This is a genomic window from Psychrobacter sp. BF1 (genome assembly GCF_019279065.1).
Classification (GTDB): Bacteria; Pseudomonadota; Gammaproteobacteria; order Pseudomonadales; family Moraxellaceae; genus Psychrobacter; species Psychrobacter urativorans.
This window is the reverse complement of the sequence record NZ_JAGYWV010000013.1, coordinates 1-57,671: the sequence shown is the minus strand read 5'-3', so window position 1 is coordinate 57,671 and position 57,671 is coordinate 1. Positions and strand designations below refer to the sequence as shown.

Sequence of the window (57,671 nt, the reverse complement as noted above, 5' to 3'; positions counted from 1 at the left end):
TCTTAACATCTGTCATCGATGGCAGCTCATACATAGTTTCTAACAGCACATTTTCCACGATAGAGCGCAAGCCACGCGCACCTGTTTTACGCTCCATAGCCTTTTTGGCGATAGCGTCAAGGGCGGCATCAGTAAAGGTGATTTTCGCACCTTCCATATCGAATAGATATTCATACTGTTTGACTAGCGCATTCTTAGGCTTAGTCAATATCTGCACTAAAGCTTCCTCATCCAACTCTTGTAGGGCCGCAAGTACTGGCAAGCGCCCAATTAGCTCTGGAATTAGACCAAATTTGATCAAATCCTCCGGCTCAACTTTTTGTAATAGATCTGAGCTACTCTTGCTGTTATCTTTTGAGCTGACGTCAGCGTTAAAGCCAATACCTGTTTTTTCAGTACGCTGCTGAATAACTTTATCTAGGCCTGCAAAAGCGCCCCCAACGATGATTAGAATATTGCTAGTATCAACTTGGATTAGCTCTTGCTGAGGGTGCTTGCGACCACCGTGAGGTGGAATAGCAGCGACTGTCCCTTCGATTAGTTTAAGCAAAGCTTGTTGTACGCCTTCACCTGACACATCACGAGTAATAGAAAGGTTCTCACCTTTTTTACTGATTTTATCGATCTCATCGATATAAATAATGCCTTGTTCAGCTTTACCAACATCATAATCAGCAGCTTGTAGCAACTTTTGGACGATGTTTTCTACATCTTCACCGACATAACCAGCTTCGGTCAAAGTGGTAGCATCGGCCATAGCAAAAGGCACATCTAATAGACGCGCTAAAGTTTGGGCTAATAGCGTCTTACCTGAACCAGTAGGCCCAATCAGCAAGATATTACTCTTAGACAATTCAACCATCGCTACATCAGCGCCAATCTTAGATTTTTTGCTATCACGAGCTAAGGTCTGACTAACTTTTAGGCGCTTATAATGGTTATAAACCGCTACTGCTAGCGCTTTTTTGGCTGCGTCTTGACCGATAACATATTCATCAAGCTTGGCTCGTAACTCTTTAGGGGTCGGTAGCTTTTTATTGACCCACGAAGTATCAAGGTCGCTATCATTATCATCGTCCTCATCAGGTGAGCTATCAGCGATGAGATCGGTACATAGCTCGATACATTCGTTACAAATATTAGCATCGTCAGCCGCGATTAATTGTTTGACTTCTTTCTTGGCTTTTCCGCAGAACGAGCAATGCGGGGTTTTATCTTCTGCCATGTACAGGCACTCCTAATTTTTAAACTTGGCTTATGTTTCAAAACTGACAACTCAAAACTGACAATTCAAAATTTACCAGTTAAAGCTTATATAGTCTAATGGGGACACTCAAAACTAAAACGCACTATAGTAGTAGCATAATGCACTAGTAGCATAATGCGCTTGGGTTTATTTTATATTTTAAGTTCAGTAGGGCGACGCTCTAGTACTTCATCTACTAAGCCATATTCTTTGGCTTCTTTAGCATCCAACCAATAGTCACGCTCAACGTCTTTCTCAATTTTTTCTACTGGTTGACCAGTACGCTCAGCCAAAATCTCATTTAAGCGAGCACGAGTTTTTAGAATTTCACGAGCATTAATTTCGATATCTGATGCTTGACCTTGAGCACCACCAGAAGGCTGGTGAATCATGACGCGGGCGTTAGCCAAGGCATAACGTTTGCCTCGTTCTCCGGCTGCCAAAAGAAAAGAACCCATGCTGTAAGCACCGCCCATACAGATAGTCGATACGTCAGGTTTGATAAAGTTCATGGTATCAAAAATAGCTAGGCCAGCACTAACTGAACCACCTGGTGAGTTGATATACAGATGAATATCTTTATCAGGGTTTTCAGCTTCTAAGAATAAAAGCTGGGCCACGATAAGATTAGCCATATGATCTTCAACTTGACCAGTTAAGAAGATAACCCGCTCACGCAATAAGCGTGAAAAAATATCGAACGAACGTTCGCCACGCGCTGATTGCTCAACGACCATCGGCACTAGTGCACTCTGAGTGTTATGCATACCTTGGGCGTTGTGCGCGCTCATAAGCATATCGAAATGGGGATTGCTAGTAATGCGATCATAATCAGTCATGGAAAGATCCTATTGAAATATATAATATAAAAAACGGATTTTATTAAAAACCAGCTATTAATAATAAGTATTATTAAGAAAATAAGTGCCGTAATAGTAACTTTTTTTAGCAGCTAATAGTGAATATTTACGGTAACAAATGATGAATTATTCCCTATTAATAAGGCGTCTGTAGTCATTTATCAAGGGCTGAGGATATAAAGCGCTAATAAAAATGCCCCAACAAGATTTGTTGAGGCATTATTTATCTCACTATCAATAAACAAGTTTCGATAAAATCTATCAAAACCCTAGCTTATTAGTTTGCTAAGCAAGCAAATTACATCGCTTGCTGTTGTTGTTGCTGAGTAGCCAACAAATCTTGATAGCTAACTTCTTTGTCAGTTACTTTACCTTGTTCAATAAGGTAATCAACTACTTGATCTTCTAATACTACTGACTCAATGTTAGCGCGTTGTTGCTTATCATTAGTGTAGTATTCGATAACTTCTGCTGGATCTTCGTAGTTTTCTGAGGCTTCTTTGATAAATTTCTCAACACGTTCTTGATCCACTTCTAAGCCTTTAGTATCGATAACGCGAGCAACGATGATACCTAGACGGGCAGCACGTAGCGCTTGTTCTTCAAACAGCTCGTTTGGCAACATGTCTTTATCAAAGCTATCAGCATTAGAACCGAACTGCTGAGCGAAACGTTGCATCATCATGCTGCGCTGACGATCAATTTCTTGCTCTAGCATAGCGTTAGGAACGTCAAATTCGTTCTTTTCTAATAAAGCATCAAAAGTAGCTTGTTTAATTTGACTGCGGGCAGCGTTTTTAATTTCGCGTTCCATGTTCTTACGAACGTCTTCTCTTAGTTTTTCAACGCCACCTTCTTTAACGCCGAATAGCTCAAGGAAGGCATCATCGATTTCAGGTAACTTAGATTTTTCAACTAATTTTACGTTGATTTTGAACTGAGCTTCTTTGCCCGCCAATTCTTCTGCTTGATAATCTTCTGGGAAAGTTACGTCGATAACCTTTTCTTCGCCAGCTTTCAAGCCTTTGATACCCGCTTCGAAGCCTGGAATCATTTGGTTGCTACCAATAATCAATTTGAAGTCTTCAGCAGAGCCGCCTTCAAATTTCTCACCGTCGATTGAGCCTTCAAAATCAAAAGTAACTTGATTGCCTTTATCGGCTTTACCTTTTTTCTCTACGAACTCTTCACGTTGCTTTTGTAGGTTTTCAATCATAGTATCGACATCAGCTTCATCGACTTTCGCCATATGACGCTCAACTTCGATCTCATTGATACCTTGAACGTCAATTTCTGGGAAGATTTCAACAGTAGCTTGATAAACCAAGAAATCGTCTTCAAGTTTAACATCATCGATATTAGGCATGCCAACAGCGCGGATGTCTTCAGATTTGATAGCCTCAAAAACAGTATCACGGATCACGTCATTGATAACTTCTTGCTGAATACCGGCACCGTATTGGCTGCGGATATGCGACATAGGAACGTTACCTTTACGAAAGCCATCAATTTTGGCAGTTTTAGCCACTTGACGAATGCGACCTTCGACTTTGTTTTGGATTTTTTCAACTGGTACTTTTACAGTCAGCTGAGTTTCTTTGTTAGAAAGCTTGTTGGTTGTGACTTGTAGATCTGTAGCCATGTTAATTACACCTTTAGGATTGAAATATCAGGCAATCGCATTTTATAGCGCACAAGTTTACTTATGAGCCAATTGCCTTTGGAATGAATAGGGGATAGTAATAGCCGAAAAAAATATAATGCAATCAGCAATCGCCAAAGGCACTATAAAGACCGACTATTAAGTATCAGTAATACCTTACCAAAACGCCTTAAGTCTACTTATTTTTAGTTTAAATAAGCAAAGACAGCTGGTAATAAAATTATAAAAGTAGATTAGTATAATCTATCTACTAATTAAAGTAAAAATTATCTGTTTTACAGCGACCACTTTTATCGGCTATATAGTTAGCAGTAGCGCTATAATTGTTGTAATAATTGGCGAATAGCTTGTCCGCGATGACTAATCTTGTTTTTGTCACTAGCACTGAGACTGGCCGCTGTCGCTTGCATATCAGGTAACCAAAATAGTGGGTCATAACCAAAACCACCGTCGCCATGTGCTTTGTCCAAGATTTCACCTTGCCATAAACCCTGAGCGATAATCGGTAGCGGATCATCGGCATGACGCACCATTGCTAGTACGCAGACGAATAAACCTTTAATCGCAGTAGTAGGACTTTGAGCGCGTACAGACTGCAAGTCGGCAATGAGCTTAGCATTATTCTTGGCATCATCACCGTGCTCTCCAGCATAACGAGCAGAGTAGATGCCGGGTGCATTACCAAGTACTGGCACGCATAACCCAGAGTCATCGGCGATAGCCGGTAGACCACTGATGCGGCTGGCGTGTCGGGCTTTGATTATGGCGTTTTCGATAAAGCTTAAGCCATCTTCAATAGCATCCTCTATGTTCAGCTCGCCTTGCGGAATGATAGTGACGTTTAGGTTAGCTTCAGCGAACAGTCGCTTAAACTCGCTAAGCTTGCCTTTGTTATTACTGGCAAGTACCCAATCCTGTTGAAATATGTCGGTAGTTATAGGCTGATGTTGATTAATTGGCATAAAGATAAGTCCGTGATTTAAAATCTAATACTTTTAGTGTGAGTTTGGGTATGATATAACTGCTATATAGTATATAAAAACTATAACATTCGGTAACGGATAGTTAGCGGTGTTATTGTTATACTGTATAGCAAGCTACAGTGAATTATAGCTTATAGCTTGTAAACTTTAAGTTAACAATCTGCAATTTATGCTTGTTGTTACTGATTATTGAGAGAAATTATTAATAATCAGCGTAACAATAACCAGTAAGTTGCCTTTAGGTTGCCTTTTAACTTTACAGCAAGTACGCTATTATATTCAGCACTATATTTATTCACTAATAATAAACTCAGCCAACTTAGCCTAACATTTTATAGAAGTTACTTTATAATCCCTATACTATACTAGGCTAAAACAGCAAGGATAAAATAACTATGACGACTATTACTTTACCAGAATTACCATATGCAAAAGACGCGCTAGAGCCACATATCAGTGCCGAGACCCTAGAATACCATCATGATAAGCATCACAATGCCTATGTGACTAAGTTGAACGAATTGCTACCAGGTTCTGGTCTAGAAGACAAAACTTTGTCAGAAATCATCGTAGCAACCGCTAAAGATGACAGCAAACAAGGTATGTTTAACCAAGCAGCGCAAGTATGGAACCATACTTTTTATTGGAACTGCATGACGCCTGATAATGGTGGCGGCGAACCTACTGGTGATCTAAAAGGCAAAATCGAAGAAGACTTCGGTAGCTATGACAAGTTCCGTGAAGAGTTCAAAAACGCAGCTATGACTCAGTTCGGTTCAGGTTGGGCATGGTTAGTTGCTGATAAAGTCGGTGGCAAACTATCAATCGCTAAAACAGCTAACGCTGATACCCCATTAGCACATGACCAAGTCGCTGTATTAACTTGTGATGTATGGGAACATGCTTACTATATCGATTATCGCAACCGTCGTCCTGATTATGTCGATACGTTCCTAGACAAACTAGTGAACTGGGACTACGCAAATGCTAAATATAAAGGTCAAGATGCTGGCGTTGAAGAGTAATCTTTAATACTTAAGTATTTGATCAATAAAAAAGGATGCCTTCGGGTGTCCTTTTTTTGGCTTAAATTTTCAGCGAATAATAGTTATATGCTGTTTTTGCTGATATTTACTGGCATTACCAGTAGAATAAAAATAGGGTTTGCTACCAATTACTGTATTTCCAATTGCTTTTATAGGAAGATATTATGTCAAACGATCGCTGCGCAGCGCTATCTTTAGTAATACTTATCGAAACTAAAGTAGGCTTTGCTGACCAACAAATTCAAGCTTTTAAAAAACTACAGCCTTTAGTATTAGCTGAAAAAGGCTGTTTGCAATATGAGCTTAATCAAGATGTGGACAAGCCAAACCAATTTGTATTAATCGAAAAGTGGGCTACGCAAGCCGACTTAGATGCTCATGATATTACTGCGCATATGATAGAGGCTGACAAAAAAAGTCCTAGCTTTCGTGCTAAAGCTGCTACTGTTTTTAAACTAAAAGCTATTTAGTGGCTTTTATGCTAGATGCTAGTAGTGATTTAGCGCTATTTTCGTGGGTTAATACCCACGCTACGCAGAATTTTGAATATAGACGATAATGGTTATGTTTAAAAGGTAAATAGCGTGCATTCCACGCACTGTTGATAAAAAACAATTGCTTAAATTGCTTTTCATAGAGTTTAAAATATTTTAAATTTGCATATAAATAGATATTTTAAACATTGTTGGTGCGTGGAACGCACTCTACGGTTATTAGCGAAGCAACGCTTTATCTTGAAAAACTTTCACTATGAAGCATATACCTTATCATTAATTTATAAAGCTACAAATAACGATACTGCGCTAAAAGCTCAGCCTACAACTGAATGTATTTTGACCGTACATATAAGTCGATCTTTTGAATCTTATTAATGTCCTTTTTTTTGGTTTAAATTTTATTAAAAGAAATTACCAGTATTCAGCACCAAGAATCTGCTTATCAGTAAGAAATTCGTCTGAGGTATCAATTACTTCAATAGCTTTATCAATTATAATCTCAATTATTTTCTGCTCTTCTCTATTTAAATAATATTTAGTAATAACAGTTTCGTAATGCGCAGGATAATGTAGTGTTGCAGAATAATATATACAGATTCTATTCTCTTCGTATGAAAGAATGAGCTCTAGAGCAGTTTCACACTCCATTCCGCTAAGATATAAAAGCTTTCCTAAAGGATATTTCTGAAGACTTACGGCATTTTGCCATTGAATTCTTGAAGAACCATTGCCCTGACCGATCGAGGATAAAGGAGATTTTCTATTTACAGGTGCTTTAGAAAAGTAATCAACTAGCTTTGAACATTTACTGACTTCAAAGTTGAAAGTTATTTCACGGGTTTCATAATCTGATTGACGATCGGATAAAGTACCTTGTATGACATAGGACTTCAAAATTTCAGAAGGACGCTTGTCGCACCAGCCATTGAGATCGGAATGAGGCGGTTGCCATAATATTAAGGCTTGTCCATCTTGAGAAAAGTCTTCATTTTCTTCAAGCTTCACAAGATACTTCTGACCTATTCTAGGCAATAGACTATCCAATTCAATGATCTCTTCCCAGCTTTCATTCCAAGATAATTTTGACCATTGCATCGTTTGTAAAAGCTGAATAGCTTTTGCTTTCTCATGTTTTAGTTTTTTATGAGACCGAAAAAAACTAAACAAGTTCGCTAAGTTTATCGACATTACAACACCTCAAACCCAAACCAGCCCAAAGCCTCTCGCAACATCGCAATATTATAAAAAGCATGCGCATTAACGGTATTTTGACCGTACATATAAGTCGATCTTTTAAATCTTATTAATTTACTTTTTTGGTTTAGCTAGCCTTTATCATAAAATGACTAATTATTATTTAAAGCCATCTCATCAAGCTTTTTCAATATAAAGCGTCCTCTTTCTGATACAGTATTTGACTTATCAGCTGCAAATTTTTCCGCAATAGTTCGAGTTTGATTACCCAAGCTATCAATATCTCTAATGAGAAACTCAGCTGAAACTTGTCTTACAATAGAAGAACGATCAAAAGCTGACCTGTTTAGTAAATCACTAAAAGGTATCTTTACACTGATTTTTCTCTCAGCTATAACTGGTATTAGTTTTCCTTTATTATAAACTTTATCAGTCCATTTCCATTCTTGACCTACAATCCAGAAAATGCGTTTTTCAAATAAACTACGAAAAGCTTTGGCTCTCATATGAGGCTGCATAGCATTATTAGCTATTTCGTTGAGACATTCATCAAGTATAGGTGTACGACCAAGTTGAGAGAACAACGATGGCATTGGTCCTGATATAGACGAGATTAATTTAGATTTAAAACCTACGGCTAAACTTTTAGTACTACTAATATGTAAAAGCATCTGTCTATCAGCTTTTGCAATTTTACCCCATGAATCCCAGTTTAAAAAAACTGCAGTTAGTGCCTCAATAACATCTTCAGGCTTAGATTTTTCAATAATCGAAGGAATGACTTCTTTTGCAGCTTCACGAACTTGCGGCACCCAGTCATTTAACCTACGAATAACTAAAGTGAGGAAAAAAGCGTTTGGGGCGGCTCCTGATAATGCGTATAAACCTTCTTCGCGCTTATAACCATCAGAACTGATTACATCTAACCAAGTTAGCTCTTTAATAGGTCTTACCCAAAACTTCCATTTAGATTGCATAAATAAATTTGAATAGTTGACAAACTCATCACGAATTAAGCGCTCGTAATGATCAATGTTTTTTAACTCTAGCTTTGAGGTAGCTTCAACAAGAGAGCTCATATCACCAGTAGAATTAGTTATAGAATTAATAGAACTTGCAAACTCTTTTAGGGCAAATTCAATTTCCTTAGACTTTTCTTCCAAGTTTTTCATAATTAGTCACTATTTCAGTTATCTTTAATTATTGATACAAAAATAAAAAATATGGTATCGCTATCCATTGTTGTTTACAAGACGATGCGCAGGGCAACACCCAGCGATTACAGTTTCATCAACTCAGCTATAGCACTACAAACCCAAACCCGCCCAACGCCTCTCGCAACATCGCAATATTATAATAAGCATGCGCATTGACGGTGTTTTGAAAGAAGATATAAAGCGTATCAAAATGCTGACGCTGATTGGCAATCGTTTGCGCCCAATCCTGCATCTCACTCTCGCTATAGCGATAGTCATGACGGTCGCTGGCACTCATCGCATCCCACCAGTTTAGATTATTACCATGCATACGCAGGTAGCCAGTGCGCTGGGTAAATATCAGTTGTGAGGGCGGGAGACCTTTGATATCTGGATAGTCGACACTGCACCAGATAATACCTTGCTCTGTAAAGCTATCAATGACTTGCGGGGTATGCCAGCTGGCATGACGGAATTCTACTGCTAAAGGATAGTCCTGAAACCAGCTGACTAGCTTAGCTAAATACAGCCGATGGTCACGAGTACGATCAAAGCCATGGGGAAACTGTAGCAATAGTGGTGCTAGACAATTTGCCTCTACTAAGGGGCTGAGGGCGTTGATAAAAGCTTGTGCGTGTTCGGCAGAGCCTTTTCTAGCATGAGTAAAATCTTGGTGCAGCTTAATAGCGAACCTCAGCTCACTGTCGGTTTGCACATAAGCCTTATTGACCATGCCAGCAAAAGCCTTTTGGCCAATAGGGGCATAAAACGTACTGTTGATCTCTACTGCGCCATACTGCTTGGCGTATTCACGCAGGAAGTCCGTTTTTTTAGTACCTGTAGGATAAAGAGTGCCTAACAGATCAGTATCGCTATAACCGCCCGTGCCAAGATAGACAGTCGGCGTATGGTTATTAGCCGCTTCGATACTGGACGTAGGCGCTAAAGGATTCAGGGTCGCTGCAGTGTTGACCATAAATTACTCGCTTATCATTAAAAATACCAAAGTTAGAATAGTAAGGTAGACAATGCCATCATCCATAGGATGAATAGTAGCGTTAACGCTAGGAATTGCGCGGCAGAGCCAACATCTTTGCCAATCTTAGCTAACGGATGTTGCTGAGTAGAAGTATGGTCAATACTGGCCTCTAACCCCGTATTAAACAATTCAACGATAATAGATAAAAAAGAGGCGATTAACAGTATCATCTTCATACTGATAGCCAAAGGAATAAAGATAATGACGATGAGCAATACTAGATTGAGCCAAAAGGCTTGGCGAAAAGCCGCTTCGTTCTTATAAGCGGCCATAAAGCCATCGGCAGAGTAGCCCGCAGCTTTGACGATACGTCCAAAACCGGCCTTGCCTTTGGCCTTACCAGCGAAACTATCCGCTGCCAATGAAGCCGTATCTGGGGTGTGCTCGGCATGATCATTATGCTGATGCTGAAGGGAATCAACAGATGAGCTGTCATTGAAGGTAGACTCATTAAGTTTGTGAAGCTTATTATTATCCATATAAAACCACCATCCATAGTTATTGATAGGTAGCAGTTTAGCATGAGCATAAAGGTAGCAAAGCCATCAATCAGCCTATTTTTGTTCAATTATTTAGTGGAGGAAATTGAACACAGTGATTAGTTCTGGTGAATCTAAAGAACCCTATATTTAAATAGCAGTATTTAGTAGCTTGAATAAGGTGCCTATTTACTTATTACGCTTCCATAGCCATTCGATAAGCTCAAGAAGTCCATTATCATCAATGCCAGAATCAGAATCCATATCAGGGCTGAGCTCACGTATTATAGCGGCGCGACCTTGGTCAAATAATGACTGCGCATAACGTTTGGCAGCCTCGACGCCCATTAGTTTGACGTAAGTCGATTTGTCTAACTTCTCATCGCTGCCAGCAGGCTTACCCAGAGTATCAGTGCTAGTAGTTACGTCTAAGATATCGTCTTGTACTTGAAAGGCCAACCCAATGTGTTGAGCGCACTCTTCTAGCGCCATACGCTGCGGTGCAGTAGCTCCAGCACAGACAGCGCCCATCAGCATAGCCGCCTCAATCAAAGCGCCAGTCTTATCACGATGGATAGCTTCTAATTGCTGTTGCGAGACAGTAGCGCTGGCCTCTGCATTAAGATCAAGCATTTGCCCTGACACCATGCGCCGTGCACGAGGAGCAAATATCGCCAATAAGGCACTAGCTATGTTGGCATCAAAAGGGGCAAAAGTCGGCATCTCAGCCGTCAACACTTCAAAAGCCAAGGTTTGCAGGACATCCCCGGCTAATAGTGCGCTTGCCTCATTAAATACAATATGACAAGTAGGCTGTCCGCGACGTAGAGCATCATCATCCATACAAGGTAAATCATCGTGTACTAAAGAGTAAGTATGCAGCAGCTCTACGGCCAACGCCGCACGCCGACACATATCATAATGTACTTCACTAGTCAGTAGCGGCTCCAAAGAAGGGTCTAAAACCGAGTCTAAAATAGGATCAAAAAACTGCTGGTTAGTCACTAACGAGTCAGCAAAGATAGCTTGATTGATGTCACTGTTATTACTAGTGTTAAGGTTATTAAGCGCATCAATAGCAGCAAAACTACTAGCTACCAATAATGGTCTTACTAACTTACCTTGGCCAGTCATCACGTAGCGACAGGCCTCATTGAGGGGACTTGGTAATTGGGCGTAGTTAAATAGCGACCCAATATCTTGCGCTAACTGGCTACGCAGCGAGCTGTGCAGCTGCTTAAAAGAGACGAAGGGGATGAAACGTGGAGCAATAGGGGCAGTCATAATCCAACTCATAAAAAGGTGAAGAATAAAAATAACCTTAGTGTAGCATGTTAGCCAGCAGCCCTTATATAGCTTTCATTCACACCTTTATCGATGGCTTCATAAACCTCTATTCCCTTTGGCTATCTTATGGCTAGGCTAAGAAGAATTTTTTGCTAGGGTTAGTTACGTTTGGACGATTTAACTTGTCTGACGAATGTGTTGTTATAGGGTAGTAGAAGCAGTTTATTTGGGCAAGATTCACTGACAATAGTCCGTCGATGCCGACTGCTATTGAAAGGTGGGATTACTAAACTAACGGGTCGCTCTCGACTTAGCAGCGACTTAATAATGACTTGCGAGTATGGTTTTAGCTTGTGACAGTGAGGGGCATAATCCCCTACACTAATTAACGTTAAAAAAGTCCCATGATCTAACTGATGATTTAAACCAGAAAAATTTAAACGAAAGATATTTAAATATAGAAGATCAGTTAATAGTTTTAGCCAACAACGAAGCGCAATATCAATAGACGCTAAGTAATAAAGATATCAGCATTGCCTATTCCTGCAAGTTACCAAGCTTGTAGGTAAGCAATGCTATTACTCAGACTACCAATAATACTGTGCTGTTGCTTGTTAACTAACAGCCAGATTTTATTAGGTGGCTCTATAAAACATAGCTGTTTAACCAATAGCTTTTTAATACATGGCAAGGAGTTTCAAATGGTATACCAAGGAAATCGCATCACGGTAAGCATGCTAGATGACGGCATCGCCAACATGCATTACAACGCCGAAAATGAGAGCGTAAATAAATTTGATGCTGAAACCAATAAGCAATTTGGTGAAGCAGTAACTGCTTTAGAAAAAGCCAGTGATATTAAGGGATTAATCGTAACTTCAGGTAAAGGCGTGTTTATCGCTGGCGCAGATATTACTGAGTTTGTGGCATCATTTAAGCAATCAGAAGAAAGTATTAAAGACTGGGTTATTAGTATTAATAAGGATTTTAATCGCTTTGAAGATTTACCATTCCCAAAAGTAGCGGCCATCAATGGTGCCGCACTTGGTGGTGGCTGTGAGATGACGCTAGTTTGTGAATATCGGGTCATGAGCGAAAAAGCCATTATTGGTTTGCCTGAAACGCAACTGGGCATCTTCCCAGGCTTCGGAGGTACTGTACGTAGTACGCGTATCATCGGTATTGATAACGCACTTGAATTGATCGCTACTGGAACCCCTAAAAAAGCCCTAGACGCGCTAAAATTAGGCTTAGTTGATGCGACTGTAGCGGCTGATGACTTACAAGATGCTGCTATTGATTTAGTGAAAAAATGTATCTCAGGTGAGCTTGATTGGCAAGCACGTCGCTATGAAAAGCTAAATCCAGTTAAGCTCAATGCCCTCGAGCAAGCGATGGCGTTTAGCAGTGCTAAAGCCATGATCTTTGCCAAAGCCAATCCTAAGCAGTATCCAGCACCAGCATTAGCAATTGAAGCTATTGAGAAGCACGTTAACTTATCGCGTGATGAAGCTATTGCAGTAGAAGCAGCAGGTTTTGCTAAAGCTGCTAAGACCCCGCAAGCTGAGAGCTTAGTAGGTCTGTTCTTAAGCGATCAACTGGTCAAAAAGCTGGCTAAGCAACACAGCAAGCAAGCGCATGAGATTGATGAAGCAGCCGTGTTAGGCGCAGGCATTATGGGTGGCGGTATTGCCTATCAAGCGGCTAGCAAAGGCTTGCCTATTATCATGAAAGATATCAAATCTGAGCAGCTAGATTTGGGTATGGGTGAAGCAAGTAAGCTACTAGGTAAGATGGTTGACCGTGGCAAAATGACGGCTACTGAAATGGGCACAACTTTGAGCCGTATCCGTCCAACGCTTAACTATGGTGATTTTGCTGAGACTGATATCGTTATCGAAGCCGTAGTAGAAAATCCAAACGTCAAGCGTGCGGTACTAAAAGAGGTCGAAGGCTTAGTAAAAGACGACTGTATCCTAGCGTCAAACACTTCAACAATTTCTATTACCTTTTTAGCAGAAGCGCTGGCACGTCCAGAGAACTTCGTTGGTATGCATTTCTTTAACCCAGTACATCGTATGCCTTTGGTCGAAGTTATCCGTGGCAAGAAATCATCAGAGCAAGCGATCGCTACTACAGTGGCACTAGCTAGTAAGATGGGCAAAGTACCCGTTGTCGTTAATGATTGCCCAGGTTTCTTAGTTAACCGTGTACTGTTCCCATACTTCGGAGCATTTGATTTATTGCTTAAGCAAGGCGCTGATTTCGTCAATGTCGATAAAGTTATGGAAAAATTCGGCTGGCCTATGGGTCCTGCATACTTAATCGATGTGGTCGGTTTGGATACAGGTGTTCATGGCGCAGAAGTGATGGCAGAAGGCTATCCTGATCGTATGAAGGCTGATTATAAAGGCGCAATTGAGCATCTTTATGATAATAAGCGCTTAGGTCAGAAGAACGGTGTTGGCTTCTACAAGTACGCCATGGACAAACGTGGCAAGCCTCAAAAGACTGCCGATGAAGCTACTTATGAGCTGTTAAAAGCGACTACTGATAGCGAAAAGCAAACTTTTGATGATCAAGCGATTATTGATCGTACTATGCTGGCTTTTTGCAATGAGACGGTACGTTGCTTAGAAGATAACATCGTCAGCACGCCAAGCGAGGCCGATATGGCAATGATTATGGGCGTTGGTTTCCCACCGTTCCGTGGTGGACCTTGTCGTTATATCGACCAGATGGGCCTAGATAACTACTTGGCATTGTGTGAAAAATACGCATACCTTGGCAAAGCTTATGAAGCCCCACAAAAGATTCGTGATATGGCAGCAGCAGGCGAGACCTTTTACGCTACTGCATAATGAGCACACACTATTAGGATAAGTAACCAAAGCGCTGGTTGAACGCAGTTTTGTTGATAATTATTAACCTGCTATCAAGCTATTATTAAGTTATTAGCAGTGAAAGTTCATCTACAGCGCAACCGTTACTGACAATAAAAATTTAAAAGGAAGATAGTATGACAACTTTAAGTCCAAATGATGTGGTCATCGTAGATGGCGTACGCTCAGCAATGGGTAAAACGAAAAATGGTATGTTCCGTCACGTGCGTGCCGATAGCTTATCAGCGGAGCTAGTTCGCGCTTTAGTTCTGCGTAACCAATTCGATCCTAATGATATTGAAGATATTATCTGGGGTTGTGTCAATCAAACCTTAGAGCAAGGGCTGAATATCGGTCGCAATATCGGTCTATTGGCTGATATTCCAAAGACTACTGGCGGCCAAACCGTTAACCGTCTTTGTGGCTCTTCTATGCAAGCATTGCATACTGCGGCTGCGCAAATCATGACCAATCAAGGCGACACTTTTATTATCGGTGGTGTTGAGCACATGGGTCACGTAGGCATGATGCATGGCGTTGATTTAAACCCAGCGGCCTCGAAGCACTATGCCAAGGCCTCTAACATGATGGGTTTGACCGCTGAAATGCTGGGCCGCATGAACGGTATTACTCGTGAAGAGCAAGACGCTTTCGGTCTAGAGTCACATCGCCGTGCGTGGGAAGCGACGACTGAAGGTCGTTTCAAAAATGAAATCATCGGTATCGAAGGTCATGACGAAGCAGGTCGCCTGCAACTTTGTACTGTAGATGAAGTGATTCGTCCCGATGCGACGATGGAGCAAATGCAAAAGCTACGTCCAGCCTTTGATCCTAAAGGGGGTACAGTAACCGCAGCGACTTCATCAGCACTATCAGATGGGGCCTCCGCTATGTTGGTTATGAGCGCACAAAAAGCCAAAGATTTAGGTCTGAAGCCCCGTGCTCGTATTCGTAGTATGGCTATCGCTGGTTGTGATGCCGCTATTATGGGTTATGGTCCAGTACCAGCGACCCAAAAAGCCTTAAAACGTGCGGGCTTAAGCCTTGACGATATCCAAACCATTGAGCTAAACGAAGCTTTTGCAGCGCAGAGCTTAGCGGTTATCAAATCTATGGGTTTGACCGACAAGCAAGACATCATCAACATCAATGGTGGAGCGATTGCTTTAGGTCATCCACTCGGCTGTTCAGGCGCACGTATCACCGTGACTCTGCTAAATGCTATGGAGCAGATGGATACTGAAATCGGTCTAGCGACTATGTGTATCGGTCTTGGTCAAGGCATCGCTACTATTATTGAGCGGGTTTAATTAATATCGAACGTCTAAATATTAGTATGGTTCAATTAAGCTGATATTTATTTACTAATTTACGCTAATATCTTGTAAAAAGAGCGCCTCTAACTTAATGTTGGAGGCGTTTTTTTGTCTGTAGTGCATTAAAGGGGCTTGAGGGAAAAAAGCTGATATCGATTAGCTCATTCAAAGTTGCAGCAAGTAGCGCCGCTATTATGGTCAAAAATGCTTACCCAATTCATCAATGGAAAGTATAGGTAAAAAATAGTTATAACCCAGTAATAGATGATAAGTTGTTACTAGAGATTATCCTCATTGACGACCTCAACAAAATATGACTAAATAAGAAAGACTTTTATAACTATAATGGCAATAATTACTATAGTTTTATAAAAGTGCATTATCTTATAAAAATATATTATCTTATAAAAATAACGGAATCTGTTGCCCCCTGCCGCAGATCTACAAGGAGTGTACTATGGCTACTATGATAACGGATCGTACTTACCGCATTGCCCGTGAGAACACGCAAGCGATGATTATTGACGTACAGGAACGCCTAACCCCACATATCAATGACCATGAAAATATCGTCAAAAAAATCTCTACTTTAATTCAAGGTCTACAAGCACTTGATATTCCTATTATGCTCAATGAGCAATATAAAAAAGGTTTAGGCGAGACTTTGCCTGAGATAAAAGAGCTGCTGAACGAGAATAATAAAAAAGGCTTTGAAAAACTTACTTTTAGTGCTTGTGACAACGATGATTCATGGAATCATTTGGCGCAGCAAAATCGTAGCATCGTGTTATTAATGGGCGTTGAGACTCATGTTTGTGTGCTGCAAACGGCTCTTGATCTACTCGATAACGGCATGCAACCGGTGATTATTGGCGATGCTGTAGGCTCACGTTTTCCCTATGACAAAAAGCAAGCCATTCGCCGTATTCGCCGTGCTGGTGGGGTTATTACTACTGTAGAAACCGTGCTGTTTGAGCTGTGCCGTAGTAGTGCTGACCCAGCATTCAAAACTATTAGTAATTTAATCAAATAATAGGCTTACTTAATAATAAGTTGATTTTTAATCGATAAGGTAGAGCCAATCGGTAGAGTAAAGCAGTATGGTCTAAATAGTTTCTTGATACTGATATTATCAGTTGCTATAACCGCGCCAGTCTCTGCTGCTAGCTCTGTCAGTAGCGGTAACAAGCTGGCAGCAGATGCCAAGAAGCAAATCGGTGTCACTGTCAGTTACGACCCGACTTATCGCAAGCTTGATTTCCCACGTGGCGATGTAGCACAAGATACTGGGGTCTGTACTGATGTGGTAGTACGAGCTTACCGTCTGCAAAATATTGATCTGCAACAGCTTGTTAACGTCGATATGAAAGCGAATTTTTCTGCTTATCCTAACACTTGGGGTCTAAAATCAACTGATAAAAATATTGACCATCGCCGTGTGCCTAATTTAGAGACGTATTTTACTCGTCATGGACAGCCGTTATCAGTAACCGATAAGGCAGGGTTTTTAGCGGGTGATATTGTTTCTTGGCGACTACCTACTAGTAATCTGCCACATATCGGCATAGTTTCAGACAAGCTAGCTGCTGACGGTACGCCGCTAATTATCCATAACATCGGTCGTGGTACTCAAGAGGAAAACATCCTTTTTACTTATCCAATCAAAGGCCATTTCCGTTATTAATACCCTCAGTATTGCCGCATTAATATTTATCTCTTAGTGCTATTAAAAAGCAGCCGCTAACGAATTAACGCTAGCGGCTGTTTTTATGAGATAGTATCAGCAACCGTTTACATCATGCTATGCGCTTTACTAGCAAAGTCTTATTCAGCGTTTGCTAAGCCTAATAGCTGTCCCATTTCAACTGTAGTATTAGCACTCATGCCCTGTTGCCAATCCGCTTTAGCGGCTTTTGGCAGAATAACGATAGCGGTTGAGCCTAAGTAAAAACGCCCAAGCTCAGCACCTTTGGCTAACGGCATATCATGCTGCTGTAGTTGGATATCTTTGCTACGGGTGATGCGACCAGTTGCTACGGTTTCGATACCAGCGACGATCATGGCTCCAACCATCACTACCGCAGCTTTGCCATACTCAGTATCGAAGATGCAAACCAAACGCTCATTACGTGCAAACAGATCCGGCATGTTAGCGGCTGTGCTATTATTGACCGAAAATAAAGTTCCAGGTACGTAGCGAGTGGTGGTTAGAGTACCAGCAAACGGCATATGTACCCGATGATAGTTGCTAGGAGCTAGATAAACCGTAGCAAAGCTCCCCTCAGCAAAATAATCACCGTCGTCTTTATTAGCTAGCAATTGGCCGATATCGTAATAGCTGCCTTTAGCTTGCAATAATTTGCTATCTTCTATCTGTCCCAACTGCGATATAACGCCGTCAGCAGGACTAACGATACCATTGACAGTCGCATCGATAGTACGGGCATCGTCTTTGAGCTCACGAGTAAAAAAATCATTAAAGCTCTCGTAGGCGTTAAAGCTTTGGCGCTCATACTCTTTTAAGCTGACGCCATAAACTTTTGCAAAGCTGCGAATAAAAGCCCGCTTAACTAGCGGATGACGACTAGCGGCTAAGCGACCAGCAACGCGACTGAGCTTCTGCTGCGGAACAAACTGTTGAATAGTAGTAAATAGAGTCATAACAGGCTACCAAGATGATTTTTTGAATAAAGTATTTGATAAAGAGGGTGTTGTTAAGCGCTTTAGTAAACAATAGTAAAATATAATAATATTGTGGCGTATTTTATCATGGTGAGGGGCATTGATATGCTTATAATTGGTTAAGGAAAAATTTAATGAAAGCACTTATTCAGCGTGTTAAGCATGCTAATGTCAGAGTTGATGGACACAGCATAGGCGCTATCGAGCAGGGAATCTTGGCTTATATCGGTCTTGGTCACGACGATGATAAACAAAGCATGCAGCGCTTAGTCGATAAAATCCTGACTTATCGTATTTTTGACAATACTATAGACCCCACTAAGCTAGGTAAATTGGACCAAAATCTACAACAAGTTGGTGGTGGCTTATTATTAGTCTCGCAATTTACCTTAATGGCCAATACTAATAATGGGCGTCGGCCTGACTTTGGTCCGGCAATGTCTCCTGATGCAGCGCAAGTGTTGTTCGCAGAGATGATAGCCTATGCGCAGAGTCAATATTCGATCGTTGCTAGCGGTGAATTCGGCGCAAATATGCAGGTTGAAAGTATCAACGATGGGCCTTTGAGCTTCTTACTTGAGGTTTAATAAAGCTAAAGTTATCGCTTCAATAAGCTCTATATTGATAACTTGCGCCATATCTTAATAGCAGTGCTTGTCATCAAGTAGTCATAATTAAAGGCTTTAATAGTAGGCTAATAAAAAACCAATAAAAACTAATAAAAACTAATCAACCAATAGCTGATACAGACTTAGCCCATAGTAAGTTAAGCTACTATCACTATTGAAACTGTTACCAATATAAGGTCATAGTATGCAAAATGAGCGGATTTTGATCGTTGAAGATGAGCCAGCGATTAGTGAGATGATCGTAATGACGCTAGAGATGGCTGGGTTCGATTGCTTGCAAGCCGCTAATATCTCAGAGGCGCACCAACAAGTCGTCGATCACCGTCCAGCATTGATTTTGCTAGACTGGATGTTACCTGGTGATAAAAACGGTATTGATTTTTGTCGCATGCTCAAAAAAGATCAAATGTATGCGGAGATTCCGGTGATTATGCTGACTGCCAGAGGCGAGGAAAACAATAAAGTCCATGGCTTAGATGCTGGTGCTGATGACTATATTACTAAACCATTCTCAACCCGCGAACTGGTATCGAGAATCAAAGCCGTACTACGTCGTAGTAGTAGCTTGAGTGCTGATAAACCTATCGACATTGGTAAGCTCAGCCTTGATACTAAAAGCCAGCGTCTAACGACTGAGGGTAAGGTTATTGATATTGGCCCAACAGAATATCGGCTACTAGCATTTTTTATGACTCATCCTGAGCGTGCATATACTCGTACTCAACTGTTAGATCAAGTTTGGGGTGGTAATGTTTATATTGAAGATCGTACTATCGATGTGCATATTCGCCGTTTGCGTAAGCTTCTACAGCCGTATGACTGTGACAGATTGATTCAGACGGTTCGCGGTACTGGCTATCGATTCTCTAGCTTATTGCAGGCAGACTAGATTTACTATAAAAATAACGGTAATGCAGCTGCTTATAAAATGATGGACAAACCTATGATACCCGCTATAACCACAACGCCTGTCACTGAAAATGAGCAACAACATGAGCAAAATCAAATTGACCAGCAACAGGCGATAGGTCAGCTCGAAAAAATAAGAAGCTCGTTGCGAGCATTACAAGATGCCGTAGTATTACTTGATCATAATGATGGCTTGGAATGGTGGAATCAGGCAGCGCAAACGCTATTGCTATTGCAAGCTGGTGATAAAGGTAACTGTATTTTTGATTTTATCAAGGGGCCTGAGTTTCGAGATTACTATCAAGCCATATCTATAAGTGGGGAGACCTCTAATCATGGTGTGCACATGGCATCATGGCGAGATCCTAAGCGTTATCTTAGATGTGAAATCACCCGTTTTGGCGATAACAAGCTGTTAATTATCTACGATGAAACTCGCTTGCATCATCTAGAACAAATGCGCCGCGATTTTGTCGGTAATGTCTCTCATGAACTGCGTACACCTTTGACCGTGCTGATGGGTTATCTAGAAAACTTTTCTGAGCAAGAAGACATGACTCCGCAGTGGCGGCGCGGTTTTGAGTTGATGACTCAGCAAACCACTCGAATGAATAGAATCATTAATGATTTATTACTGTTGTCTAAAATTGAAATTGAAGAGACTCATCAGCTTGAATACATCGATATGACTAAGCTGCTTACCCAAGTTTATGATGATGCGCAGGCTTATAACCAAGAATACGGTCATACTATTCATTTGCACATAGACACTTATGATGGCTTATATGGCTCGGAGATGTATCTAAATAGTGCCTTATCTAATCTAGTTATCAATGCTATTAAATATACCCCAAAAGGGGGCAATATAGAGATAAGTTGGACCAAAACCTGTGACGGCTGTTGCTTTGCAGTCACTGATGATGGTATTGGTATTGCCGATACTCATATCGCCCGTTTGACAGAGCGCTTTTATCGTGTTGATAGCAGTCGCAGTCGTGCTACTGGCGGCACAGGGTTGGGGCTTGCGATTGTTAAGCACGTCCTGTACCAACATAATACTAGCCTGCATATTAAATCTAAACAAGATGTGGGCTCTACTTTTAGTGCTAAGTTTCCGATGTCCCAAGTTCGAACTTCGGTTGATAATTAGCTTGTAGCGTTATTTGGCTTTGATTAGCAAAGGATAAGGATTGACCGCACTGCCATTGATGTAAACCCCATAATGGACGTGGGGCGGTGTGCCTTTAGCATTGCCGCTATCGCCAACATAACCTACTGTATCTCCTGCCTCGATCCATTGATTGGGACTGATATCAGCATAGTCCTCTAGATGCGCATAGTAATGTCCCGCGCCACCAGGCCCTACGATAACCACTACTTTTCCACCTAATCTATCATCACCGACTTTGCTTACTACTCCTTGGGTAGTGGCTTTAATCGGAGTATTGCGTGGCGTAAAGATATCTATACCTTCGTGACGGCGTCCTTCGCTACGTGCACCGCCCCAAGTATCAGTCAAATGCTGACCTGGTAACGGACTGGGTAAGCTATTGTCTGTTGGTAGCGGTTGTTGCAATAGATTTACTTGCTGCCATTTTGCTACTACAAAGCGCTGCGACTGTTGACTGATAGTAGGTAATAGCTTATCGAATAAAAACAACAGCCCCAATAAAAGCATTGATCTCACTATTAGTTTTAATAACCGACTAAATAGTGATGGCGGTGCTTGCCGATATTGGTCATTGAGGGGCATCGATTTTCCTTATTATTAACTACTTTTTTATTAACTGCTTTTAATTTTAGCAGGTTTATTTACTGCGGTTGTGTTGGTAGCAATCCTAAGATAACCGCCTTCTTATCTTGCAGACGGGCAAGGCGGTGTCTACTTGTGAACGCTCAACACGCCCTAATATATAAAGATTATTTTAGACTTTATTCAATGGTGTTTAACCATAAATTTTCTATATATTATAATGGCTACTGCTTATGACTCCCGTTGCTACAGCGCTTATTATTGATACCGAAACTGATCAAGGAAGTGATCCAAGACCTATTCAAGTAGCGACTATAAATGTTGCTACCGGTTTTGAGTGGATGCAGTATTTTAACAGTGGCCGTTCGATATCGCCTGTAGTGATAAAAGTGCATGGCATTACTAATGAGCGTGTCGCAGGTCTGGCAAGTTTTCAGTTGGATGAGTTCGAATTACCAGAGTATCTTATTGGCCATAATGTTCGCTTTGACTGGCGAGTGATTGGCAAGCCATCGACTAAGCTGATATGTACGGTGCGGCTGGCACGCGCCGCTTTTCCAGAATGGCGGTTTTATGGTCAGTCCAAATGTATCGAACAGCTATTGGGTAAAGGCGAGGCCAGTAAAATGACCATAGCCGCCCACGATGCGCTAGGCGATGCGCGGATGTGTTACTTACTTTATAAGGCTTGTTGTGAGCGCTTGGAGATTGATGCTACTGACTTTGCCGCTGCTCACAAAATCTCCAACACCGCTAATCCCGTGAGCAAGATGCCGTTTGGCAAGTATAAAGGTCAAGCTATCAAAGAAGTACCGATCAACTATATTAAGTGGATGCTAGGTAATATTCATAATATGCAGCCCTCATTACATACGGCTTTGACTGAGCGTATAACTGCTGCAAAACTGAAGGATACAGAGCAAAATAGCGGGTAATACTAGTAGCTGTAAATCATTGGTCAGCTACTATTGCAATGTTTGCGGACACTGAGTTTGCTGGCACTGGCTATTTTGGCGATAACTACTATCTTCGCTATTATGATGATGGCGCAGCAATCATCACTGGTTAATAGTGGTTTTGAGGATTAATTACCATTAAACCAATCAACCGCCATCTGCCACAGCTCTGGGGCTTGTTGATAGGTTTTGCGACTGAAGTAGCGCATGTGCCCAATGCTATCTAGACCGAAGTCTTGAGGATGCAAGAAGTGCTTTTGCACTGGCATCTGACTATAGACCCTAGTCATGTCATCGATATTGTCACTATTGGCGATATCATCATCGCTAAAGCCTAGCCATAACGACGGCATAGTGAGGTGGTCGTAAAAGTGAGTGTGAATACTTTTGCCAAAGGCAGTCTTGATATAGCCAGCACCGTTGCACCACTCGCGCCATTGTCTAGCGACGCCGCTGGGTAAAGGCTCCCCCATACCGATTTTGTCAGCGGCCGTATAGCCCAAAGTTAGGTTGCTTAGCGGGATAAATAGCTGCATAAAACCTGACGCTTTGAGCCGGTAAGGCATAGCCATATTTTTGATACGCCCCGATGAACAAGCGACGTTAAATACTGAGCTAATAGCCGCATAATTAGGCATTAAACCAATTAACTGACCACCAGCACTATGTCCTAATAGATGATAGCTCGCATCAGTAAACTCATAATGCAAAGCATCCAGAACTGCACTCATATCATGACGGCCCCAGCTAATTAGCTAGGCATCGCATTTAGCTAAAGTAGTGGAGAGTGAGTCGCTGATTCCTTCATTATCAAAAGTAATTACTCCAAAGCCTTGCTCAGCTAAAAACTTAGCAAAATTATGATAAAACTGCTGTTTGATACCAGTAGCTGGCGCTATCATTATGGCTTTTTTTACGCTGTTTACATCAGTATTAGGTCGGTAAACAGTAGCCGCTAAGGCTTTATTACGCTCAGTCATTATGGTCAGTGAGTAGCTTTCGATAGCGCTAGCATTAAGCCCTATAGTACTACCTAATGGCTGCTCAGGCAGATGGTCTTCAAGCGGGTGATTGTCTGGCATTAGTCATCTCCTAAGCGGTTGGTTTTTTACTGCCTAACTACGTCATCCTGTATTAATTACGTAGTGATAAATCGTTGCTAGCATCTAATAGCATGGCTTATGGTAAGATAAATAGGGGCTGAATCCAACGAATTAGCGAAAGATTTTATATCGCCGCAGTCACAGATAAAACTTAGCATCATAATTCAAGTAAAACAACTTACAACTAGAAACTCAACCTAAGGCTAATTTATGCAAATGAAAATTAACAATGAGACTTATGAAGTTATTACTAGCCAAGATATAGCTAATATAGAACAAGCAGTAGACAAATCCACTTTAGCCATGCCATTAGTTGCAGTGTATTGTGGTTCACGTTTAGGTAATGATGAGGTTTATGAACAAGCGGCCCGCCAATTAGGTAGCGCTTTAGCCAACAACGGCATGGGCCTAGTATATGGTGGTGCTAGTATCGGTCTGATGGGTGCAGTAGCTGATGGGGTGATTGATAATGGCGCGCAAGCTGTTGGTGTGATTCCGACCTTTATGCTCAAGCATGAAATTGCTCATCAAAAACTAACACGCTTGCATCTGACTGATACTATGCATACCCGTAAGACAGTTATGGCAGAATATGCTGATGCTTTTATTACTCTACCAGGCGGTCTGGGTACCTTAGAAGAAATTATGGAAATCGCTACTTGGCGACAGTTGTATCAACATGAAAAACCGATGATTATTCTTAACATTAACGGTTTTTATAACCGCTTGATTGAGCATCTTAAATATACCGCTGATCAAGGTTTTATGAAGCAAGAGGATCTCGATCGTTTAGTGGTTTGCAACACGATTGAAGAAGCTATTGATTTATTACAAGCAATAGTCAAAATTGACGAAGCTGTCGACACCAAAAAAATGGTAGGAAACTAACAGCCTCAGTTACACTCGATGGCTAAAGGCCAAGTTTTATATAGTGGCTGTTAGCTGGCTTTTATAAAGCGCGAATTAGAATGAGAAAAAGGGCATAGATTAATAATCTATGCCCTTTTTTAACTTTAAAACGGTTAGCTTGGCATTATGATTCACTAAGCTAATCACAATACTCATAACAACATTTAGACAGAAGCAGGGGTTAAGTCATCTAGTGCTATCTCATTCACGCTATGATTGACATCAGCCATGCGAATAGGGAAGCCACGCAGCTTAGCTAATACTCTAGCAGCTACATCTATGCTTGAACTATCGTTATGAGCAAGGTAGTCCCACTGATGAGCATAGCGACTCTCATTGCCTGGCAAGTTGCTTTCTAACAGTCCAAGTTCAGTTAACTGCTCAACGATCTCATCAGCAGCAATCAAAGTAGACGACGCTTTGACGTTTTCGGCACGGGCATAGTGTAGATTAGGATACAAGCTGACATCTGCAACTCGCAGCGTATCATCCTCGCCTGGAATTTGTTGGCCACCATATAAGGCATTGCCTATGGTTCTAGCACTATTAAAGGTCGGTACAAACTCTGCTACATAGTCAATGGACTGCTGGCTACGCGCTTGTAATGGTGCTTTGTCCCAGCCATCTTCGATATAATGCACGTACTGCTGTGGCAGTTTGGGCTGAGCACTATCTTTAGTAGAAGCCACTAAGCCGTCATCGAACAAGGTAATAAACTTACTCATACCATGGATTTGAAAATAACCCCCTGGGTAAGGAGTCAGTTGAGCCATACCCTCTGGCGTACCACGAGCCCCATAAATGATGATCTCTGGTATCTGACCGCCCGCATCATCCCACTGAGTGATATAAGAGGACTTAAACTCAACCATCCGAGTGACTTCAATCCCAACCATATCATCGATGATACCCGTACGGAAGCCACAAGCATTAACCAAATAATCGACTTCGATAGACTCTACATTTGCGCTATCGTCTTCACAACCGCTAGCAGTAGCATGCCTGATTGCTTGGCTATTTTGCTGATAGTCGATACGCCATTTACTGACATGGTGGTTAGCATTAGTACAGTCAGTACAATCGACGGCTACTACCTGCCGAACTTTGGTATCAGTAAACACATGAGCATGCTCATACTCAGCTAGTGCCAACTGGGCCGAGGCTGCCAAGCGGAAGATATTCCAACCATATTCTTGTACTACAATTAACGGATACTTTACTTTGTTTAAATCAAGATATTTAGCAACAGGTATCATCCATTCATCGACATTAGTAGGAACTGCTACTTGTGGACGCTGAGACAACTCAATCAGCTGTGCATGGCTATAGAGTTGATAATAATTTTCCGGCTCACCTAAGACTTTATTATTAATATCTTGCGCGATAAGATCACGATAAGCGTCCGTTAAGATATCTAAGCGCGGTAACAAGTCTTCAGGCAGCCCTTCATCGCGAGTAGGTACAGCGAACACTGTCGGACGCACATCAATAGTATAAGGATAAAGACGTAAGATATCGATGCACTGTTTCAATAGCGCTACGCAATCTTCATCAGGAATCTCACGGTATAAATTACCACCAGCGTGTAGATGACACATTGGTGGACCATCAATAAGCGAGGTTTTTTTCTCAAATAAATAGGTTTCAAGCCCCAACGCAGCTAAACGTATGGCAATAGTGGCACCTGCAGTACCGCCACCAAGGATACCAACACGTTTGGTCTTAGTCTGACTAAAGCTGCTGTTATTATCATTATGAGGCTGTAATTTAAAAGCCTCAGAGTAAGGGTTATCAGAGAATGGCATCATCGTCGTTGTCATATCCTTTATGTCGTGAACATCAACATTATTGTTAGCACTAATATAGGCTTACAACAGGCAGTCAAAGTTGCATTTACTTAGTATTGGTTCAGCATTACGCTAGCGGTGTTGATTTTAATACTGCTTATTACTGGTATTAAGATTGGAGTTATTTGGTTTGCAGAAGTGTAGTTACTCATAGTATTTATTATATGAGTGCAATGATTGGCGAGTTCAATAGGCAGTGACTGTCGAGATAGTTGTATTACAAATTTTTTAATACACCTTATTATAGATGACCTTATTTTAATTAAAATAATAGTCAACATGACAGTAAATTGGTAAGAACGTACGTTCATTTTGTCAAAGGAAAGCGCTAGATATACTAGAACACTACAAACAGCATTGGTGATAAGCAGCTGACTTAGCAACGGCTTATATAGGTAGTGGTTATGAGTATTAGATGATATGTTTTGTAAGTATAATAGCCAATAGAATCGACTTAATGTGAACCTGTGATATATTAAAAAAGCTCAATAATAGTTTAGAATATTTAGGTGTTTGAATACCTTAGACTTAATAAAGATACTAAATTTTTCACAATAAGGAAGTCGCTATGAAAAATATTATTATGTTGTCAGCGTTAGCAGGAGTTTTAACGCTTACCGGCTGTACAACCATGAAAGATATGATGGGAATGGGCAATTCAGGTATGCAGGATGTGCAAGCCACTGTCAGTAATACCGCTCCAGTTACTAGTATGAACGGGGTGTTGGTTGATTCAATAAATAAAATGACATTGTATACTTTTGATAAAGATTCCATGAATAAGTCAGAATGTGGTTCAGTCTGTACTGTTGCTTGGCCAGCATTTACCGCCCCTAGTAATGCTAAAGCTTCAGGTCAGTTCTCAGCATTCCAACGTGAAGATGGTACTTATCAATGGGCTGCAAACGGTAAGCCATTATACTTCTACGCTAATGATACCAAAGTCGGCGATACAGACGGTGATAACAAGCTTGGTGTATGGCATGTAGTACGCACTAAATAGAGTGTTCTCAAGCTTCAACCTAATCCTCTACATAATATAGTTATTCTATAATAAAAACAGCAGCTAACGTTTATCGTAGCTGCTGTTTTATTTGGGATTGCAATCTTATTTGTAGCTAAAGAAAGACTAAGCTGACTTGACGAGTTTTCTTCCAACCATCCGTTTATTTCTTCTGGATTAGCTCACCATCGATTTGAATAGGTACATTAGTAGTGATGCCTGCAGCAAAAGTAGTCATGCCATAAGCAGCACGATCAATATTACCAGTGGCACGGAAGCCAATAACTGGCTCTTTAGTCATCGGACTATTAGCAATTTTTTTCAAAGTGACGTCTAAAGTTAGCGGCATAGTCTTACCTAATAAAGTAAAGTCACCAGTAACTTTAGCTTGAATAGGATTGATGAAGTTTACTTGTGTTGACTTAAAAGTCATCGTTGGGTATTTTTCCACATTGAAGAAATCAGCCGTTCTCAAATGCTTATCACGAGCCTCCCATGCTGTGTTAATACTATTAGTATCAATCACAAAGTTCATCTGCGCTTTATTAGGGGCTTTCATATCATAATTGAGGCTGCCATCGACTTTGTCGAAATGTCCCATAGTAGTCGAAAACCCTAAATGCTCAACTGAAAAGCCGACACGAGTGTGCGAGTTATCAAGTTGCCATTGAGTTGGCATAGCCGCGCTGGCGAGAGTAGTGACAGCTAGCGCTGAGCTGATGAGTAATGTTTTGGCTATAGTAGGTAATGAAACACGAGTCATAATTTATTATTCCTGCTAATTAGAATTTATTAAATATTCGAAGATTAGTAATAGCTGTTCAGCATTAGCATGCGAACAGTCAACTGTAACAGTTACTCATTATTTATAACTTATCTATAAGTAGAAGTCAGTAGCTTTATGAAAAAATACTTAATAATATTGTTACACTATAAACTTTGAATACATAATGCTAACGATTAACTCTCAGCGGAATTTTTGCTGGTGGTTACTGATGGCTTGCATAGATAAGCAAAAGAAGTTAAAATCGCCCTTTGATTTTCCCGCTGTGGAAGGCTAAGAGAGCAGAGATTTGGTGTCGGGTACTGGAATAAGCCAGTGACGTGATTGCCAGATTTATAGATGTGCTTAGTGCCTCAGTTACGTATGTGCTTTTTACAGAAACTTAGTATTTAAGGCTAATATATAAGTTTGGCAAATTGCCAGTAATAGTGATCATACATCGGACATAGAGAGTTTATTATGCGTAAAGATATTCATCCTGATTACCATGACGTTTTGTTCCATGATACTAACGCTGACGTTTATTTCTTAACCCGTTCAACGGTTAAGACTAAAACTACTCGCGAATATGAAGGTACAGAATACCCATATTACCCACTTGATATCTCAAGTGCATCGCATCCGTTCTATACTGGCGAACAACGCAAAACTTCTACTGAAGGCCGTGTTGCTAGCTTTAACAAACGCTTTGGTGCATTCGGTGGCCGTAATAAGAAAGCTGAAGACGCTACTCCTGCTGAGTAAGACTATCTTACTAGGTAAGTTTGTTTTACCTAAGTTAGATAATAGTATTAAGATAAAAAAACCACTGATTATTCAGTGGTTTTTTTTACTATAAAATCAGCTGTTTTAGCTGTTAGTGGACTGGATACTAAACCTCATGCACCCTGTTCAGTAGTAAGCAGTTCAGTAATCAGTTCCGCTAACTGCTGTGCCCAATAGCCGTACATTAAGCTGCTAGGGTGAAAGCCATCGCTGGCAAACATCACTGCAATATCGATCGGCGTGCCATTAGAGTGCTCAGCTATCATCCGTGGAAAGTCAGTGGCCATATAGCTCACACCTTGGTATTCAGCACAAATATCGCACAATACTTTATCCAGCTTAGAAGCTTTTGCGCCAATAAAGTTACCCAAAGGCGCTGGCAAGGCTGGCATTTGTGCCATAGGTGGTAAGCTGGAAAAAATCAGCACTCGCACCGCAAACTTGCGCTTAGCAATAGCGATGATTTCTTGTATCTGCTGCTGCCACTTATCGACCGCAACATTCGCTGTAGTATCATTAACCCCAACGCTTAGCACCATCACATCGATAGGCTGACTAGGTTTAGGCAGGATGTACAAGCGCCTTAGAATATCGAAGCTAGTATGGCCGGTAGTCGCTTGCACCGACCAGCTCAATTCATCAAACTGTGCCGCAAAGGTCTCGTTAACTAGCGCTTGCTGCTGTAAAGCTGGGATTAATCTACCAGCCAGCGCCTGTTGTTGGGTCTGACTACCAACCCCAGCCGCTGCTGAATCACCAACCACCATGATCTTAAGCGTGCCCTGATCCGTACTAGTATCAGTATCAACATAAGCATCAGCACTACTGCTTTTAGTTGAGTCCATAAGTTTTACTTGCCCGTAGCGTATGCCTTCAGGCTCAGGTAGACGAATAGTATCGCGCTTAACTTTACGACCTTGATAAATGTAAATAGGAGCTAAAAACAAATCTTTTGCAGTAGATTTTAGGTTAGCAGTAGCTACCATTGGGCACGCTCCCGAATAGTCGTTAGACTGTCTTCAGTGAGTAGTTTGCCATCGACGAAGACGTCACGTAGTAAGTTAACACTATGGGCCGTTAACTCATCAGCTTTAATAGTTTTTAGCTGGCCATTACTGTCTTCTATCAAGGCTAAACGACCTTTTTTAGAGCGTTTAGAGTGGCTAGTGATAGGGTCTTTATAGATCTCTTTCCAGCTTCCATCGATAGAGATAGCACTAGCTTTCATCGCCCAGCTCATAGTATCGCGGTTGACTTGTTGCAATAGACCGCCGCCCATACCAAAGGTAATATTATCTGCGCTAAAGCCAGCTTCCATAACCGCATCGACGATTTTACCTAGACTCTGCGGGCTAATACCGTCACCTTGAATGATGCGTACATAGTCGGGCAATACTTTATAGCCTTTGCTATTGATGGTGGTACCGAACTTGACAGCTAAACGTTGTAAGGCCTCACGGACAACTTTGATCGGCTCACCACTATCGGGTCGGATAACTAAAGTACCGCCCATATTCTTGACCTCATCTTTTAGGCTGTCGCCCCAAATATTGTCAATAGCGTTCCATAAGTCATAGCTGTCAGAAACTACCGAAAAGGCTTTACCTTCGCCGCCGAATTGCTTGAGCATATTGGCATAAGCAGCTGTTTCCCCTTCGCGTCCCCAAGCGGTCATAGTACTGTGTTCCGCTGCTGGGATAGAGAAGGCTGGCATGTCTTTATTCATACCATACCAACGACTGGCCGCTACTAAAGCGGTCATCGAGTCAGTACCCGAAAAATTCACTAAATGCGCCAAGCTGCCGAGTGCCACCGACTCAAAACTCGATGCACCACGAGCGCCAAAGTCATGTAGGCGAAACGGTAGCGAGTCAATATTGTCAGCGGATTTTTCCAAGGCTTGACGAATAATCCCTTTGCAGTAACGTGAGACGCTGGCAACCGTCGAGGGGTACCAAATAGCCCGTAATAAGGAAGTCTCGATATAACTAGGCAGCCAATAGAATTCAGGGTCAGTGTTGATAATCTGACAGACCACGTTGGATACTGGCACGATACTGCCTTCAGGTACCGCTTCAATACGTAGCGGTAAATAACCGTCATGTTTTGCTAATAAAAGCTCCCAGCCAGCACGGTTAAAAGTCAAACCATGGGCTTGGATGATAGTTTCGGCTTCATCAATATCTTGCTGAGTAATAGGTTTACTAAGATACTCTTTAATAAAGGCCTGTAAGCCGAAGAATACTACGTCGTAGTCGCCACCTCTAGCCTCAACATAGCTGGACATATACTCGCTGCCCGCTGGGTATTGCACCCAATGTGAGGTTTTATAGCTGTCGCTATTGAGAATCAAATTATTAAAATTACTAGTGTACATCACAGAACTCCTCTGCTTTGAGATGCCGCAGTTTCTCTTGATTAATACGGTCAACTGCGGCGGGATTAACCTTTGCCGTCTATCGGCTTAGGCGCTAAAAACTAAGTGTTTCGAAATAGCTTATGTCGAAATGCTTAATATCAAAACGGTCTTTATAACCGCTATACAAATCGTAAAAGCTATAAAAGTTATAAAAGTTATAAAAGTTATAAAATTATATCGATTTTTTTAATCTAAAAGCTAGTCAGTTATAACCTTGATAGTCGCTATAAACCGACCATCTTGGTAATAATCGCATAGTGATCTTCAAACATCATCTTGGCATCCAGCTCAGCTAAGGGTAGCCAAAATGCTTGTGCAGCATCATCGCCGCCTTTTACTTTTGGCAAACCTTTGGCGTCGTTCTTCAATTGAAGATAAAAAGCTTGGGTAATAGTGCGACCACGCGCCGAGCGATAAGGATCATCAAAAGTATGCTGACTATGACAAGAGCCACGCAATACTGGCTCAGGCACTTTTAGACGAGTCTCCTCGCGTAGCTCACGGATGCAAGCGTCAAATAAGGTTTCTTTAGGATTGAGAAAACCACCTGGCAACGCCCAGAGACCCCGTCCTGGCATACTACGGCGCTCTACTAATAAGATATGCCCAGACTGAACTACTAACGCATCCGCAGTCATAAAAGTTGGTGGATAAGGCGCGGCTTCCCATTGCTTTTTGTAGGTATCAATAAAGCCAGCTTCTTCATTTAACTGCTTATAATCTGCGCTGGTTTTAAACTCATTTAACACTTTACGAGTCGACTCTGGCGTACGCTCTGGGGTCGGGGTTGCTCCCATCAAATAGCTGTCCCGAATAGGGGTGGCAGATAGATTTTGATAGTTAGGAACCGCAACAGAGGCCCAATTGGGAAATAAGGATAAATAGTATGATGAGCTGTCTTTAGAGTGGCCGATGAGACCGATGTCAGCGTGTAGATCACCAGTGACGGAGCGTACGCCGGCTTGTACATATTTAAGCCAACGGGTATCGTTATAGAGGGCGTCATCGAGTGCTACACAATGGATTCTAGCGGCTTCATTTTCTGAATAAGCGCCCTTAATCATTGCGGTACGTTCATCGACGGTAAAAGGATTGCGTAAGCTACGCGGTAAGTTGGCCGAGCCGATAAGCATAATCACTTCATCAGCACGCTTTAGTGCCTCATCAATGACCGCTTTATGCCCGCTATGAAACGGCTGAAAACGGCCAATAAAAACTAAGTATTTATAGTGTTTGTTGTCTTTTTGATCTAAGTCTTTTGCTGTCAATTCACTCATAAGTGCTTACTCCCTGCAAAACATCTAGCAGTTTTTCAAAATTATTTAATGACGCTAATACTGACACAGGCGCTTAGGAACTGGCAAGTATAAAGATGTGTTGTAAGGTATGAATATTATTGATGCAGGGTGGTAGAGTAACTAGAGCAAGCAAGTCATGCTCGGCTATGATCGTCTAGATACACGCCCTAATAGAGGGGTTAATAAAAAATATAAGCCATTATCTCTTATGTTGCTCAATCCAAGCGGCAATCGTTGGCCAAATCTCTTTGGCGGCATTGCTACTTAAGATAACTCGACTGTGGTTATAATCTTCCAAATCGCCATTGGTGCTCGAGAACTCACGGAAGGCATTTGCTGGATTATTAAAATCATTTAAAAATAGCTGGCAGCCACTAGGTGGCGCGATAAAATGATCGCCTTTAGCACTTATAGCGTAGATAGGAATAGTAATAGACGGCATTAGCAGGCGATAATCAAAGTCGGTTTTATCAGTAAAACCTGCCAGATTTAAACTTTGTTGAGATAAGTTACTATGAAAGTTTTTATTTAAATTCCAGTTATACCACTGACTCATAGTGTGGTAGCTCTCATTAATTGGACCGAGTTTGAGCCGTTTAGCAGGCAAATGATTGAGCCATCGAGTTAGGGTTTTTAGCAAAAAGATTTTGCTATAGCTTTGCCGATTTAATACTGCTCCATAAGCTTGGCAAGCCACCATACTGATACTGCTTATTTTATTAATATAATGCTGATTTTGAGTTAGACACATAGTCAAGCCAATACCGCCGCCACTATGAGTGACTGCATGTAAGTTGTCTAATTTTAATTGCTCAAAGAGATAGTGAAGACTAGCCTCAATATCATAAAAAGCCACAGTTTCAAAATTGAATTTATCTTTAGGAGTTGAGCTGGTTCCATGGCCACGCCACTCCATAATGTAGCAATTATGCCCAAGCTTAGCTAAGTAGCCAGCAATCCCTAAGCTGACTCTTTTGTCAGAAAAAGTACCGTGGATTAACAAGATGTTTTGGCTCTTAGCTTTTACATGAATGCTAGGATTATCGACTGCAGAAGCTTGGCTTACATAATCAGCTTTTACTCTAGCGGCAAGATGCCAGACGGCAATTTTTTCACCGTCTTTAGTAGTCACTAGATGCAAGCTTTCAGTACTCATAAGGCGGACTCTTTTTAATTACAGAATGTTATTTAATAACTTTAGAGTATCAAAATGACTAGTATATAGTCAGTTAGCAATACTTAGAAAGTCGTCTAAGCATAAATTCAGTTAGGGTATTAGGCGCTAGCTAAGCTATTAAAATAGTTAGTGTAAACATTATTAACAGCTGATATAAGACGATGGTTGATAATCGACGAGCTGACCTTAATATAGATACTAAGATGTAGCTACTAATAGATAGATACTAGCAGCCCTTAGTCGCCATCATAAGAAAAATCAAAGTTACCTATAAGTAGAAGATAACTTTAAATCACAGTAGGGCAGTCGGAATTAGCTACTGTTTGCGTTATAATAGACCCTATACCTCGCTAGCAGTTATTGTCAAATTCCTATAACTATAAAGTTTACTGCTAGATAGCTTGGCTGATAGCCATGACCAATTTCATTTTTTGCAAATTTCTGACACCGTTGCTTTTATAAGCTAGGTTTAGCTATTAAACCCTGATGTCTCAACACCTACAACTCAATGAGAGCCAATTATGAGTGAACAGACCCCAACCGATATCGCACCTGCTGACAGCCAAGCAACAGAATATGAGTCAGCATTAGACACTGAGCAAACTGAGACTAAAAGTAATATTACTATTACTGAATCCGCTCAAGCCTACTTAGCTGATTTGCTATCGAAGCAAGATACTGACGGTATTGGTGTGCGTATCTTCGTTGAGCATCCAGGTACACCGCGTGCCGAATGTTGTATGGCTTACAATCAGCCGGGCGAAGAAGACAGCGCTGATTTAAAGTTTAGCTATGACAATTTTGCCGCCTTTATTGAAGCGTCTTCAGTACCTTATCTAGAAGATGCGGTAATTGATTATAATAAAGACCGTTTCGGTGGTCAGCTGACCTTCCGTGCCCCCAATTCAAAAGTACCAAAAGTTGGTGCTGATGCTAGTGTTGAAGAGCGCATCAACTATGTGTTGCAATCGGAGATTAATCCTGGCTTAGCGGCACATGGTGGTATGGTTGATTTAATAGAGCTTATTGAAGAAGAAGGTATTGGCCTTACTGCGGTATTGAAATTCGGTGGTGGTTGTCAAGGTTGTTCAGCGGTTGACATGACTTTACGTCAAGGTGTTGAAGTACAGCTTAAGCAGCAAATACCAGAGTTAACTCAAGTTATTGACGAGACTGACCATACTAGTACTGAGAATGCTTACTATAAATAAAAAATATCAATAATGCTCTGCTAATATCCAAAGATTGCTTATTCATAAAAGTCATTAGTTGATTAAAAAATTGCTATTCTATTCATAACGAAGCTGGGTTACTATTAACTCAGCTTTTTTTATGGCGAGGGGTTTATTAATAAGTGTTTTAAGCAAAGTGTCATTAATAAACACGGATAATAAATACTATTAATAAACTCTATAGCCATTTTTAATTTTATTTTTTAACAAGGAGTTAGTTATGAGTAATAAGCAGGAGCCAGTAAAAAATCAATTAGAAACTAAGCCGCGTCTAGAAACTTTAGCGATTCATGCTGGGTATAGTGTGGAACCTACCACTAAAGCAGTAGCGGTACCCATTTATCACACTAGCTCTTATGCGTTCGATAACACCCAGCATGGGGCTGACTTATTTGATCTAAAAGTCGCAGGTAATATCTATACTCGTATTATGAACCCTACTAATGCGGTATTAGAGGAGCGAGTAGCCGCCTTAGAGGGTGGTCTTGGCGGTCTTGCTGTAGCATCGGGTATGGCTGCTATCACTTATGCCGTGCAGACTATTTGCGAGATGGGCGATAACATCATTGCAGTATCAACGCTTTATGGGGGTACTTACAATCTATTTGCTCACACCTTGCCACGCCAAGGTATTGAAGTGCGTTTCTTCGACTATAACAATCCTGAGGCTATTCGGGATTTGATCGATGACAAAACCAAAATGGTCTTTGCTGAGAGTATCGGTAATCCTTTAGGTAATATCGTTGATATCCAAGCACTAAGTGACATCGCTCATGAATATGGGGTGCCAGTAGTTATAGATAATACGGTTGCTACTCCAGCACTGTGTCGTCCATTTGAGTTTGGCGCTGATATCGTGATTCATTCGTTGACTAAGTATATGAGCGGTACGGGCACTTCCATTGGGGGCGCTATTGTTGATAGTGGCACTTTCCCTTGGGGTGACTATCCTGAACGCTTTCCACTACTAAATACTCCTGACGCTAGCTATCATGGGGTGAACTTCGTCAAAGATGTTGGTGCAGCTGCCTTTATTGCGCGGGCACGTGTAGCCCCATTACGTAACACTGGCGCCGCTTTGAGTCCACTCAATGCCTTTGGTATTTTGCAAGGTATTGAAACTTTGAGCTTACGCATGGAGCGTCATGTACAGAATGCGCAAGCGGTCGCTGAGTATTTGCGTGATCATGATAAAGTAGCTTGGGTAAAATACGCCGGCTTAGCCGATCATCCTGATCATGAGTTGGCCAACCAGTATATGAAAGGCACACCATCAGCGATTCTAACTTTTGGCGTCCGAAATAGTGGAGAAGGAAGTGGCAGCGAGGCAGGAGCACGCTTTATTGATGCTTTGCAATTAATCACGCGCTTAGTCAATATTGGTGATGCTAAGTCACTAGCTTGTCATCCGGCCTCTACTACTCATCGTCAGCTTAATGGTCAAGAGCTCGAGCAAGCAGGGGTTAGTGAAGATATGGTGCGCTTGTCTATTGGTATCGAGCATATCGAGGATATCAAAGCAGATTTGGCTCAAGCTTTAGCTTGTGCTTAATTCGAAGAAGTTGGCTTGATTACTAGCTAAGCTTAGCTAAGCTTAGCTTAGTTTAGCTTAATGGCTGGGTTGGTTTAATTGCTGGACTAGCTTAATGAATAAGCAACAGCTAGCCAGCTATCAAGCAAACCATTGGCAAATAAAAACCCATAGCGCAGCTATAACAGCGCTATGGGTTTTTTGTCTTAATCAGTGTCAGAATTTTGCTCAGTGACTCATTTTTAATAGTTCTTCACAGCGTCTGACAGTAGTTTTAGACAGTCAGTACTCTACGGGCGATGTCTTTGTAGCGTTGTGACTCTAGACGTGGGCCGAACTGCTGAATAATTTGTGCAGAAACTTCGCCGGCAAGGTGACCACATTCTGGCAGAGTATATTGCTGAGCTAAAGCATATAAAAATGCGCCAGCATAGTTATCGCCTGCACCATTAGTATCGATAACATCAGCGACTTTAGGGGTAGCGACTTCATGAATGATAATCTCGCCTTCATCATCTTCAGCTCTATGAGCGATAATAGTGCTGTTAGCCCCATCAGTGACCACAGCAGTCTGGCAATAATCGAGCAATGCTCGTGCTGCGGCTTTTAATTGCTTTTTCTCAGTGAATAGGCGCGCCTCTTCACTATTGCAAAATATCACTGATACTTTATTGCCAAGCATATTGAGCAAGCCTTCTTTGGCAAACTTTACCACTGCAGGATCAGCAAAACTTACTGCGATTTTGGTGCCGTGGATACCCGCTTGTTGGCGCAGTTTAATCATCGCCGGCTGGATACTTTCTGACATTGCTAAGTAGCCTTCTAGATATAACCATTCGGCATCGATCAAAGCTTCAAAGTTAATATTATCTTCGCTAATCTCACTTGAAGTACCTAGGTAAGTCTGCATAGTGCGTTCGCCATCATCGGTGATTGCTACTACACAAGTACCTGTGACGCCACCAGCATGAATCGACTGCTCTGAGGTAGTTACGCCTGCTTGATTTAAGTCCTGCAAATAAAACTTGCCCGGCTCATCATCGCCGACTCGGCAAGCATAAAACGGCTTGCCGCCTAAGCTGGCGTAAGTGAACATAGTATTAGCAGCAGACCCACCACCAGCTTGTTTAGCTGACTTAATATCTGCTAGCGCCAAAAACGCTAACAGCTCCTGCTGCTCTGCAAGCTCCGCTAAAGTCATATTGCCCTTAGTTAAACCAGTATCCTCTAAGGCGGCGTCTGATAATACATACTCATGATCAACTAACGCATTACCTACTGCCATTACGTCGTACATAACTACTCCCTTTGGCTGAAATATTGAAAATAAATATTAATGAAATGGTTAAAAAAGGCTAACACCTATCTACAGTTATTAGTCAGTTACTGGTGCTAAGGTTTTTTATTGTTGTAAGGTTAACAAACGCTGATACAGGGCGTTCTTTTTGACTCCAGTAATATCAGCAGCTAAGGCCGCGGCTTTTTTGACTGACAAGTCTTCTAATAGACGTTTTAACAACGCATCATGAACACTTAAGTCGTCATCATCGGCGGCGACATTATTACCAGCCACGACGATTACCATCTCCCCACGTTGCTGATTTTCATCGGCTTTGACGAACTCTATCAGCGCCTCAAGGGTACTTTTATGTACAGTTTCAAAAGTCTTAGTCAGTTCGCGACAGAATGTCACTTGGCGCTCACCACCGAATACGGTGGCCATATCCTGCAAACTGGCAATAATACGATGCGGCGCTTCATAGAATATTAGAGTTTCAGTAGCGGACTTTAAGGCGTCTAGCTGTTTTTGACGACCGTGAGTCTTAGCGGGCAAAAAGCCAATAAAGCTAAAGCGATCAGAGGGCAGGCCAGCTACTGACAAGGCACCGATAGCCGCTGATGCGCCTACTACTGGTGATACGGCGACTCCTGCTGCGTGTGCGGCTTGTACCAACTGATAGCCAGGATCGCTGACTAAAGGTGTGCCGGCATCACTAATTAGTGCCACTGAATGACCTTGTTGAATCATCTCAATTATTTTTGGGGTTTGAATCGCACTATTATGTTCGTGGTAGGCCCATAATTTATTATGACCTTTTTTATTAGATGCTTCCTCTTTAGCTGCACCATTATCTGGCGGCATTAAAGAGTCTGATGAATGGTTATCAGGGATACTGCTATTGTTCTGACTGAGCGTTTGGTCGGCACTGTTGTCTGTATTAGAGTCTTTATTAGACTTAGTGTCTATACCAAAATGCGCTAACAGTCGGCCAGAAGTACGAGTATCTTCACAAGCAATAATAGCCACTTGTTTGAGGGTATCCACCGCGCGTGCTGTCATATCGCCAAGGTTGCCAATCGGCGTGGCGACAATATATAGACAAGCTGGCATTTTGGTGGGAGCAGACATAAAAACCTCTTAAGCTTTATTTAGAATAGCTAAATATTAAGTAGAAAAAAAGGTTAGTTTACCATGTTGTGCTATGATAATTCTGCATTGAGCGTTTGTTAAACGGTTATAAATACTATTAGTGAGTTAACAAATCGGCTCTAATTATACTTCTGTTTATTTATACGGTTGTGAGCCCCTTATATGACTAACGATAATAGGACAAGCACCTACAAAACTAAAGCTAGCTCTAAAAGTAGCCATACAGACAAGACGGTTAAAACTAATAATGCTAAAAATATTACTAATAAAAGGCTTACTACCAAAGACAGTGAGCCAAGGAAACAAGCTCAACGTCCTTTATTAGCCACTTCACCTAAGCAGCTGCAAGGTAACTATTATGAGCAGCTGGCTTGTGAGTTTTTACAGCGACAGGGTCTAACCCTAGTAGCAAAGAATTGGCAGCAGCCAAAAGTAGGGGAGCTGGACTTAGTGATGTTACAGCTAGGACCAAAAAGACCGACATTAGTGTTTGTCGAAGTTAGGCAGCGTCAACGCTCAAACTTTGGTGATGCTGCCTTAAGCGTTACTGCACGCAAACAGGCCAAAGTTATAAAAACCGCTCAGTACTTTTTACAACAGTATCCTCATTACGCTGACTATGAGTGTCGGTTTGATGTCGTGGTTTATGATATAGATAAAGGGCTAAGTACTCAAAAACAGCCTAATTGTCAGCCGAATTGGTTGATAAGTGCGTTCGTGGCTCAAGCTTGGTAACGTCCTATCATAAGTTAGTGTCAATTTATAATGCTTACTACTTTATAATGAACCGTAATGTGGCAGATAGCTTCTTTAACAGAGCTGTTTTGAAGTCGCCACCTATTTGAAGTCGTCACCGACAGACAGTAACCAATAAGGTATCGTTACCAAAAACCTAACGGCCAGCAGTGAAAATTAAGTAAAGTAGCGTTACGTTAAACCGCATATTTTAGATGAAAACCGCATTAGACCTTTAATAGCACTCAACAATCAACTTTAACCACCCTATTTTATGAGGCAGATAATGACAAGGATACATCGGTCCAAAAACCTTATCTCGTCACACCGAGCTATGATCGGTGTCATGGCCATAACGGCTATAATCAGTACTGGCTGTACTACTAATTATTTGACCAGTAGTGCGCAAGGTACTTATGGGGTGCCAGTGACCGAACGTACTATTCCCCAGCGATTACTTGATCGTAGTATTGAGCATACGGCCAAGATCAATGTTTATGCTTTAGATCAAAACCTACAACAGAACAGCCGTATAAGTTTTAATAGCTTTTATAGTGAAGTATTGCTCAGTGGTGAAGTGCCTAGTGAGACAATCAAAGCCCAAGTAGAGCAAGTGATTAGCTCTATGCCAGATGTGCGCCGCGTTTATAATGAGCTTAGCGTTGGCGTGGCTCGTGGCTACAGCGCTACGGTGCAAGATGGTTATATTAGCTCTAAGCTAACTGCCAAGGCATTCGCTAGTGATAAGATAAAATCTTCTCAAATCAAAACCGTAACTAATAATGGTGTGGTTTATGTGATGGGACGAATGACACCCACTCAGCAAAGTCTGTTAATCGATGTGGCTAATGATACTGCTGGTGTCACGGAGTTAGTGTTATTGACTACTTTAGTCAATGATAATGGCGCATCGATCAGCGATGAAGATATCATGTATGAGCGCAATTTGAACCCGACTGCTGAGGCCGCAGCGCTGCCAAACAATGCTCCTGTGGTTGCTCCGCTTCCAGCTATTAGAAGCAGTAGCGCTGTGCAAGGCTCATCTAGCCCTTATATTGATTTGTATAAGGATCCATAGCTTATTGATAGGCTGTCATTCGCTGTTGTATTAAGTAGTGCTATTTTTTATTTTTCTTTGCTCACAATCGTTAATAGGTTGTATAACAATGTTTCTATCCTTGGTCTAGGTTTAGCTATTCTTCACAATAAGCCCTAATAGATGTAACAGTAAAAATACGGCAAATATTAAACTAACGACTAAGATAATAATCAGATAGAAACAATGAGCAATAGAGTCCTAACTGGTCGAATTAATAGCGACTAAGCACTCAATACAACAGGGATACTTAATAATGAAGGATTCAGATCAAGCATCAGCAGTATCAAATAATGAGTCATTGAATAGTGATAATGCTGATATACCTATTGCTAAAGTACGCGTCCTCAAGCTGGCTAGTATAGGGGTGAGTGCTGCCATAGCTTTAGGGGGGTTAGCTATCGCCACTCAGCAGGCACAAGCGCTATCGGCATTAGGTATCGTCAATGGTATCTCATCTAGTGGTGGTGTGGGTGTCAGTAAAGATATCGCTTATGGTGAGTCTAAGCTGCAAAACTTAGATATTTATTATCCAAAACCATTAGCGAAAGCGATGCAGGCACAGCATGCCATTAATGATAGCTATCCTATGGTAGTGTTCGTCCATGGCGGCTCATGGGAGAACGGTAACAAAGAGGATTATGCCTTTGTTGGTCAAAGCTTTGCGCAGGCAGGTTATGTCACGGCTGTAATCAATTATCGTAAAGCGCCGGAGCATGTTTACCCTGATTTTGTGCAAGATACTGCTAAAGCTATCGCTTGGAGTCATGATAATGCTACTAAGTTCCACGCTGATCCTAAGCGTCTGGCGGTAGTTGGACACTCAGCGGGCGCTTTTAATGCCATAGCAGCAATATCTGACGAAGATTTTTTGGCCCCTTATGGGCTTAGGGCTACTGATATTAAGGCAGTAGTCGGTATTGCTGGCCCTTATAGCTATGATTTCCGTCAATATGGTGGCACTAGTGCGTTCGCTGCTGATGCTACCCCAGATCAGGTGATGCCTGATCGACATATAAAAGGCTCGCAGCCTCCTTATCTACTGCTTACGGCGGAAAAAGATAAGATTGTCTATGATACTAATACTATTAAAATGACCAAGGCACTTAAGGACTACGGAGTAACTGTTGAAACCGGTGTGATCAAAGGAGCCAGTCATGCTACTAGCATCGGCGCGATGGCTGCTCCTTTTCGTTGGGTCAATGATGTGCGCGCGCAAGTATTAACTTATTTAGACAAAGAGCTCAACTAAGCTACGCTGAGGTTGCGTAAGTAGATGGCGACAGACAGTGCTGTAAGATAGTCAAACTCTTGTTATAATGTCGCCATTCTAAATATATTTTTTAATATTCTCACTATAGTATTTTTAATATTTTCACTATAGTGTTCACCCTATTTTTAAGCGGTTTTTTTAACTTGAGTTAAAAATAAACTTTCACCGCTGCAGACAGGATATTTTATGAGCATGAACGCTGACGATTTAATCGCATTTTTACAGCAGCATTATCCAGACGCTTTTATTGAAGCGGCTAATCAAGGTACTAAGTTCGATGTACGCGTAGTCGATGCCAGCTTCGAGGGCAAACGCTCAGTACAACGCCAACAAGCGGTCTATGCCTTAGTAAATGATAAGATTGCCAGTGGTGATATTCACGCACTAAACATTCAAGCCTTGACCCCTAGCGAGTGGGAAGTTCAACAGCAAAACTAAACACCTCGCCGCTACATTACTATTTTACTTATATCATTCCTTATCATTTTAATCAGGTTGTCACCCCTATGGATCAGTTTTTAATCACCGGCAGCAGTCGTATCGCAGGCGAAGTCAATATTTCAGGCGCCAAAAACGCCGCATTACCCTTACTTGCCGCTATGATATTGGCTGAAACCCCAACGACTTTGCATAACGTGCCGTCGTTACAAGATGTGCGTACTCTGATTAAATTGATTGGTGGCATGGGCATCGACATCGAAAAGCAAGAGTCTACGGTTACTTGCGACACTAAAAATATCGATAATTTTTATGCGCCTTATGACTTAGTCAAGACTATGCGGGCCTCTATCTTAGTGCTAGGGCCATTATTAGCTCGTTTTGGTGAAGCCGAAGTGTCACTACCTGGTGGCTGTGCCATTGGTTCACGCCCTGTAGATCAGCATCTCAAGGCCTTTGAAGCTATGGGTGCTGAGATTAGCGTAGAGAACGGTTATGTAAAAGCGCAAGCTCCTAAAGGTGGCAAGCTTATTGGCTGTAACTTCTCTTTTGACATGGTGACGGTTGGTGGTACTGAAAACGTCATCATGGCAGCAGCATTGGCCAAAGGCACTACAGTATTAGGCAATTGTGCTCTTGAACCAGAAGTCGTTGATTTGGCCAATATGCTCGTAGCTATGGGTGCTAAAATCAGCGGCATAGGCACAGCAACTATGACTATTGAAGGCGTTGAGCGTCTACATGGTTGTGAGTATTCTGTAGTACCTGATCGTATCGAGACTGGCTCATATCTGGCCGGCGCATTGATGACTCGCGGCGATGTAATTACCAAAAAGACTTCTTCTTTGTTATTGATTCCAGTATTAGAAAAATTTGAGTCGATGGGTGCGACGATCACTACAGGTGATGACTGGATTCGCGCTCAGATGACTGGACGTCCGCATGCCGTCGATATCCGTACCCAACCGCATCCAGGCTTTCCTACTGATATGCAAGCGCAGCTGATGGCTATTTCTTGCTTAGCGGATGGCACTAGTACTTTTATTGAGAATATCTTTGAAAACCGTTATATGCATGTTCCTGAACTGAATCGTTTGGGCGCTTCTATTCAAGTAGATGGTCATACGGCAGTGGTAAAAGGCGTTGAACACTTTACTGCAGCACCGGTAATGGCTACTGATCTACGGGCATCAATGTCACTAGTAATGGCTGCCGCTGCTGCTGAAGGCGAGAGTCTGATTGACCGTATTTATCATATCGATCGTGGCTACGAAGATGTTGAAAACAAACTACGCGCTTTAGGAGTCACTATCGAGCGTATCAATTCTAACGATTGATAATAATTAGCGTAATGGCGCGTTAAATAGCTAAGCTACTTCTAGTTAAGCGCTTGGCTATTTAAGTGCTTTATTAGTTAAATGCCTAATAGTTTAAACGCCTAGCTATTTAAATGCTTAGTGATCGGCAAAACACTGGTACTTGGCTATAAAAATATCCTCTTTGCAGTGCTATAGAAGTTAAACATCTAATTGATGAGATGGCGTCGGCAAGAGGTAATAACCGTAGATGGACAAACAGCCCTTATGACTGATAAAACTGAGACTGATAAAAGCAACTTTGAGCAAACGGCAAGCTTGCAAGATGATGCTTTACTAAATGAAGTGGATAGTGAATTCAACGGTTTGACTTTGGCTCTATCTAAAGGCCGTATTCTAGAAGAGACTATGCCTTTATTAAAGGCCGCTGGTATTGAGTTACTGGAGGATCCTTCTGCTTCACGTAAGCTTATCTTTCCGACTACTAATCCTAATGTACGAGTATTAATCTTGCGCGCTAGTGACGTGCCTACTTATGTAGAACATGCTGCTGCTGATTTTGGTGTAGCAGGCAAGGATGTACTTCTTGAGCATGGCGCTAATCACGTCTATGAGCTGCTAGACCTAAAAATTGCTCAATGCAAATTGATGACCGCAGGTATCAAAGGCGCAGTATTGCCGCAGCGTCGCCTACGTATCGCTACTAAATATGTCAATGTGGCCCGTGCTTATTTTGCCAGTCAAGGTCAGCAAGTGGATGTGATTAAGCTTTATGGCTCAATGGAACTAGCGCCGCTAGTAGGATTGGGTGATTTAATCGTCGATGTGGTCGATACAGGTAATACGTTAATTGCTAATGGCTTAGAGCCGCTCGATCATATCTGTGATGTTTCTTCGCGTTTAATCGTCAACCAAGTCAGTTACAAGCGTAAATTCGCTTTGCTTGAGCCTATCCTTGAGAGCTTTAAAGCTAGTATCGCTACAGTTGCTTAAGTGCAGGCTCAAAGCCATTATTGGTTTAGTGGCATGAGCTAGAAGTTATGATTGATGATATGAATCATGGCTATACAAAATTTCAAACCAGTTTATAGCTATAAATTAATATAGCATGATAGACTGGTTTTGTTGCGTCTGTCCCTAGCGAATATAGAGCCCAGTAAGGGTCAGCTCTCTAGCTTTTTTTAATTTGACGGCTTTGATAGCTTTATGAATTTTGGTTTTAACATAGGATTGCGTTATGCGTCAACTGAGTACCCAAGATAATGATTTTGAGCAGCAATTGTCTGCTCTATTAGCCTTCGAAACCGTCAATGATGCTGAGCTGTTAAAAACGGTCGACGATATCATTAATAGAGTTCGTCAGGATGGGGATAAAGCCGTATTGGCATTGACCCAGCAGTTTGATGAGCATCCAGCAACCTCGATGGCTGAGCTGGAGTTGAGCCAAGAGTCTTTGGCGCACGCATTTGCAGAGCTTGATGAGGATGTAAAACAGGCATTGACTACTGCCGCATCGCGAGTACAGAGTTTCCATGAGCGCCAAGTGCAAGAGAGCTGGCATTATGAGGACGAGCTAGGTAACCGTTTAGGTCAAAAAGTCACGCCCCTGGATCGAGTAGGTATTTATGTACCAGGAGGTTTAGCCTCTTATCCCTCTTCAGTATTAATGAACGCTATTCCTGCTAAAGTAGCTGGAGTTAAAGAAATAATAATGGTAGTGCCAGCGCCAGCAGGGGTACTCAATCCCTTAGTATTAGCCGCTGCGTATTTGTCCAAAGTGGATAGAGTGTTCACTATTGGTGGCGCACAAGCGGTCGCCGCTTTAGCTTATGGTACAGACACTATTCCAGCCGTAGATAAAGTCACTGGGCCAGGTAATAAATACGTAGCAGCAGCTAAACGAGCTGTCTTTGGCCAAGTAGGTATCGATATGATAGCGGGCCCTTCTGAAGTATTAGTCTATGCCGAAGGTGAAAGTGGCGATCGTGCGGATTGGTTAGCGATGGATCTGTTATCGCAAGCTGAGCATGATCGTATTGCCCAAGCTATTTTTGTCACTACTAGTGCCGAACAGTTGGCTGAAGTGGCTCTAGAGATTGAAAAAGCATTAGCTGAGTTACCTAAAGCTGATATCGCTCGTGATTCACTACAGAATCGTGGGGCATTAATTTTAGTTAAAGACCGCAGTGAAGGTATGGCGTTAATTAATCGTATCGCACCTGAGCATTTAGAGCTATCGGTAGATGAGCCTGATGAGCTGCTTGCTGATGTTCGTCATGCTGGTGCTATCTTTATGGGTCGACACACTCCTGAGGCTATCGGAGACTACTGTGCAGGTCCTAATCACGTGTTACCAACTTCGGGCACTGCCAGATTTTCCTCACCACTTGGGGTTTATGATTTTCAGAAAAAATCCTCAATCATCTATTGCACTGAGTCTGGTAGCAAACCTTTAGCCAAAATTGCGGATATTCTAGCGCAGAATGAAGACTTAGAGGCGCATGCGCGTTCCGCTCGTTATCGCTCTTAATAAAGGTCGCTCAAAGTATGAATGGCCAACTGCATAGCTAAAAACAGAGACAAAGCCCCAGACCTAACCACCCTTCTATAAAATCTGATGGATGGTAGAAGATGTCAATGAAGGCCTGTTATTTTCAGGGTTTATAGGACTTTAATCAATAGCGCAAATAATAGGATGATTTATGAGTGAATTGAGAATCGATGATAGACTTTGGTCAGCGAAAGCCCGTAATTTGTCACCTTACGTGCCTGGTGAGCAGCCACAGCATGATAATCTGTGCAAATTAAATACTAATGAGAATCCATTCCCACCTTCACCAACAGTAGCTGCGGCGATTAGCCAAGTGTTGGCTGATCAAGCGGATGAGCTGCGTCTATACCCAGCGCCTGAGTCTGATGACTTGCGTCAGGCATTGGCCCAGTGGTATCAGCTAGATAGTAATCAAGTATTCGTCGGTAATGGTTCAGATGAAGTGCTAGCGTTAGTGTTTGCCAGTTTCTTTATGAAGGAGCGTCCGGTACTAACCCCTGACATTAGCTATAGCTTTTATCCTGTTTATGCGCAGACTTTTGCTGTTGAGCTGGTAAAGATTGCTTTAGCAGCAGACTTTAGCGTTGACCCTGATAGTTATCGTCAGCCTTGCAGCGGTATTATCATTGCCAATCCTAATGCTCCAACCGGAATATTATTAGCGCTTGCTGATATTCGTAAGCTTGTCAGTGAACATCCTAATGCGGTAATAGTTATCGATGAAGCTTATATTGATTTTGCCGCTACTGATGATAACACTGCGGTCTCAGCCATAACCCTTATCAATGAGTTTGATAACTTGCTAGTGACTCAGACTTTTTCGAAGTCGCGTTCGCTTGCCGGTCTGCGAGTCGGTATGGCTTTTGGCAATTTATCGCTGATCGAAGCCTTAACCCGAATGAAAAACAGCTTTAACAGTTATCCGCTAGATAAGTTAGCACAAGCCGGTGCAAGAGCCAGTGTGTTAGACAGTGACTACTTTGAGCAAACCTGCCAAACTGTTATTAACTTGCGAGAGTCGTTGACCGCTGAGCTAACTGAGCTTGGTTATCAAGTGCTGCCATCACAAGCGAATTTTGTCTTTGTGCGTCCTAAGCAAGGTCACGCTAGTGAAGTAGCTAGCAAGCTACGTGAGCAAGGCATTATCGTCCGTCATTTTGATAAGCCACGTATCGAAGAGTATTTGCGTATTACTGTCGGCACTCAAGCACAACATGGGCGTTTGATTGCCGCATTGAGAGCTATGCAAGCTGTTGATTCTGTCGATATTAGCCAGTAGTCAGGCATGGTTGCTAATAACGCTAAAGAAGCTTTGCTAGTTAGTGCTTGCCTACTAGGTCAGCGCGTACGCTACGATGGTGGTCATGCGCAGCTGGCTGATAATGAGCTATTAACCCAGCTGCGTAGTAAGTTTACCGTTATTGCTATTTGTCCAGAAATACTAGGGGGCCTAGCAACGCCGCGTCCAGCTGCTGAGATTCAACAGCGCAGTGGTGGTATAGAAGTAGTCGATTGTGCTGGACAGTCAGTGAGTGCCGCTTTTATTAAGGGTGCCGAGCAAGCTAGTATCATAGCCCAACAGCAGCAAGTCACCCGGGCTTTACTAAAGTCAAAAAGCCCATCTTGCGGTCGTGGTTTGATCTATGATGGCAGCTTTACTAGTCAATTGTGCCAAGGCGATGGCATCACCGTCCAGCATTTACAGGCATTAGGTATTGAGGTTTATCACGAAGGTGAGATTGGCTTATTATTAGACGATAATTAGAGCCTAAGATGCCGTTTATAACTTTTGTTTTATAAGCCGAATACTAGGGCGCGCTGAAATTATTTAGCAGTAGTAGGTTTTTTAACCTAGTTTATTTATCTGCTAAAACAGCTAGCAAGTTACCCACTTTATCGAGACATTCTTGATACTCAGCAGCGTAGTCTGAGGCGACAGTAATACCACCACCCGCCCACAAGCTGACTTGTTTTTCCTCAGTTGCTATTTGACTCGCTTGCAAAGTACGTATCAGTACATTCCACTGGCCACTACCATCGAAGTTCATATAACCCATAGTGCCACAATAAGCCCCTCGAGCGTCCACTTCTAATTCGGCAATAATCTCCACCGCGCGCTTCTTTGGCGTGCCTGTAATAGATCCTGCTGGCAGGCTACCAAACAATACTGCTAAGGGATGGGCATCCTGTTTAAGCTCAGCACTAATGGTACTGACCATGTGATGGACATTACTAAAACTTTCTATAGCGAATAATTGCGGCACTTTTACGCTCCCAGTCTTAGCGTATTTGCCTAAGTCATTACGTAACAAATCGACGATCATCACGTTTTCGCTGCGATCTTTATCACTATCGATTAACTGCTGTTTTAGTAACATATCTTGTTCGGTAGTAGCGCCACGAGGTGCTGTACCTTTAATAGGCTTAGTAAGAATATAATTTTGCTGGGTTTGCGAGTCTTTTATAAAGGTAAAAAACAGCTCCGGTGAGCAGCTTAATAACTCAAAATCATTATTATCTATGGCAGCACTGGCGCTATTACTAAGCGCTAGATAACCGGCAAATGGCGCTTGCGTATTGCGTTGTAAAGCTGGTAAATAATCTAAAAGTGAGTTGTTTTTTTTAGCTGGTTTAGTAGAGTTTGCTGAAGTATCAGAGTTCTGCAACACAGTAGCATTTGCTAAAGCAGGAGAGGGGGTTACAACAGTCGCAGTGGTCACAAAGCTACCTTGCCAAACTTGGGTCAGATTAATCTGATAACAGTCACCTTGCTGCAGATAATGCTGAGTCTGCGCAAAGGCAGTTTGATAGTCACTTTTATGCCACTTCGCTGTTAAGAGTAATGGGCTAAGTTTTGCAGTATTTTGCGGTGCTGTTTGATTAGCAGATTCCATTGTAGTCAGCTGATTATCTAAATGCTGTAACGCATCGATAATAGTGTTTAACACTAAGTCAGTTGCTGGTTTATCAGTAACAGAAGCCGCAGGCCGAAAATTTAGCTGCCAGCCACTAGTACTTTTATCAAGGTAGGCATCAGTAGCGTTATTGATACTTTGGCTAATAGGGGTCAAATAAATATCATAATGTCCAAGCACCGCACAAGGCTGTGAGGGCTGTTGGCTAGCTAGCGCTGGGCTCAGCTCGGCGGCAGCGATATCATAACCGATAAAGCCAATCAATCCATGCTGATAGCTAGGTTTAGCAGTAAGCTGACTAATAGGATCGCATAAAAGGTGGTTGGGCTGATAGTTTTTATTGTAGTTATCACTGCTGTTATGATGATCACTGCTGTTCTCGTTCTCATTGCTGTTATGAGCGCTGCTGTAAGCAATCAGCACCTGTTGCCAGTCGGCATAACTCATATAGTCAGTAGCAAGGGTCTGCTCATCACGGCAGGTGGTTAGTACTTTATAGCGCTGGGTTTTGTCTTTATCGTCTTGCGGTAGGGTAGAAGGGTTTTGCTCAGTATCGAAATACACTGACCAACTGACTTTAGGTCGCAAACCAATGATTGGATGGCCGTCATTATTTAGCCAAACCAGTTGCCACTGAGCATCGGCATCTATGGCGGTCAGATGCTGCTGTAATGGCGGTAAAAGTTCTGCTGCTGACAAGCCAGCAAAACGCCATCGATTTACAATCGATGGCGTTTTTGTAGCAGATTCATTAGCACTAGCAAGTGTAGTCATTTATTAGGCATCAAATTTTTTGATAATTAGAGTGGCGTTAGTACCACCAAAGCCAAAGCTATTACTCATCAGCGTTTCAAGTTTGGCATCACGTTTTTCAGTGACAATGTCGAAACCTTCAGTAGCTGGATCTAAATTTTCGATATTGATACAAGGCGCTATAAAGCCTTCTTTTAGCATCAATAGACAGTATATCAGCTCTTGAGCGCCAACCGCACCTAAACTGTGACCAGTCATAGACTTAGTCGAGCTGATAGGGGGAACAGAGTCATTGCCTGCCGCGCCAAATACTTTAGCGATAGCCTTAAGTTCAGTGATGTCTCCTAAGGGCGTACTAGTACCGTGGCTATTGATGTAATCGACTGTATCTAGGCCTGCTTGATCTAAGGCTTGCTGCATGCAACGTACGGCGCCTTCACCGCTTGGAGCAACCATTTCAGCGCCATCAGAGGTCGCACCATAGCCAACAATTTCCGCTAAAATATTAGCGCCCCGAGCTTGGGCATGCTCTAAGCTCTCGACTACTACCATAGCGCCACCAGCGGCAATAATAAAGCCGTCGCGGTCTTTATCATAAGCGCGTGAGGACTGCTTAGGACTATCATTGTATTGAGTGCTCATCGCGCCCATAGCATCAAACATGCATGACTGCGTCCAATGCTCAGCTTCACTACCACCAGCTAGGACTACATCGGCTTTGCCCAACTGAATCAATTCAGCAGCATGGCCGATGCAATGAGTAGACGTAGCACAAGCAGAAGAGATCGAGTAGGAGGGGCCATGAATTTTTAGACCTGTTGCAAGCGCTGCTGATACCGAGCTGCTCATAGTCTTAGGGACGGCCATTGCTCCGACACCACGTAAGCCTTTTTCACGCATAGCATCGACAGCGATAACTACGCCTTCTGTGGAAGCGCCCCCTGAACCAGCGACTACCCCAACACGAGGGTTGCTATTGATAGTTTCTAATGACAGTCCAGACTGTTTGATTGCATCCAAAGCACAAACATAGGCATAAAGACTAGCATCACTAAAGAAGCGTTTCAGCTTACGATCAATGCCTGCAGTATCCAGCTCTGCTTTATCAACACTACCGCTTACCTGTGATTTAAAGCCATGCTCAGCATAAGACTCATTGAATACAATACCCGATTGCCCTTGCTGTAGGGCAGAGGTAACGGTTGCTAAATCATGTCCGATACAAGAAACAATCCCTGCTCCTGTGATAACCACTCTACGCATACTCTATTCCTTATGATGTTAAATGCTTATTTAAAATCTAATTTATAATAAGCAATGACTGTTAAGTCCATTTAATTTTATTGCAAAATATTTATTCAGTGTACAAGCATACCTTAATTGCAGCTATGATAGCTGATCAAACCTATAAAATCTTTGCTCAACGGTAAATTAATTTTAGAAAATATGTCACTCTCTAAATTAGCGTGGCTAAGTAAAAAGCTAAGACGGTAGCTAAGCAAAAAAACAAGCAAAAAACTAGGCCAGCTACTGATCCGAACTATTCTTTATTAATAATAGTGAAATCAGGGCTATTATCTGTAAATAAGTTATACCTTTAGATACAAACTTTATGACTGTAATAACATTGTTGACACTGACATCTTGTTCAAAACTTGGCTAAGATACCACTATAAATTATCGATAAAACTTGTTAATTATCAGCGAAGCTTGTTAGCGTTTGTTGTTAACATGCAAGGATGTAAAGTTTTTAGCAGCGAATTTTTGAACACTGAACTTGAAGCTGCGAATTTTTAAGCTTCGAATAATGCACTGATTATAATACTTCTAACTTTTATACATATTATTAACTTAAGGACACAACAATGGCAAAGCGTAGCGTACTTTCTAAAGGTATCAGTACAGTAGGTCATTTTACTCGTAATAATCTTGAGCGTGTAGGCTCTCTTATCGATAGTGCTAACGCCAAGACTGGTAAGCCACGCCAATATAAAGCTGTGAATTTAGGGGATGAAGATTATCAACAAGATCTATTTCGTGAGCAAACCCTAAAAGCCACACAACAGTTACTAGGAACTCGCTTTGCGACTTATGGTAAGTATGCCAAAAAAGTCGTCCCCAATAGCTTATTCCAATCAACTGTTGATGGCGCATTTTCGCAAGTAGCCAAATTAGCCTCTACTTGGAGTCAAATTGATTTACCAAACGAGCATCGTTTCGCCGATATTTCAAGCTTTGATGATGAGCAACGTTATGCACTAGCTACTGATATCGCTAATCAAAACCGAGCGCTGGCAACTCTAGGCGGCTTGACGGGTTTAGCTGGTTTGCCAGGACTATTAGCGGATACTTTATGGCTGTTATTAGTATCACTGCGTACGGTTTATCAGTTGGCGGCGGTCTATGACAAGCCCTTGACTGGTAAGCAAGGGGTTAAAATGGCCTATGAATTACTAGCGAATGCTGATTTAAGCAAAATGCAAGAGAAGCAAGCATTGTTAGCTGGGATCGGAGTCGGTAAAGGCTTATTACAAAATGCACAAACTAGTGGTCTGCACAGCGAGCTGAAAAACTTAGGTTTAAAGAATAAGAACGTCAACTTCTATGCCGAGCAAGTAGACAGCATCGCTAGTCAAGTTGGGATAGATTTGGATCAGATTAATTTATCGTGGATTCGTCGCTTGTTACCAGCTAGTGCGGTCATCGTCGGTATGCGTTATAACAGTCGTCTGATTGAAGAGGTTATCGGAGTAGCGCAAGCAACTTTTGCACCAGAGGCTAAGCTCGCTAATCGTGCCATCACTGACGATAGCGCTAGCGAAGCTGAAGTGAAAAAAGACGCAAGTACTGAGCCTAGCCAAGAAGATAAAAAGCCAGAAGATAAAAAGCCAGAAGTCAAAGATCAGAAGATGACAGAGCAAGCCGCTAGTCAGTCAGTTGATAAAGAAAAAGCTGCTGACAAATCGCAGGAAGCTGCTAGTAAAGAAAGCACTGATAAACAAAGTGCGAAAGTGGATAACAGCAAAAAAGACAGTACTGATAAAGAAAGTACTGATAAGGCTAGTGCTAAAAAAAGTGAAACTAATGCTGACAGTGCTGATAAATCCAAAAAGGACGACAAAGCGGATGTAGATACTGCTAAAAGTAACAGCGAACCACAGCCAGCAGAAGCAAAAAAGTAGCAGCAACTCGAAGTAACGCTAACTAACAGTGTTATTTAGTAGTTGAGACTATAACTATAAGTGGTGGTAATGACGGGGATTAACCCTTGAAAAACAAAACATTACCGCCATTTACTAGGAGCTCAAAGCAGTCACTGTATCGATTTACCAGCTAAAATGAACTTTATACACATCTTTCGGATGTTGTAAAGTACAAATAATGATAAATAGTTGAAATAGTAGTCACAAATCTTTATAATACATTGTCCTAAAAATGGGTACCCCTCAACTTCACGTATTATGTGTAGGAAAAGGTGGATTGACCCATTTTTTTGTTTTACACCCAACGGGAGACGGATGCCTTATGGCAACAACTAACCAATTAATTCGTAAGGGTCGCAAAACCATCAAGGAAAAGTCAAAAGTTCCTGCGTTGCAAGCGTGCCCACAGCGTCGCGGTGTATGTACTCGTGTATATACTACCACGCCTAAAAAACCTAACTCAGCCATGCGTAAAGTATGTCGTGTACGTTTGACTTCAGGCTATGAAGTTGCAAGCTACATCGGCGGCGAAGGTCATAACTTACAAGAGCACAGTGTTGTTCTTATTCGTGGTGGTCGTGTAAAAGATCTACCAGGTGTACGTTATCACACTGTTCGCGGTGCATTAGATTGTGCTGGTGTTAAAGACCGTAGACAAGGTCGTTCTAAATATGGTGCGAAGAAGCCTAAAGCATAATACTGATACTAGTATGCGCTTAGTTTCATTCGTACTACCCATTAACTGTGCATGGGATTGGTGTTGTTTCAAGACTCATATGCTGAGCTTATACCACATACCACCATGCAGTAAGGCTGACTGACAACTCACTACTACGCTCCATAAGTTAATAGCTGGTGTGAGATTGTGAATGTCAGACACTCCTGAAGACAAGGAAATTTATTATGCCAAGACGTCGCGTCGTAGCTACCCGTGAGATCCTACCGGATCCTAAGTTTGGTAGCCAAACCATCGCAAAATTCATCAACCACGTGATGAGCCATGGTAAAAAATCTACTGCTGAGCGTATCGTTTACGGTGCCCTAGAAACAGTAGCACAAAAGCGTAACATCGAAGATCCAGTAGCGTTCTTTGAAGAAGTGCTAGAAAACGTTCGCCCTATGGTTGAAGTAAAAGCTCGCCGTGTCGGTGGTGCTACCTATCAAGTACCAATGGAAGTACGCCCATCCCGTCGTACTGCCTTGGCTATGCGTTGGTTAGCTGAAGCTGCTGCAAAGCGTTCTGAAAAATCTATGGCATTGCGTTTAGCAGGCGAATTGAGTGATGCATCAGAAGGTAAAGGCAATGCTATGAAAAAGCGTGACGAAGTTCACCGCATGGCAGATGCTAACAAAGCATTCTCACATTATCGTTTCTAAGCTAGCTTAGAGATATAAGCATTTTTTGCAGTCAATAATTATCTGTGTTTAACAGTAATAGTTAATGATCATCTAATTGCTAAGCGTGGCTAACTGAATAATCAATTAGCCACGTTATTGTTTATTTACTCTACCGATTACTGCCAATATTTTTGATGCTAGCTAGGCTGTTACTATAGCCAGTTAGATATTTATTAGCGCTGGCAGCTATCTATCCCGACAGTATTACGACCCTTGTTTCACTGTCCGGTTATAAATTCTATAACTTTATATTCTTAACCTTTGCTTTTTATTGTCCGTATTAGGCTCATTAATAGTAGAACGCTAAAGCCAACTGCTGTTGCAGATGCCGCTTTTGTAGGATATAAAGTAGAGATACATCATACATTTATAATGTTTATGCAAACGACTTCCACTAGGAAAACACTATGGCTCGTATAACTCCCCTAAAGCGCTATCGCAATATTGGTATCTCAGCGCACATCGATGCTGGTAAAACCACTACTACTGAGCGTGTTTTGTTCTATACCGGTGTCAGCCACAAACTTGGTGAAGTGCATGATGGCGCAGCCACTATGGACTGGATGGAGCAAGAACAAGAGCGCGGTATTACTATTACTTCTGCTGCGACTACTTGCTTTTGGTCAGGTATGGCTAAACAGTTCCCTGAGCATCGCATCAACATCATTGACACCCCAGGCCACGTTGACTTCACGATTGAAGTTGAACGTTCTATGCGTGTTCTTGATGGCGCGTGTATGGTTTATTGTGCTGTGGGTGGTGTACAGCCACAGTCTGAAACAGTATGGCGTCAAGCAAACAAATACAAAGTTCCACGCTTAGCATTCATTAACAAAATGGATCGCGTTGGTGCGGATTTCTACCGTGTTGTAGAACAGATTAAAACCCGTCTAGGCGGCAAAGCAGTACCTTTGGTTATTCCAATTGGTAAAGAAGACGATTTCGAAGGTGTTGTTGACTTAGTTACCATGAAAGCCATCTATTGGGACGAAGCGTCGCAAGGTATGGAATACGAAGAGCGTGAAATTCCAGCAGAACTTCAAGAAAAAGCAGAAGAGTATCGTGAATACTTAGTAGAAAATGCTGCTGAAGCTAATGAAGAGTTGATGAATGAATACCTCGAAAATGGTGAATTGTCTGTAGAGCAAATCAACGCTGCTATTCGTCAATTGACTATTGATAACGAAATCATTCCATTGCTTTGTGGTACTGCCTTTAAAAACAAAGGTGTTCAAAAGATGTTGGATGCAGTTATTCAGTATCTACCAGCACCAATGGACGTACCTGCTATCAAAGGTATTCTTGATGACAAAGATGAGTCTGAAGGTTTCCGTGAAGCATCAGATGACGCACCTTTCTCAGCTTTAGCGTTCAAAATCATGAACGACAAGTTCGTTGGTAACTTAACCTTCGTTCGTGTTTATTCAGGCGTTATCAAGCAAGGTGGCAGCGTTTATAACCCAGTTAAAATGAAGCGTGAGCGCGTTGGCCGTATCGTACAGATGATGGCAAATGCTCAAGAAGAGCTTGCAGAAATTCGTACTGGTGATATCGCAGCCTTAGTAGGCATGAAAGATGTGACTACTGGTGATACTCTATGTGATGAAAGCAATGTTATCACCCTAGAGCGTATGGAATTTCCAGATCCAGTTATCAGCCTAGCGGTTGAACCTAAGACTAAAGCTGACCAAGAAAGAATGTCAATTGCTCTAGGTCGTTTGGCGAAAGAAGATCCATCGTTCCGTGTTCATACTGACGAAGAGTCTGGTCAGACTATCATCAGTGGTATGGGTGAGCTACATCTTGAGATCTTAGTAGATCGTATGAAACGCGAATTCAATGTTGAAGCTAACATTGGTGCGCCACAGGTTGCTTATCGTGAAACGATTCGTGACACTGTTGAACAAGAAGGCAAATTCGTTCGTCAGACTGGTGGTCGTGGTAAATTTGGTCATGTCTGGTTACGTCTTGAGCCTATGGATCCAGCGGGCGATGTTCTTTATGAATTCGCTGAAGAAGTGGTTGGTGGTACTGTACCAAAAGAATTCCATGGTGCGGTCGACAAAGGTATTCAAGAGCGCATGAAAAACGGCGTACTTGCTGGCTACCCAATCGTTGGCGTAAAAGCTACTTTGTATGACGGTTCTTACCATGACGTCGATTCGGATGAGCTATCATTTAAGATGGCTGGTTCTATCGCTTTCAGAAAAGGTTTCTTAGCGGCGAACCCTACGCTTCTTGAGCCAGTAATGAAAGTTGAAGTAGAAACTCCTGAAGATTACATGGGCGATATCATGGGCGATTTAAACCGTCGTCGTGGTATGGTTCAAGGCATGGAAGATCTACCTGGTGGCACTAAGCAGATCCGCGCAGAAGTACCATTAGCAGAAATGTTTGGTTATGCGACGCAAATGCGCTCAATGTCACAAGGCCGTGCTACTTATTCTATGGAATTCCAAAAGTACGCTGAAATTCCTAAGTCAGTTTCTGCTGAAATCATCGCTAAGTTCAACTCTAAAGATGATGACGAGTAAGTAATAAGTAGTTAAGAAACACCAGTTAAATAGGGCAGTATAGAGTTAATCTCTAGATTGCCCGCCTTAATTACCGCAATAATCCGTTAAAAGACTTGTTATTGGCTGTAATTTTCTTATAATATCTGCACATCGTATGTGCAAATTTTTAACATTTATCTTAATGTGGTCAGTATCGTCTTAACTCATGTACAAACATCCGTTAAGCACTGAACCCCAATAAAAGAGGAAATACTCATGGCAAAGGCCAAGTTTGAACGCAAAAAGCCACACGTCAACGTCGGTACTATTGGACACGTTGATCACGGCAAAACTACATTAACGGCTGCTATTGCAACTGTTG

Annotated in this window: 52 protein-coding genes (1 of these 52 running past the window's edge); 29 read left to right on the top strand and 23 right to left on the bottom strand. The window is 41.9% G+C overall.

Annotated features, from left to right (window positions below; all coding sequences use genetic code 11):
- The 4 genes from clpX to rdgB all read right to left on the bottom strand — a co-directional run.
- Positions 1 to 1,225, bottom strand: partial view of an ATP-dependent Clp protease ATP-binding subunit ClpX gene (gene clpX / locus KZA12_RS12935; protein WP_218690502.1) — the 5' portion only. The gene continues 56 nt to the left of window position 1, outside the view; 1,225 of the gene's 1,281 nt are visible here — the first part of the coding sequence; its start codon is at positions 1,223 to 1,225; its stop codon lies off the left edge, out of view.
- 173 nt (positions 1,226 to 1,398) lie between these two features.
- Positions 1,399 to 2,085 carry an ATP-dependent Clp endopeptidase proteolytic subunit ClpP gene (gene clpP, locus KZA12_RS12930; RefSeq protein WP_373416623.1) on the bottom strand — a complete coding sequence of 229 codons (687 nt, stop codon included), beginning with the start codon at positions 2,083 to 2,085 and terminating at the stop codon, positions 1,399 to 1,401.
- Between the two features lie 319 nt (positions 2,086 to 2,404).
- On the bottom strand, positions 2,405 to 3,748 hold the full coding sequence (gene tig, locus KZA12_RS12925; protein WP_218690501.1) for a trigger factor: 1,344 nt from the start codon (positions 3,746 to 3,748) through the stop codon (positions 2,405 to 2,407).
- A 338-nt stretch (positions 3,749 to 4,086) separates the two neighbouring features.
- Entirely contained in the window at positions 4,087 to 4,731 is a 645-nt protein-coding gene (gene rdgB, locus KZA12_RS12920; RefSeq protein ID WP_218690500.1) for an RdgB/HAM1 family non-canonical purine NTP pyrophosphatase, read from the bottom strand.
- Positions 4,732 to 5,147: 416 nt separating this feature from the next.
- On the opposite strand from rdgB, the gene KZA12_RS12915 reads away from it, so the two are divergent.
- Positions 5,148 to 5,777: a superoxide dismutase gene (locus KZA12_RS12915; RefSeq protein ID WP_201623786.1), complete on the top strand. Its 630-nt coding sequence runs from the start codon at positions 5,148 to 5,150 to the stop codon at positions 5,775 to 5,777.
- 185 nt (positions 5,778 to 5,962) lie between these two features.
- Complete coding sequence (locus tag KZA12_RS12910) at positions 5,963 to 6,268, top strand: putative quinol monooxygenase (RefSeq protein WP_218690499.1); 306 nt, start codon at positions 5,963 to 5,965, stop codon at positions 6,266 to 6,268.
- Between the two features lie 438 nt (positions 6,269 to 6,706).
- On the opposite strand, the gene KZA12_RS12905 is transcribed toward KZA12_RS12910, so the two are convergent.
- From KZA12_RS12905 to KZA12_RS12880, 5 genes are all read right to left on the bottom strand, one after another.
- On the bottom strand, positions 6,707 to 7,483 hold the full coding sequence (locus tag KZA12_RS12905; protein WP_218690498.1) for a hypothetical protein: 777 nt from the start codon (positions 7,481 to 7,483) through the stop codon (positions 6,707 to 6,709).
- A 158-nt stretch (positions 7,484 to 7,641) separates the two neighbouring features.
- The gene (locus KZA12_RS12895; protein WP_218690497.1) at positions 7,642 to 8,661 is read right to left on the bottom strand and encodes a hypothetical protein; all 1,020 of its coding nucleotides are present in this window, start codon (positions 8,659 to 8,661) and stop codon (positions 7,642 to 7,644) included.
- Between the two features lie 127 nt (positions 8,662 to 8,788).
- Positions 8,789 to 9,661 carry a DUF72 domain-containing protein gene (locus tag KZA12_RS12890; protein ID WP_218690496.1) on the bottom strand — a complete coding sequence of 291 codons (873 nt, stop codon included), beginning with the start codon at positions 9,659 to 9,661 and terminating at the stop codon, positions 8,789 to 8,791.
- A gap of 32 nt (positions 9,662 to 9,693) precedes the next feature.
- A complete protein-coding gene (locus KZA12_RS12885) occupies positions 9,694 to 10,203 on the bottom strand; it encodes a diacylglycerol kinase (RefSeq protein WP_216581850.1) in 510 nt (169 codons plus the stop codon).
- Positions 10,204 to 10,392: 189 nt separating this feature from the next.
- A complete protein-coding gene (locus KZA12_RS12880; protein WP_218690495.1) occupies positions 10,393 to 11,499 on the bottom strand; it encodes a polyprenyl synthetase family protein in 1,107 nt (368 codons plus the stop codon).
- 692 nt (positions 11,500 to 12,191) lie between these two features.
- Here KZA12_RS12880 and fadB point away from each other — a divergent pair.
- The 4 genes from fadB (at position 12,192) to KZA12_RS12860 (ending at position 17,372) form a co-directional block, all read left to right on the top strand.
- Positions 12,192 to 14,351 (top strand): fatty acid oxidation complex subunit alpha FadB, encoded by a 2,160-nt coding sequence (fadB, locus tag KZA12_RS12875; protein ID WP_218690494.1) that lies wholly within the window; start codon positions 12,192 to 12,194, stop codon positions 14,349 to 14,351.
- Positions 14,352 to 14,509: 158 nt separating this feature from the next.
- Positions 14,510 to 15,682, top strand: a complete 1,173-nt coding sequence (gene fadA, locus KZA12_RS12870; RefSeq protein WP_201623778.1) for an acetyl-CoA C-acyltransferase FadA — start codon at positions 14,510 to 14,512, stop codon at positions 15,680 to 15,682.
- A gap of 463 nt (positions 15,683 to 16,145) precedes the next feature.
- Positions 16,146 to 16,721 (top strand): isochorismatase family protein, encoded by a 576-nt coding sequence (locus tag KZA12_RS12865; RefSeq protein ID WP_201624330.1) that lies wholly within the window; start codon positions 16,146 to 16,148, stop codon positions 16,719 to 16,721.
- Positions 16,722 to 16,805: 84 nt separating this feature from the next.
- A complete protein-coding gene (locus KZA12_RS12860) occupies positions 16,806 to 17,372 on the top strand; it encodes a DUF1287 domain-containing protein (RefSeq protein WP_373416621.1) in 567 nt (188 codons plus the stop codon).
- Positions 17,373 to 17,512: 140 nt separating this feature from the next.
- Here the strand turns inward: KZA12_RS12860 and asd are convergent, their stop codons facing one another.
- Positions 17,513 to 18,349, bottom strand: a complete 837-nt coding sequence (gene asd, locus KZA12_RS12855) for an archaetidylserine decarboxylase (RefSeq protein WP_218690493.1) — start codon at positions 18,347 to 18,349, stop codon at positions 17,513 to 17,515.
- A gap of 155 nt (positions 18,350 to 18,504) precedes the next feature.
- Here asd and dtd point away from each other — a divergent pair, with 155 nt between their 5' ends.
- The 3 genes from dtd to phoR all read left to right on the top strand — a co-directional run bounded on the left by dtd (position 18,505) and on the right by phoR (position 21,058).
- Complete coding sequence (gene dtd / locus KZA12_RS12850; protein ID WP_218690492.1) at positions 18,505 to 18,957, top strand: D-aminoacyl-tRNA deacylase; 453 nt, start codon at positions 18,505 to 18,507, stop codon at positions 18,955 to 18,957.
- 226 nt (positions 18,958 to 19,183) lie between these two features.
- Positions 19,184 to 19,888 carry a phosphate regulon transcriptional regulator PhoB gene (phoB, locus tag KZA12_RS12845; RefSeq protein WP_201624338.1) on the top strand — a complete coding sequence of 235 codons (705 nt, stop codon included), beginning with the start codon at positions 19,184 to 19,186 and terminating at the stop codon, positions 19,886 to 19,888.
- A gap of 54 nt (positions 19,889 to 19,942) precedes the next feature.
- Positions 19,943 to 21,058 (top strand): phosphate regulon sensor histidine kinase PhoR, encoded by a 1,116-nt coding sequence (gene phoR, locus KZA12_RS12840; RefSeq protein ID WP_218690491.1) that lies wholly within the window; start codon positions 19,943 to 19,945, stop codon positions 21,056 to 21,058.
- A gap of 9 nt (positions 21,059 to 21,067) precedes the next feature.
- Here the strand turns inward: phoR and KZA12_RS12835 are convergent, their stop codons facing one another.
- A complete protein-coding gene (locus tag KZA12_RS12835; protein WP_256932970.1) occupies positions 21,068 to 21,661 on the bottom strand; it encodes a M23 family metallopeptidase in 594 nt (197 codons plus the stop codon).
- Positions 21,662 to 21,894: 233 nt separating this feature from the next.
- Here KZA12_RS12835 and KZA12_RS12830 point away from each other — a divergent pair, with 233 nt between their 5' ends.
- Positions 21,895 to 22,596: a putative quorum-sensing-regulated virulence factor gene (locus KZA12_RS12830; RefSeq protein ID WP_218690490.1), complete on the top strand. Its 702-nt coding sequence runs from the start codon at positions 21,895 to 21,897 to the stop codon at positions 22,594 to 22,596.
- 149 nt (positions 22,597 to 22,745) lie between these two features.
- Here the strand turns inward: KZA12_RS12830 and KZA12_RS12825 are convergent, their stop codons facing one another.
- Both KZA12_RS12825 and KZA12_RS14960 read right to left on the bottom strand, forming a co-directional pair.
- Entirely contained in the window at positions 22,746 to 23,348 is a 603-nt protein-coding gene (locus KZA12_RS12825; protein ID WP_256932969.1) for a hypothetical protein, read from the bottom strand.
- Between the two features lie 24 nt (positions 23,349 to 23,372).
- Positions 23,373 to 23,699: a hypothetical protein gene (locus KZA12_RS14960; RefSeq protein ID WP_256932968.1), complete on the bottom strand. Its 327-nt coding sequence runs from the start codon at positions 23,697 to 23,699 to the stop codon at positions 23,373 to 23,375.
- A 231-nt stretch (positions 23,700 to 23,930) separates the two neighbouring features.
- Between KZA12_RS14960 and KZA12_RS12820 the strand changes: the two genes are divergently transcribed.
- Positions 23,931 to 24,608, top strand: a complete 678-nt coding sequence (locus tag KZA12_RS12820; protein ID WP_218690489.1) for a TIGR00730 family Rossman fold protein — start codon at positions 23,931 to 23,933, stop codon at positions 24,606 to 24,608.
- Between the two features lie 185 nt (positions 24,609 to 24,793).
- Here the strand turns inward: KZA12_RS12820 and KZA12_RS12815 are convergent, their stop codons facing one another.
- Positions 24,794 to 26,449, bottom strand: coding sequence for an FAD-dependent oxidoreductase (locus KZA12_RS12815; protein WP_256932967.1), 1,656 nt, complete (start codon positions 26,447 to 26,449; stop codon positions 24,794 to 24,796).
- Between the two features lie 595 nt (positions 26,450 to 27,044).
- On the opposite strand from KZA12_RS12815, the gene KZA12_RS12810 reads away from it, so the two are divergent.
- On the top strand, positions 27,045 to 27,479 hold the full coding sequence (locus tag KZA12_RS12810; protein WP_201624348.1) for a hypothetical protein: 435 nt from the start codon (positions 27,045 to 27,047) through the stop codon (positions 27,477 to 27,479).
- A 163-nt stretch (positions 27,480 to 27,642) separates the two neighbouring features.
- Here the strand turns inward: KZA12_RS12810 and KZA12_RS12805 are convergent, their stop codons facing one another.
- Positions 27,643 to 28,242: a YceI family protein gene (locus KZA12_RS12805; RefSeq protein ID WP_201624350.1), complete on the bottom strand. Its 600-nt coding sequence runs from the start codon at positions 28,240 to 28,242 to the stop codon at positions 27,643 to 27,645.
- A 480-nt stretch (positions 28,243 to 28,722) separates the two neighbouring features.
- Between KZA12_RS12805 and KZA12_RS12800 the strand changes: the two genes are divergently transcribed.
- Positions 28,723 to 29,007, top strand: a complete 285-nt coding sequence (locus tag KZA12_RS12800) for a type B 50S ribosomal protein L31 (protein ID WP_201624352.1) — start codon at positions 28,723 to 28,725, stop codon at positions 29,005 to 29,007.
- Positions 29,008 to 29,141: 134 nt separating this feature from the next.
- Here KZA12_RS12800 and KZA12_RS12795 read toward each other — a convergent pair whose 3' ends face one another.
- From KZA12_RS12795 to KZA12_RS12780, 4 genes are all read right to left on the bottom strand, one after another.
- A complete protein-coding gene (locus KZA12_RS12795; protein WP_201624354.1) occupies positions 29,142 to 30,014 on the bottom strand; it encodes an SGNH/GDSL hydrolase family protein in 873 nt (290 codons plus the stop codon).
- On the bottom strand, positions 30,008 to 31,405 hold the full coding sequence (locus KZA12_RS12790) for a nicotinate phosphoribosyltransferase (protein WP_218690488.1): 1,398 nt from the start codon (positions 31,403 to 31,405) through the stop codon (positions 30,008 to 30,010). Before KZA12_RS12790 ends, KZA12_RS12795 begins: the two co-directional genes overlap by 7 nt.
- A gap of 266 nt (positions 31,406 to 31,671) precedes the next feature.
- Positions 31,672 to 32,724, bottom strand: a complete 1,053-nt coding sequence (locus KZA12_RS12785; protein ID WP_218690487.1) for a bifunctional nicotinamide-nucleotide adenylyltransferase/Nudix hydroxylase — start codon at positions 32,722 to 32,724, stop codon at positions 31,672 to 31,674.
- A gap of 220 nt (positions 32,725 to 32,944) precedes the next feature.
- Positions 32,945 to 33,901: an alpha/beta fold hydrolase gene (locus KZA12_RS12780; RefSeq protein WP_218690486.1), complete on the bottom strand. Its 957-nt coding sequence runs from the start codon at positions 33,899 to 33,901 to the stop codon at positions 32,945 to 32,947.
- A 542-nt stretch (positions 33,902 to 34,443) separates the two neighbouring features.
- Here KZA12_RS12780 and nfuA point away from each other — a divergent pair.
- Positions 34,444 to 35,133 (top strand): Fe-S biogenesis protein NfuA, encoded by a 690-nt coding sequence (nfuA, locus tag KZA12_RS12775; RefSeq protein ID WP_227677342.1) that lies wholly within the window; start codon positions 34,444 to 34,446, stop codon positions 35,131 to 35,133.
- A gap of 241 nt (positions 35,134 to 35,374) precedes the next feature.
- Complete coding sequence (locus KZA12_RS12770) at positions 35,375 to 36,706, top strand: O-acetylhomoserine aminocarboxypropyltransferase/cysteine synthase family protein (RefSeq protein ID WP_218690485.1); 1,332 nt, start codon at positions 35,375 to 35,377, stop codon at positions 36,704 to 36,706.
- 253 nt (positions 36,707 to 36,959) lie between these two features.
- Here KZA12_RS12770 and KZA12_RS12765 read toward each other — a convergent pair whose 3' ends face one another.
- Positions 36,960 to 37,982 carry an adenosine kinase gene (locus tag KZA12_RS12765; RefSeq protein WP_201624363.1) on the bottom strand — a complete coding sequence of 341 codons (1,023 nt, stop codon included), beginning with the start codon at positions 37,980 to 37,982 and terminating at the stop codon, positions 36,960 to 36,962.
- 105 nt (positions 37,983 to 38,087) lie between these two features.
- Complete coding sequence (gene rsmI, locus KZA12_RS12760; RefSeq protein ID WP_218690484.1) at positions 38,088 to 39,095, bottom strand: 16S rRNA (cytidine(1402)-2'-O)-methyltransferase; 1,008 nt, start codon at positions 39,093 to 39,095, stop codon at positions 38,088 to 38,090.
- A 183-nt stretch (positions 39,096 to 39,278) separates the two neighbouring features.
- On the opposite strand from rsmI, the gene KZA12_RS12755 reads away from it, so the two are divergent.
- From KZA12_RS12755 to KZA12_RS12715, 9 genes are all read left to right on the top strand, one after another.
- Positions 39,279 to 39,851 (top strand): YraN family protein, encoded by a 573-nt coding sequence (locus KZA12_RS12755; RefSeq protein ID WP_218690483.1) that lies wholly within the window; start codon positions 39,279 to 39,281, stop codon positions 39,849 to 39,851.
- 286 nt (positions 39,852 to 40,137) lie between these two features.
- Positions 40,138 to 40,929, top strand: a complete 792-nt coding sequence (locus KZA12_RS12750; RefSeq protein ID WP_218690482.1) for a BON domain-containing protein — start codon at positions 40,138 to 40,140, stop codon at positions 40,927 to 40,929.
- A gap of 274 nt (positions 40,930 to 41,203) precedes the next feature.
- Complete coding sequence (locus tag KZA12_RS12745; RefSeq protein ID WP_218690481.1) at positions 41,204 to 42,199, top strand: alpha/beta hydrolase; 996 nt, start codon at positions 41,204 to 41,206, stop codon at positions 42,197 to 42,199.
- A 207-nt stretch (positions 42,200 to 42,406) separates the two neighbouring features.
- Complete coding sequence (locus KZA12_RS12740) at positions 42,407 to 42,658, top strand: BolA family protein (RefSeq protein WP_306301027.1); 252 nt, start codon at positions 42,407 to 42,409, stop codon at positions 42,656 to 42,658.
- A gap of 68 nt (positions 42,659 to 42,726) precedes the next feature.
- Complete coding sequence (gene murA, locus KZA12_RS12735; protein ID WP_201623255.1) at positions 42,727 to 43,995, top strand: UDP-N-acetylglucosamine 1-carboxyvinyltransferase; 1,269 nt, start codon at positions 42,727 to 42,729, stop codon at positions 43,993 to 43,995.
- A 246-nt stretch (positions 43,996 to 44,241) separates the two neighbouring features.
- Positions 44,242 to 44,967, top strand: coding sequence for an ATP phosphoribosyltransferase (gene hisG, locus KZA12_RS12730; RefSeq protein WP_227677253.1), 726 nt, complete (start codon positions 44,242 to 44,244; stop codon positions 44,965 to 44,967).
- Between the two features lie 244 nt (positions 44,968 to 45,211).
- A complete protein-coding gene (hisD, locus tag KZA12_RS12725) occupies positions 45,212 to 46,504 on the top strand; it encodes a histidinol dehydrogenase (protein WP_218690480.1) in 1,293 nt (430 codons plus the stop codon).
- A gap of 172 nt (positions 46,505 to 46,676) precedes the next feature.
- Complete coding sequence (gene hisC, locus KZA12_RS12720; protein WP_218690479.1) at positions 46,677 to 47,804, top strand: histidinol-phosphate transaminase; 1,128 nt, start codon at positions 46,677 to 46,679, stop codon at positions 47,802 to 47,804.
- Positions 47,805 to 47,810: 6 nt separating this feature from the next.
- Positions 47,811 to 48,290: a DUF523 domain-containing protein gene (locus KZA12_RS12715; RefSeq protein WP_218690478.1), complete on the top strand. Its 480-nt coding sequence runs from the start codon at positions 47,811 to 47,813 to the stop codon at positions 48,288 to 48,290.
- A gap of 91 nt (positions 48,291 to 48,381) precedes the next feature.
- Here KZA12_RS12715 and KZA12_RS12710 read toward each other — a convergent pair whose 3' ends face one another.
- Positions 48,382 to 50,214: an anthranilate synthase component I family protein gene (locus tag KZA12_RS12710; protein WP_218690477.1), complete on the bottom strand. Its 1,833-nt coding sequence runs from the start codon at positions 50,212 to 50,214 to the stop codon at positions 48,382 to 48,384.
- A 3-nt stretch (positions 50,215 to 50,217) separates the two neighbouring features.
- Complete coding sequence (locus KZA12_RS12705; RefSeq protein WP_201623260.1) at positions 50,218 to 51,456, bottom strand: beta-ketoacyl-ACP synthase II; 1,239 nt, start codon at positions 51,454 to 51,456, stop codon at positions 50,218 to 50,220.
- A 602-nt stretch (positions 51,457 to 52,058) separates the two neighbouring features.
- Here KZA12_RS12705 and KZA12_RS12700 point away from each other — a divergent pair.
- From KZA12_RS12700 to KZA12_RS12680, 5 genes are all read left to right on the top strand, one after another.
- Complete coding sequence (locus tag KZA12_RS12700) at positions 52,059 to 53,375, top strand: EcsC family protein (RefSeq protein ID WP_218690476.1); 1,317 nt, start codon at positions 52,059 to 52,061, stop codon at positions 53,373 to 53,375.
- 343 nt (positions 53,376 to 53,718) lie between these two features.
- Positions 53,719 to 54,093 carry a 30S ribosomal protein S12 gene (gene rpsL, locus KZA12_RS12695; RefSeq protein ID WP_201570224.1) on the top strand — a complete coding sequence of 125 codons (375 nt, stop codon included), beginning with the start codon at positions 53,719 to 53,721 and terminating at the stop codon, positions 54,091 to 54,093.
- Between the two features lie 206 nt (positions 54,094 to 54,299).
- The gene (gene rpsG, locus KZA12_RS12690; protein WP_201623262.1) at positions 54,300 to 54,773 is read left to right on the top strand and encodes a 30S ribosomal protein S7; all 474 of its coding nucleotides are present in this window, start codon (positions 54,300 to 54,302) and stop codon (positions 54,771 to 54,773) included.
- Between the two features lie 428 nt (positions 54,774 to 55,201).
- Complete coding sequence (fusA, locus tag KZA12_RS12685) at positions 55,202 to 57,328, top strand: elongation factor G (protein WP_201623263.1); 2,127 nt, start codon at positions 55,202 to 55,204, stop codon at positions 57,326 to 57,328.
- Positions 57,329 to 57,565: 237 nt separating this feature from the next.
- Positions 57,566 to 57,671 (top strand): GTP-binding protein (locus KZA12_RS12680; protein ID WP_227686815.1); only part of this gene is annotated, 106 nt, incomplete at its 3' end.

Excerpts from the sequence above, each read along its gene's own strand:
- clpP (WP_373416623.1), bottom strand. The coding sequence starts at position 2,085 with ATGACTGATTATGATCGCATTACTAGCAATCCCCATTTCGATATGCTT.
- tig (WP_218690501.1), bottom strand. The coding sequence starts at position 3,748 with ATGGCTACAGATCTACAAGTCACAACCAACAAGCTTTCTAACAAAGAA.
- rdgB (WP_218690500.1), bottom strand. The coding sequence starts at position 4,731 with ATGCCAATTAATCAACATCAGCCTATAACTACCGACATATTTCAACAG.
- KZA12_RS12915 (WP_201623786.1), top strand. The coding sequence starts at position 5,148 with ATGACGACTATTACTTTACCAGAATTACCATATGCAAAAGACGCGCTA.
- KZA12_RS12910 (WP_218690499.1), top strand. The coding sequence starts at position 5,963 with ATGTCAAACGATCGCTGCGCAGCGCTATCTTTAGTAATACTTATCGAA.
- KZA12_RS12905 (WP_218690498.1), bottom strand. The coding sequence starts at position 7,483 with ATGTCGATAAACTTAGCGAACTTGTTTAGTTTTTTTCGGTCTCATAAA.
- KZA12_RS12895 (WP_218690497.1), bottom strand. The coding sequence starts at position 8,661 with ATGAAAAACTTGGAAGAAAAGTCTAAGGAAATTGAATTTGCCCTAAAA.
- KZA12_RS12890 (WP_218690496.1), bottom strand. The coding sequence starts at position 9,661 with ATGGTCAACACTGCAGCGACCCTGAATCCTTTAGCGCCTACGTCCAGT.
- KZA12_RS12885 (WP_216581850.1), bottom strand. The coding sequence starts at position 10,203 with ATGGATAATAATAAGCTTCACAAACTTAATGAGTCTACCTTCAATGAC.
- KZA12_RS12880 (WP_218690495.1), bottom strand. The coding sequence starts at position 11,499 with ATGAGTTGGATTATGACTGCCCCTATTGCTCCACGTTTCATCCCCTTC.
- fadB (WP_218690494.1), top strand. The coding sequence starts at position 12,192 with ATGGTATACCAAGGAAATCGCATCACGGTAAGCATGCTAGATGACGGC.
- fadA (WP_201623778.1), top strand. The coding sequence starts at position 14,510 with ATGACAACTTTAAGTCCAAATGATGTGGTCATCGTAGATGGCGTACGC.
- KZA12_RS12865 (WP_201624330.1), top strand. The coding sequence starts at position 16,146 with ATGGCTACTATGATAACGGATCGTACTTACCGCATTGCCCGTGAGAAC.
- asd (WP_218690493.1), bottom strand. The coding sequence starts at position 18,349 with ATGACTCTATTTACTACTATTCAACAGTTTGTTCCGCAGCAGAAGCTC.
- dtd (WP_218690492.1), top strand. The coding sequence starts at position 18,505 with ATGAAAGCACTTATTCAGCGTGTTAAGCATGCTAATGTCAGAGTTGAT.
- phoB (WP_201624338.1), top strand. The coding sequence starts at position 19,184 with ATGCAAAATGAGCGGATTTTGATCGTTGAAGATGAGCCAGCGATTAGT.
- phoR (WP_218690491.1), top strand. The coding sequence starts at position 19,943 with ATGATACCCGCTATAACCACAACGCCTGTCACTGAAAATGAGCAACAA.
- KZA12_RS12835 (WP_256932970.1), bottom strand. The coding sequence starts at position 21,661 with ATGCCCCTCAATGACCAATATCGGCAAGCACCGCCATCACTATTTAGT.
- KZA12_RS12830 (WP_218690490.1), top strand. The coding sequence starts at position 21,895 with ATGACTCCCGTTGCTACAGCGCTTATTATTGATACCGAAACTGATCAA.
- KZA12_RS12825 (WP_256932969.1), bottom strand. The coding sequence starts at position 23,348 with ATGAGTGCAGTTCTGGATGCTTTGCATTATGAGTTTACTGATGCGAGC.
- KZA12_RS14960 (WP_256932968.1), bottom strand. The coding sequence starts at position 23,699 with ATGCCAGACAATCACCCGCTTGAAGACCATCTGCCTGAGCAGCCATTA.
- KZA12_RS12820 (WP_218690489.1), top strand. The coding sequence starts at position 23,931 with ATGCAAATGAAAATTAACAATGAGACTTATGAAGTTATTACTAGCCAA.
- KZA12_RS12815 (WP_256932967.1), bottom strand. The coding sequence starts at position 26,449 with ATGACAACGACGATGATGCCATTCTCTGATAACCCTTACTCTGAGGCT.
- KZA12_RS12810 (WP_201624348.1), top strand. The coding sequence starts at position 27,045 with ATGAAAAATATTATTATGTTGTCAGCGTTAGCAGGAGTTTTAACGCTT.
- KZA12_RS12805 (WP_201624350.1), bottom strand. The coding sequence starts at position 28,242 with ATGACTCGTGTTTCATTACCTACTATAGCCAAAACATTACTCATCAGC.
- KZA12_RS12800 (WP_201624352.1), top strand. The coding sequence starts at position 28,723 with ATGCGTAAAGATATTCATCCTGATTACCATGACGTTTTGTTCCATGAT.
- KZA12_RS12795 (WP_201624354.1), bottom strand. The coding sequence starts at position 30,014 with ATGGTAGCTACTGCTAACCTAAAATCTACTGCAAAAGATTTGTTTTTA.
- KZA12_RS12790 (WP_218690488.1), bottom strand. The coding sequence starts at position 31,405 with ATGTACACTAGTAATTTTAATAATTTGATTCTCAATAGCGACAGCTAT.
- KZA12_RS12785 (WP_218690487.1), bottom strand. The coding sequence starts at position 32,724 with ATGAGTGAATTGACAGCAAAAGACTTAGATCAAAAAGACAACAAACAC.
- KZA12_RS12780 (WP_218690486.1), bottom strand. The coding sequence starts at position 33,901 with ATGAGTACTGAAAGCTTGCATCTAGTGACTACTAAAGACGGTGAAAAA.
- nfuA (WP_227677342.1), top strand. The coding sequence starts at position 34,444 with ATGAGTGAACAGACCCCAACCGATATCGCACCTGCTGACAGCCAAGCA.
- KZA12_RS12770 (WP_218690485.1), top strand. The coding sequence starts at position 35,375 with ATGAGTAATAAGCAGGAGCCAGTAAAAAATCAATTAGAAACTAAGCCG.
- KZA12_RS12765 (WP_201624363.1), bottom strand. The coding sequence starts at position 37,982 with ATGTACGACGTAATGGCAGTAGGTAATGCGTTAGTTGATCATGAGTAT.
- rsmI (WP_218690484.1), bottom strand. The coding sequence starts at position 39,095 with ATGTCTGCTCCCACCAAAATGCCAGCTTGTCTATATATTGTCGCCACG.
- KZA12_RS12755 (WP_218690483.1), top strand. The coding sequence starts at position 39,279 with ATGACTAACGATAATAGGACAAGCACCTACAAAACTAAAGCTAGCTCT.
- KZA12_RS12750 (WP_218690482.1), top strand. The coding sequence starts at position 40,138 with ATGACAAGGATACATCGGTCCAAAAACCTTATCTCGTCACACCGAGCT.
- KZA12_RS12745 (WP_218690481.1), top strand. The coding sequence starts at position 41,204 with ATGAAGGATTCAGATCAAGCATCAGCAGTATCAAATAATGAGTCATTG.
- KZA12_RS12740 (WP_306301027.1), top strand. The coding sequence starts at position 42,407 with ATGAGCATGAACGCTGACGATTTAATCGCATTTTTACAGCAGCATTAT.
- murA (WP_201623255.1), top strand. The coding sequence starts at position 42,727 with ATGGATCAGTTTTTAATCACCGGCAGCAGTCGTATCGCAGGCGAAGTC.
- hisG (WP_227677253.1), top strand. The coding sequence starts at position 44,242 with ATGACTGATAAAACTGAGACTGATAAAAGCAACTTTGAGCAAACGGCA.
- hisD (WP_218690480.1), top strand. The coding sequence starts at position 45,212 with ATGCGTCAACTGAGTACCCAAGATAATGATTTTGAGCAGCAATTGTCT.
- hisC (WP_218690479.1), top strand. The coding sequence starts at position 46,677 with ATGAGTGAATTGAGAATCGATGATAGACTTTGGTCAGCGAAAGCCCGT.
- KZA12_RS12715 (WP_218690478.1), top strand. The coding sequence starts at position 47,811 with ATGGTTGCTAATAACGCTAAAGAAGCTTTGCTAGTTAGTGCTTGCCTA.
- KZA12_RS12710 (WP_218690477.1), bottom strand. The coding sequence starts at position 50,214 with ATGACTACACTTGCTAGTGCTAATGAATCTGCTACAAAAACGCCATCG.
- KZA12_RS12705 (WP_201623260.1), bottom strand. The coding sequence starts at position 51,456 with ATGCGTAGAGTGGTTATCACAGGAGCAGGGATTGTTTCTTGTATCGGA.
- KZA12_RS12700 (WP_218690476.1), top strand. The coding sequence starts at position 52,059 with ATGGCAAAGCGTAGCGTACTTTCTAAAGGTATCAGTACAGTAGGTCAT.
- rpsL (WP_201570224.1), top strand. The coding sequence starts at position 53,719 with ATGGCAACAACTAACCAATTAATTCGTAAGGGTCGCAAAACCATCAAG.
- rpsG (WP_201623262.1), top strand. The coding sequence starts at position 54,300 with ATGCCAAGACGTCGCGTCGTAGCTACCCGTGAGATCCTACCGGATCCT.
- fusA (WP_201623263.1), top strand. The coding sequence starts at position 55,202 with ATGGCTCGTATAACTCCCCTAAAGCGCTATCGCAATATTGGTATCTCA.